Annotated in this window: 60 protein-coding genes, 1 riboswitch and 1 other annotated feature (1 of these 62 cut by a window edge); of the genes, 41 read left to right on the top strand and 19 right to left on the bottom strand. The window is 52.7% G+C overall.

Annotated features, from left to right (window positions below):
- Positions 1–180 precede the first annotated feature (180 nt).
- The 10 genes from FHT67_RS20345 (at position 181) to FHT67_RS20390 (ending at position 8,655) form a co-directional block, all read left to right on the top strand.
- Positions 181–1,203 carry a thiazole biosynthesis adenylyltransferase ThiF gene (locus FHT67_RS20345; protein WP_167201067.1) on the top strand — a complete coding sequence of 341 codons (1,023 nt, stop codon included), beginning with the start codon at positions 181–183 and terminating at the stop codon, positions 1,201–1,203.
- A gap of 22 nt (positions 1,204–1,225) precedes the next feature.
- Positions 1,226–1,870: a thiamine phosphate synthase gene (gene thiE / locus FHT67_RS20350; protein ID WP_167201069.1), complete on the top strand. Its 645-nt coding sequence runs from the start codon at positions 1,226–1,228 to the stop codon at positions 1,868–1,870.
- The gene (gene thiS, locus FHT67_RS20355) at positions 1,854–2,051 is read left to right on the top strand and encodes a sulfur carrier protein ThiS (RefSeq protein WP_132310913.1); all 198 of its coding nucleotides are present in this window, start codon (positions 1,854–1,856) and stop codon (positions 2,049–2,051) included. The genes thiE and thiS overlap by 17 nt, the downstream gene beginning before the upstream one ends.
- Before the next feature lie 7 nt (positions 2,052–2,058).
- Entirely contained in the window at positions 2,059–2,838 is a 780-nt protein-coding gene (locus FHT67_RS20360) for a thiazole synthase (RefSeq protein WP_167201071.1), read from the top strand.
- A 34-nt stretch (positions 2,839–2,872) separates the two neighbouring features.
- A complete protein-coding gene (gene thiO / locus FHT67_RS20365; RefSeq protein ID WP_167201073.1) occupies positions 2,873–3,979 on the top strand; it encodes a glycine oxidase ThiO in 1,107 nt (368 codons plus the stop codon).
- A 23-nt stretch (positions 3,980–4,002) separates the two neighbouring features.
- A complete protein-coding gene (thiD, locus tag FHT67_RS20370) occupies positions 4,003–4,830 on the top strand; it encodes a bifunctional hydroxymethylpyrimidine kinase/phosphomethylpyrimidine kinase (RefSeq protein ID WP_132310908.1) in 828 nt (275 codons plus the stop codon).
- A gap of 42 nt (positions 4,831–4,872) precedes the next feature.
- A complete protein-coding gene (locus FHT67_RS20375) occupies positions 4,873–5,247 on the top strand; it encodes a hypothetical protein (protein WP_132310907.1) in 375 nt (124 codons plus the stop codon).
- Positions 5,248–5,340: 93 nt separating this feature from the next.
- A riboswitch (cyclic di-AMP (ydaO/yuaA leader) is annotated at positions 5,341–5,479 on the top strand.
- Positions 5,480–5,660: 181 nt separating this feature from the next.
- Positions 5,661–6,671 carry a KamA family radical SAM protein gene (locus FHT67_RS20380; protein ID WP_132310905.1) on the top strand — a complete coding sequence of 337 codons (1,011 nt, stop codon included), beginning with the start codon at positions 5,661–5,663 and terminating at the stop codon, positions 6,669–6,671.
- Positions 6,672–6,738: 67 nt separating this feature from the next.
- On the top strand, positions 6,739–7,845 hold the full coding sequence (locus tag FHT67_RS20385) for an alpha/beta hydrolase (protein WP_167201075.1): 1,107 nt from the start codon (positions 6,739–6,741) through the stop codon (positions 7,843–7,845).
- A 300-nt stretch (positions 7,846–8,145) separates the two neighbouring features.
- Entirely contained in the window at positions 8,146–8,655 is a 510-nt protein-coding gene (locus FHT67_RS20390; protein ID WP_167201077.1) for a C40 family peptidase, read from the top strand.
- 141 nt (positions 8,656–8,796) lie between these two features.
- Here FHT67_RS20390 and FHT67_RS20395 read toward each other — a convergent pair whose 3' ends face one another.
- Positions 8,797–9,864 (bottom strand): CapA family protein, encoded by a 1,068-nt coding sequence (locus FHT67_RS20395; protein WP_167201079.1) that lies wholly within the window; start codon positions 9,862–9,864, stop codon positions 8,797–8,799.
- A 13-nt stretch (positions 9,865–9,877) separates the two neighbouring features.
- Complete coding sequence (locus tag FHT67_RS20400; protein WP_132310899.1) at positions 9,878–10,924, bottom strand: YheC/YheD family endospore coat-associated protein; 1,047 nt, start codon at positions 10,922–10,924, stop codon at positions 9,878–9,880.
- A 218-nt stretch (positions 10,925–11,142) separates the two neighbouring features.
- Here FHT67_RS20400 and FHT67_RS20405 point away from each other — a divergent pair, with 218 nt between their 5' ends.
- From FHT67_RS20405 to FHT67_RS20415, 4 genes are all read left to right on the top strand, one after another.
- The gene (locus FHT67_RS20405) at positions 11,143–11,892 is read left to right on the top strand and encodes a YheC/YheD family protein (RefSeq protein ID WP_132310898.1); all 750 of its coding nucleotides are present in this window, start codon (positions 11,143–11,145) and stop codon (positions 11,890–11,892) included.
- 244 nt (positions 11,893–12,136) lie between these two features.
- The gene (locus FHT67_RS30135) at positions 12,137–12,481 is read left to right on the top strand and encodes a hypothetical protein (RefSeq protein ID WP_243867349.1); all 345 of its coding nucleotides are present in this window, start codon (positions 12,137–12,139) and stop codon (positions 12,479–12,481) included.
- Positions 12,384–12,770 carry a hypothetical protein gene (locus tag FHT67_RS30140; protein WP_243867351.1) on the top strand — a complete coding sequence of 129 codons (387 nt, stop codon included), beginning with the start codon at positions 12,384–12,386 and terminating at the stop codon, positions 12,768–12,770. Before FHT67_RS30135 ends, FHT67_RS30140 begins: the two co-directional genes overlap by 98 nt.
- A 203-nt stretch (positions 12,771–12,973) precedes the next feature.
- Complete coding sequence (locus FHT67_RS20415; protein WP_207918180.1) at positions 12,974–13,795, top strand: squalene/phytoene synthase family protein; 822 nt, start codon at positions 12,974–12,976, stop codon at positions 13,793–13,795.
- 159 nt (positions 13,796–13,954) lie between these two features.
- Here FHT67_RS20415 and FHT67_RS20420 read toward each other — a convergent pair whose 3' ends face one another.
- Together FHT67_RS20420 and FHT67_RS20425 are read right to left on the bottom strand one after the other, a co-directional pair.
- Positions 13,955–14,668 (bottom strand): SDR family oxidoreductase, encoded by a 714-nt coding sequence (locus tag FHT67_RS20420; RefSeq protein WP_132310897.1) that lies wholly within the window; start codon positions 14,666–14,668, stop codon positions 13,955–13,957.
- 152 nt (positions 14,669–14,820) lie between these two features.
- On the bottom strand, positions 14,821–15,162 hold the full coding sequence (locus FHT67_RS20425; protein WP_207918178.1) for a winged helix-turn-helix transcriptional regulator: 342 nt from the start codon (positions 15,160–15,162) through the stop codon (positions 14,821–14,823).
- Between the two features lie 201 nt (positions 15,163–15,363).
- Here FHT67_RS20425 and FHT67_RS20430 point away from each other — a divergent pair, with 201 nt between their 5' ends.
- The 5 genes from FHT67_RS20430 (at position 15,364) to FHT67_RS20450 (ending at position 18,353) form a co-directional block, all read left to right on the top strand.
- A complete protein-coding gene (locus FHT67_RS20430; protein WP_167201081.1) occupies positions 15,364–15,831 on the top strand; it encodes a heme-degrading domain-containing protein in 468 nt (155 codons plus the stop codon).
- 94 nt (positions 15,832–15,925) lie between these two features.
- Positions 15,926–16,627 carry an HAD family hydrolase gene (locus FHT67_RS20435; protein ID WP_167201083.1) on the top strand — a complete coding sequence of 234 codons (702 nt, stop codon included), beginning with the start codon at positions 15,926–15,928 and terminating at the stop codon, positions 16,625–16,627.
- Positions 16,628–16,647: 20 nt separating this feature from the next.
- A complete protein-coding gene (locus tag FHT67_RS20440; protein ID WP_347880111.1) occupies positions 16,648–17,118 on the top strand; it encodes an MEKHLA domain-containing protein in 471 nt (156 codons plus the stop codon).
- A 282-nt stretch (positions 17,119–17,400) separates the two neighbouring features.
- Positions 17,401–17,637 (top strand): hypothetical protein, encoded by a 237-nt coding sequence (locus FHT67_RS20445; RefSeq protein ID WP_167201086.1) that lies wholly within the window; start codon positions 17,401–17,403, stop codon positions 17,635–17,637.
- 107 nt (positions 17,638–17,744) lie between these two features.
- Positions 17,745–18,353 carry a polysaccharide deacetylase family protein gene (locus FHT67_RS20450; protein WP_132310886.1) on the top strand — a complete coding sequence of 203 codons (609 nt, stop codon included), beginning with the start codon at positions 17,745–17,747 and terminating at the stop codon, positions 18,351–18,353.
- A 217-nt stretch (positions 18,354–18,570) separates the two neighbouring features.
- Here FHT67_RS20450 and FHT67_RS20455 read toward each other — a convergent pair whose 3' ends face one another.
- On the bottom strand, positions 18,571–19,209 hold the full coding sequence (locus FHT67_RS20455) for a M15 family metallopeptidase (protein WP_132310884.1): 639 nt from the start codon (positions 19,207–19,209) through the stop codon (positions 18,571–18,573).
- A gap of 741 nt (positions 19,210–19,950) precedes the next feature.
- Here FHT67_RS20455 and FHT67_RS20465 point away from each other — a divergent pair.
- The 13 genes from FHT67_RS20465 to thrC all read left to right on the top strand — a co-directional run bounded on the left by FHT67_RS20465 (position 19,951) and on the right by thrC (position 35,104).
- Positions 19,951–21,567, top strand: a complete 1,617-nt coding sequence (locus tag FHT67_RS20465; protein ID WP_243867353.1) for an S-layer homology domain-containing protein — start codon at positions 19,951–19,953, stop codon at positions 21,565–21,567.
- Between the two features lie 554 nt (positions 21,568–22,121).
- On the top strand, positions 22,122–23,585 hold the full coding sequence (locus FHT67_RS20470) for an aminotransferase class I/II-fold pyridoxal phosphate-dependent enzyme (protein ID WP_167201088.1): 1,464 nt from the start codon (positions 22,122–22,124) through the stop codon (positions 23,583–23,585).
- A 181-nt stretch (positions 23,586–23,766) separates the two neighbouring features.
- Positions 23,767–24,675 (top strand): D-alanine--D-alanine ligase, encoded by a 909-nt coding sequence (locus FHT67_RS20475; RefSeq protein WP_167201320.1) that lies wholly within the window; start codon positions 23,767–23,769, stop codon positions 24,673–24,675.
- Positions 24,676–24,697: 22 nt separating this feature from the next.
- Complete coding sequence (locus FHT67_RS20480; RefSeq protein ID WP_167201090.1) at positions 24,698–25,867, top strand: aminotransferase class I/II-fold pyridoxal phosphate-dependent enzyme; 1,170 nt, start codon at positions 24,698–24,700, stop codon at positions 25,865–25,867.
- 802 nt (positions 25,868–26,669) lie between these two features.
- Positions 26,670–27,560 (top strand): DUF72 domain-containing protein, encoded by an 891-nt coding sequence (locus tag FHT67_RS20485; RefSeq protein ID WP_167201092.1) that lies wholly within the window; start codon positions 26,670–26,672, stop codon positions 27,558–27,560.
- A gap of 41 nt (positions 27,561–27,601) precedes the next feature.
- Positions 27,602–28,231 (top strand): DUF2306 domain-containing protein, encoded by a 630-nt coding sequence (locus FHT67_RS20490; RefSeq protein ID WP_167201094.1) that lies wholly within the window; start codon positions 27,602–27,604, stop codon positions 28,229–28,231.
- 89 nt (positions 28,232–28,320) lie between these two features.
- Complete coding sequence (locus FHT67_RS20495; RefSeq protein ID WP_132310874.1) at positions 28,321–28,863, top strand: RNA polymerase sigma factor; 543 nt, start codon at positions 28,321–28,323, stop codon at positions 28,861–28,863.
- Entirely contained in the window at positions 28,856–29,950 is a 1,095-nt protein-coding gene (locus tag FHT67_RS20500) for a hypothetical protein (protein WP_167201096.1), read from the top strand. The genes FHT67_RS20495 and FHT67_RS20500 overlap by 8 nt, the downstream gene beginning before the upstream one ends.
- Positions 29,951–29,974: 24 nt before the next feature.
- Positions 29,975–31,057, top strand: coding sequence for a PQQ-dependent sugar dehydrogenase (locus FHT67_RS20505; protein ID WP_167201098.1), 1,083 nt, complete (start codon positions 29,975–29,977; stop codon positions 31,055–31,057).
- 108 nt (positions 31,058–31,165) lie between these two features.
- Complete coding sequence (locus tag FHT67_RS20510; protein WP_132310868.1) at positions 31,166–31,600, top strand: SRPBCC family protein; 435 nt, start codon at positions 31,166–31,168, stop codon at positions 31,598–31,600.
- On the top strand, positions 31,584–31,976 hold the full coding sequence (locus FHT67_RS20515) for an ArsR/SmtB family transcription factor (RefSeq protein ID WP_132310866.1): 393 nt from the start codon (positions 31,584–31,586) through the stop codon (positions 31,974–31,976). The genes FHT67_RS20510 and FHT67_RS20515 overlap by 17 nt, the downstream gene beginning before the upstream one ends.
- A 563-nt stretch (positions 31,977–32,539) precedes the next feature.
- Positions 32,540–33,592, top strand: a complete 1,053-nt coding sequence (locus FHT67_RS20520; protein WP_132310965.1) for an undecaprenyldiphospho-muramoylpentapeptide beta-N-acetylglucosaminyltransferase — start codon at positions 32,540–32,542, stop codon at positions 33,590–33,592.
- A 111-nt stretch (positions 33,593–33,703) separates the two neighbouring features.
- Positions 33,704–35,104: a threonine synthase gene (gene thrC / locus FHT67_RS20525; RefSeq protein WP_167201100.1), complete on the top strand. Its 1,401-nt coding sequence runs from the start codon at positions 33,704–33,706 to the stop codon at positions 35,102–35,104.
- A 134-nt stretch (positions 35,105–35,238) separates the two neighbouring features.
- On the opposite strand, the gene FHT67_RS20530 is transcribed toward thrC, so the two are convergent.
- Complete coding sequence (locus tag FHT67_RS20530) at positions 35,239–35,748, bottom strand: methylated-DNA--[protein]-cysteine S-methyltransferase (protein ID WP_132310862.1); 510 nt, start codon at positions 35,746–35,748, stop codon at positions 35,239–35,241.
- Entirely contained in the window at positions 35,745–36,314 is a 570-nt protein-coding gene (locus FHT67_RS20535; RefSeq protein WP_167201102.1) for a bifunctional transcriptional activator/DNA repair enzyme AdaA, read from the bottom strand. The genes FHT67_RS20530 and FHT67_RS20535 overlap by 4 nt, the downstream gene beginning before the upstream one ends.
- A gap of 157 nt (positions 36,315–36,471) precedes the next feature.
- Here FHT67_RS20535 and FHT67_RS20540 point away from each other — a divergent pair, with 157 nt between their 5' ends.
- On the top strand, positions 36,472–37,380 hold the full coding sequence (locus tag FHT67_RS20540; protein WP_167201104.1) for a DNA-3-methyladenine glycosylase family protein: 909 nt from the start codon (positions 36,472–36,474) through the stop codon (positions 37,378–37,380).
- Between the two features lie 18 nt (positions 37,381–37,398).
- Positions 37,399–38,145 carry an SDR family NAD(P)-dependent oxidoreductase gene (locus FHT67_RS20545; protein ID WP_132310856.1) on the top strand — a complete coding sequence of 249 codons (747 nt, stop codon included), beginning with the start codon at positions 37,399–37,401 and terminating at the stop codon, positions 38,143–38,145.
- Positions 38,146–38,229: 84 nt separating this feature from the next.
- On the opposite strand, the gene FHT67_RS20550 is transcribed toward FHT67_RS20545, so the two are convergent.
- Positions 38,230–39,237 (bottom strand): LLM class flavin-dependent oxidoreductase, encoded by a 1,008-nt coding sequence (locus tag FHT67_RS20550; protein WP_167201106.1) that lies wholly within the window; start codon positions 39,235–39,237, stop codon positions 38,230–38,232.
- A gap of 183 nt (positions 39,238–39,420) precedes the next feature.
- Here FHT67_RS20550 and FHT67_RS20555 point away from each other — a divergent pair, with 183 nt between their 5' ends.
- Positions 39,421–39,699 carry a hypothetical protein gene (locus FHT67_RS20555; protein ID WP_041613660.1) on the top strand — a complete coding sequence of 93 codons (279 nt, stop codon included), beginning with the start codon at positions 39,421–39,423 and terminating at the stop codon, positions 39,697–39,699.
- Positions 39,700–39,800: 101 nt separating this feature from the next.
- Here the strand turns inward: FHT67_RS20555 and FHT67_RS20560 are convergent, their stop codons facing one another.
- The 4 genes from FHT67_RS20560 to FHT67_RS20575 all read right to left on the bottom strand — a co-directional run bounded on the left by FHT67_RS20560 (position 39,801) and on the right by FHT67_RS20575 (position 44,786).
- A complete protein-coding gene (locus FHT67_RS20560) occupies positions 39,801–41,207 on the bottom strand; it encodes a hypothetical protein (protein ID WP_208403399.1) in 1,407 nt (468 codons plus the stop codon).
- 221 nt (positions 41,208–41,428) lie between these two features.
- On the bottom strand, positions 41,429–43,117 hold the full coding sequence (gene argS, locus FHT67_RS20565; RefSeq protein ID WP_167201110.1) for an arginine--tRNA ligase: 1,689 nt from the start codon (positions 43,115–43,117) through the stop codon (positions 41,429–41,431).
- A gap of 54 nt (positions 43,118–43,171) precedes the next feature.
- Positions 43,172–43,418 (bottom strand) — a binding site (T-box leader).
- A 39-nt stretch (positions 43,419–43,457) separates the two neighbouring features.
- Entirely contained in the window at positions 43,458–43,781 is a 324-nt protein-coding gene (locus FHT67_RS20570; protein WP_167201112.1) for a thioredoxin family protein, read from the bottom strand.
- Between the two features lie 51 nt (positions 43,782–43,832).
- A complete protein-coding gene (locus tag FHT67_RS20575; protein ID WP_132310846.1) occupies positions 43,833–44,786 on the bottom strand; it encodes an L-lactate dehydrogenase in 954 nt (317 codons plus the stop codon).
- Positions 44,787–45,342: 556 nt separating this feature from the next.
- Here FHT67_RS20575 and FHT67_RS20580 point away from each other — a divergent pair.
- The 3 genes from FHT67_RS20580 to FHT67_RS20590 all read left to right on the top strand — a co-directional run bounded on the left by FHT67_RS20580 (position 45,343) and on the right by FHT67_RS20590 (position 49,078).
- Positions 45,343–46,296, top strand: coding sequence for an ABC transporter permease (locus FHT67_RS20580; protein WP_132310844.1), 954 nt, complete (start codon positions 45,343–45,345; stop codon positions 46,294–46,296).
- Between the two features lie 101 nt (positions 46,297–46,397).
- Entirely contained in the window at positions 46,398–47,312 is a 915-nt protein-coding gene (locus FHT67_RS20585; RefSeq protein WP_132310842.1) for a carbohydrate ABC transporter permease, read from the top strand.
- 65 nt (positions 47,313–47,377) lie between these two features.
- Positions 47,378–49,078, top strand: a complete 1,701-nt coding sequence (locus FHT67_RS20590; RefSeq protein ID WP_132310840.1) for an extracellular solute-binding protein — start codon at positions 47,378–47,380, stop codon at positions 49,076–49,078.
- 88 nt (positions 49,079–49,166) lie between these two features.
- Here the strand turns inward: FHT67_RS20590 and FHT67_RS20595 are convergent, their stop codons facing one another.
- From FHT67_RS20595 to FHT67_RS20610, 4 genes are all read right to left on the bottom strand, one after another.
- A complete protein-coding gene (locus FHT67_RS20595; protein ID WP_167201114.1) occupies positions 49,167–49,904 on the bottom strand; it encodes a DUF4247 domain-containing protein in 738 nt (245 codons plus the stop codon).
- A gap of 36 nt (positions 49,905–49,940) precedes the next feature.
- Positions 49,941–50,447, bottom strand: a complete 507-nt coding sequence (locus FHT67_RS20600; protein WP_167201116.1) for a DUF4178 domain-containing protein — start codon at positions 50,445–50,447, stop codon at positions 49,941–49,943.
- Between the two features lie 30 nt (positions 50,448–50,477).
- Positions 50,478–50,879, bottom strand: a complete 402-nt coding sequence (locus tag FHT67_RS20605; protein ID WP_132310834.1) for a DUF350 domain-containing protein — start codon at positions 50,877–50,879, stop codon at positions 50,478–50,480.
- 115 nt (positions 50,880–50,994) lie between these two features.
- Positions 50,995–51,669 carry a PspA/IM30 family protein gene (locus FHT67_RS20610; RefSeq protein ID WP_167201118.1) on the bottom strand — a complete coding sequence of 225 codons (675 nt, stop codon included), beginning with the start codon at positions 51,667–51,669 and terminating at the stop codon, positions 50,995–50,997.
- 191 nt (positions 51,670–51,860) lie between these two features.
- Between FHT67_RS20610 and FHT67_RS20615 the strand changes: the two genes are divergently transcribed.
- Positions 51,861–52,367, top strand: a complete 507-nt coding sequence (locus tag FHT67_RS20615; RefSeq protein WP_132310830.1) for a DinB family protein — start codon at positions 51,861–51,863, stop codon at positions 52,365–52,367.
- 161 nt (positions 52,368–52,528) lie between these two features.
- Entirely contained in the window at positions 52,529–53,953 is a 1,425-nt protein-coding gene (wsfD, locus tag FHT67_RS20620) for a glycan biosynthesis hexose transferase WsfD (RefSeq protein WP_167201120.1), read from the top strand.
- Between the two features lie 38 nt (positions 53,954–53,991).
- Here wsfD and FHT67_RS20625 read toward each other — a convergent pair whose 3' ends face one another.
- The 3 genes from FHT67_RS20625 to FHT67_RS20635 form a co-directional block, all read right to left on the bottom strand.
- Positions 53,992–54,168 carry a hypothetical protein gene (locus tag FHT67_RS20625; RefSeq protein WP_167200763.1) on the bottom strand — a complete coding sequence of 59 codons (177 nt, stop codon included), beginning with the start codon at positions 54,166–54,168 and terminating at the stop codon, positions 53,992–53,994.
- Between the two features lie 44 nt (positions 54,169–54,212).
- Complete coding sequence (locus FHT67_RS20630; protein ID WP_167201122.1) at positions 54,213–54,392, bottom strand: hypothetical protein; 180 nt, start codon at positions 54,390–54,392, stop codon at positions 54,213–54,215.
- A 523-nt stretch (positions 54,393–54,915) separates the two neighbouring features.
- Positions 54,916–56,148: an aminopeptidase gene (locus tag FHT67_RS20635; RefSeq protein ID WP_167201124.1), complete on the bottom strand. Its 1,233-nt coding sequence runs from the start codon at positions 56,146–56,148 to the stop codon at positions 54,916–54,918.
- A 180-nt stretch (positions 56,149–56,328) separates the two neighbouring features.
- Between FHT67_RS20635 and FHT67_RS20640 the strand changes: the two genes are divergently transcribed.
- A protein-coding gene (locus FHT67_RS20640; RefSeq protein WP_167201126.1) for a M24 family metallopeptidase crosses the window boundary here: on the top strand, positions 56,329–56,692 show its 5' end (the start). The gene runs 746 nt beyond the window's last position; the window shows 364 of its 1,110 coding nt (coding positions 1–364); its start codon is at positions 56,329–56,331; the stop codon falls past the right edge of the window.

Below are 56,692 nucleotides of genomic sequence, written 5' to 3' on the forward strand. Positions count from 1 at the left end.
AAAGGGGCCATTAGTGTGACCATTCTTTAAGCGAAGGCTTACGAAGTAAGAATCGTCACAACGGCCTCAAAGGGGCCATTAGTGTGACCATTCTTTAAGCGAAGGCTTACGAAGTAAGAATCGTCACAACGGCCTCAAAGGGGCCATTAGTGTGACCATTCTTTTAAGGAGGTTTGGCAGATGGATGAGGGACTGGAGAGATATTCAAGGCAAATGCTGTTTGCGCCAATCGGCGAGCTAGGTCAGCGGAAGCTGGGCGAAAGCTCGGTATGCGTAATCGGGATGGGCGCGCTTGGCACCGTGCTGGCGAATCATATGGTTCGCGCCGGTGTTGGACGGGTCCGCATTGTGGACCGGGACTATGTGGAAAAAAGCAATCTGCAGCGCCAGATGCTGTATGACGAGGATGATGTGCGAGAGGGTTACCCGAAGGCGATTGCCGCGGAGCGCAAGCTCCGCCGGATCAATTCGGATGTGCGGATCGAGGCGATTGTGGCGGATGTGACCGTCCATAACATCGATGAGCTGCTGGACGGCATGGACCTGGTGCTGGACGGAACGGATAACTTCCAGACCCGGTTCCTGCTCAACGATGCGTGCTTCCGCAAGGGCATTCCGTTTACCTACGGCGGTGCGGTCAGCTCGCGCGGCATGAGCGCGATTCTGGTGCCCGGCAGAACGCCTTGCCTGCGCTGCTTCCTCCCTTCGGCGGACAGCGGCGGCCAAACCTGCGATACGATCGGCGTTATCGCGCCCGTTGTGGATATTGTCGCTTCCTACCAGGCGGTAGAAGCGCTTAAATATTTGGTTGAAGCGGAGCAGGCCAGACGCAATAGTCTGGTCACCTTCGATTTGTGGAGCAACTATTACTACGAAATGAAGCTTGGAGAGGCAAAGAAAGACTGCCCTTGCTGCCAGCTGAAGGAATATCCCGCGCTGCAGGTGACGGAAAAGGATTCGACGGTGTCTTTATGCGGCCGCAGCACGGTCCAGATCAGCGGACATGGACCGCTGGATCTCTTGCAATGGCGCAAACGGCTGGAGCCGGCTGCGGTGAAGGTAGAGCTTAACGCTTATCTGCTCAAAGCCGAGCTGCCGGATGGAGAGCGGCTGGTATTGTTCCCGGATGGCAGGGTGCTGGTTCAGGGTACGGAGGACATTGTCCGTGCGAAGACATTGTACGCGAGATATATCGGATATTGATCATAGGGGAGATGAGAGCAGGATGAAGGATTTTCGTCTGTATGCGATCACGGGAGAGCAGTTCCATCCCGGCCGCGACATGCTGGAAGTGATGGAGGAAGCGATCAAAGGCGGCGTGGATATTATTCAGCTGCGGGATAAGGACGGCAGCCCGGAAGAGGTGCTGCGCAAGGCGAAAGCGCTGCGGGAGCTGACGCGGAAATACGGCGTGACGTTTATCGTCAACGACTATATCGATATCGCGCTGGAAGTAGACGCCGACGGCGTTCATCTGGGGCAAAACGACGTCTCGCTCACGAAGGCTAGAGAGCGTGTCGGAGACAAAATCATTGGCATATCCACGCATGCGATTGAGGAAGCGCTGCTTGCCGAAGCGCAAGGCGCCGACTATATCGGCGTTGGCCCGGTTTTCCCGACAAAGACAAAGGTAGACGTCGTTGATCCGGTAACGGTGGCATACGTTCGACAGGTAGCGGAGCAGGTCCGCATTCCTTTTGTCGCGATTGGCGGGATTAAGCTGAGCAATGTGGATGAAGTGCTTGCGGCGGGAGCATCAAGAATTTGCGCGGTAAGCGAGATTGTCGGAAGCTCCGATGTCGCTGGTACCTGCCAAGCCTTCCTCCGCAAGCTGGAAGGAGCGGGAGAGTCGCATGCTGCTGATCGTTAATGGCGAGACCAAAGAGCTGGAAGCCCGCACGATCGAGGATGTCATTGTCCTTTTTGGACTGAAAGAGCGTCCGGTCGTCGTGGAAGCGGATGGCGAGATTATTGCCAAGGAACAGTGGCCGGATACGGAAGTAAGGCCGCGGATGAAGATAGAGCTGGTTCATTTTGTCGGGGGAGGCTGAGCGTAGGATGAAAAAGGATGTATGGCATATCGGGGGACATGAGCTCACCTCGCGGTTTTTTATCGGGACGGGATTATTCCCGAGCCCTTATGTGCAGAAGGAAGCAATCCGGGAATCCGGGGCGGAGGTGCTGACCTTTGCCATTCGCCGGATTAACCTCGCTTCAACCGAGGATGATTCGATTCTGCAGCATGTGGGGGGAGAAGGCTTCCGCTTCCTGCCGAATACGTCCGGCGCTAGCACGGCCGAGGAGGCGGTCCGCATTGCGCGGCTGGCACGGGCTTCGGGGCTCAGCGATTGGATCAAGGTAGAGATCAGCGCCAATGAGCGTACGCTGCTGCCCGATCCGCTGGAGACGCTAAAGGCAACGGAAATTCTCGTCAAGGAAGGCTTTACGGTTCTTCCTTACACCTCGGATGATCCGATCCTGTGCAAAAGGCTGGAGGAAGCGGGAGCGGCCGCCGTTATGCCGGGTGCGGCGCCTATCGGCACAGGGCTTGGCCTATTGAATCCGTATAATATCGGCTTGATCGTGGAGGAAGCGAAGGTGCCGATTATCGTGGACGCGGGCCTAGGCTCAGTCACTGATGTGGCGCAGGCGATGGAGCTTGGCGTATCGGGCGTCTTGATGAATACGCCGGTTGCCAAAGCGAAGGATCCGGTTGGCATGGCCCGGGCAATGAGGCTGGCGATTGAAGCGGGCCGTCTGTCGTATTTGTCCGGACGGATCGCAAAGAAGCGTTACGCATCGGCAAGCAGCGGCCACGAGCAGTTTATCGTGAAATAACGGGCCGATAACTTGATAGAAAGCTGGTCTAACCATGGGAGAAACAATTGTGATTATGGGCGGGGGCGTAGTGGGTCTCTCCTGCGCCTTCGAGCTTCAGAAGCGCGGACATCAGGCCATCGTACTGGAGATTGGCCGCTGCGGCGGGCAGGCCTCCGGAGCTGCGGCCGGGATGCTTGCTCCCTACTCCGAGAATGTAGAGGGGCCGGATGATTTCTTCCGCTTGTGCCGGGAAAGTCTGCGTCTGTATCCGTCATGGCGGGATGAAGTCCGTAAGGTGTCCGGGCGGACGTTTGAATATACCGATTCGGGCAGCCTCTATATTGCCTATCACGAGGCGGACCGGCTGGCGCTGGAGGGACGGCGCCTCTGGCAAAGCGAGCATGGATCCGGCGGCGTTGTGCTGGAAGGGGATGAGCTGTTCCGGCAGGAGCCGATGCTGTCCCGCGAGGTGAAGGCCGCGCTGTACACGCCGGAGGAAAGCCATGTCTATGCGCCGGACTACGTGCTGGCGCTGGAGCAGGCATGCCGCCTGACCGGCGTTCGGATCTTCGAGCAGCTTGGCAAAGTAACCGTCGAAGAATGGCGTGATAATCTGGTTATCACAGCGCAGGAGGGCCGGAGCTTTACCGGCGACCGGCTGGTCGTCTGCTCCGGCGCTTGGGCACAGGAGCTGGAGGATGTATTCGGCATCCGAATTCCGGTGTACCCGATCCGCGGTCAGATCTGCGCTTACGAAGCGGAAGTAAAGCCGGTTCAGCATATGGTGTTCTGCAATCAGGGTTATCTGGTTGCGAAAGCAAACGGTACGCTTGTATGCGGAGCCTCCGAGGATGTGGCGGGCTTTGATACAACCGTTACGGAGCGGGGAATCGAGCGGCTGCGCAAGTGGAACAAGCAGGCGTTCCCGTTTCTCGCCGAGCGGGAGCCGTTCCATCGCTGGGCGGGCCTCAGGCCTTCCACGCAGGACGGATTCCCGCTGCTTGGTCCGCTGCGGGAATCCGGTGGCCGCGTCATTATGGCCGCGGGTCATTACCGCAACGGCATTCTTCTCAGTCCGGTAACGGCGCAGGTTGTCGCGGATTTTATCGATAACGGCAGCAGGCTGCCGGCGTTTGCGCCGGAACGGTTTTCCTACTAAACGATAAACGGGGTGAAATAGAAATGGCGGAATATAACAATGGCCATGTGGCGAGGGCTTTGACGGTTGCCGGCTCGGACAGCGGCGGCGGAGCAGGCATTCAGGCGGATTTGAAAACGTTCCAGGAGCTGGGCGCCTACGGGATGTCCGCTCTGACGGCGATTACCGCGCAAAATACGCTTGGCGTGCAAGGCGTATTTCCGCTCGCGAAGGAAGCGGTAAAGGCGCAGATTCACTCCGTCGGCAGCGATATCGGCGTTGACGCTTTAAAGACCGGCATGCTGTTTAGTGCCGAGATTATCGAGGAAGTAGCCGGGGCGATTGCTTTCTTTAAATGGACGAAGGTTGTTGTTGATCCGGTTATGATTGCAAAAGGCGGAGCGTCGCTCCTGCAGGTAGAGGCCATCCGGGCTTTAACCCGCAAGCTGCTGCCGCTGACGATGATCGTTACGCCCAATATCCCCGAAGCCGAGCATCTGACCGGAATGGCCATCCGGGGCAAGGCCGACAAGCTGGAGGCAGCGAAAAGGCTGCTGAGCTACGGCGCCCGTTACGTCTTAATCAAAGGCGGGCATGAGTCTGGTGCCGAAGCGGTGGATCTGCTCTTCGACGGCAGCGGCTACAGCGAGCTTTCCGGCAAACGGATCGCTACCGAGCGCACCCATGGCACCGGCTGCACCTATTCGGCTGCGCTCACGGCCGGTCTGGCACAAGGGCTTGATATCGAGGATGCCGTTGGCCAGGCAAAAGCTTATATTCAGGCGGCCATTGAGGACGGCATTAGCATCGGCAGCGGGCATGGCCCAACGAATCATTGGGCATACCGCAAAAGAGGATTAGTAGCCAGATAGTGGACAAGATCCAGTCCTAATTCCGCGCTCCCGATCATACATATGATCAAGAGGAGCGTGAATAAGTTGGAAGATAAGACGGTCAAGCGGTATTATCAGCTCAAGCAGAAGCAGAAGGAAATCGAGCAGGAATTGTCCGAGCTGCGCGGTGAAATTATACAGCATTGCGCCGAGCTAGACCTCTCCGAACTGGAGGTAGGCAGCTACAAGGTGAAGATTGTTTCCCAGGAGCGCAAGGAATTTGATGAGAGCAAGCTGTTTGCTGCTCTTCCCGATCCTGATGTATGGCGGCTGCTCTCGAAGCCCGATACCTCCAAAATCGCCGGTCTCATCAAGCTGAACGTTATTTCGGAAGATACCATCAAGGATACGTTTTCGGTTAAGCACTTATTTCTTCTTCAGGTGGATAAAAAATGAGAAATCCATGATATAGCCCCGCCCATTCTTCCTCGAGAATTTGGGCGGGGATTTTTCTTGATTGATTGTTGACAATATTAAGAATTGTGAGATAATTAAAATAAGCTTAGTTCTCGGCGATGCCGAGAAGCGGGGAAACCAATCTTTTGGGGCGAATCAGCCGGATTTCCGGCTGTAGGGAACCATCTATCCCGAGCCCGTCAGCTAACCTCGTCAGCTTGAGATGGGTCTTTTGCGAACGAATTGCAAACGATAGACCCTTTGAAGGGTCTTTTTCTGTTTTTAAGGCCCGAAACGCGCACAGACCATGACCATTCTCTGTGCTGCTGGGGTCTTTTTTTCATTTTTCGTGGAGGTGGGATGGACTTCCCGGCATAGGTGACGCTTTTAAAAACCTTTTGGAGGGATGCGAAATGGTGCAACCAATGGCCGATAACGATAGATCGGCAGGTCTGTCGGAGGCGGAAAGAGAACGTCTTAAGAAGCATTTTCGCGTCAATGATTATTACTTAAACCTGATCGACTGGGATGATCCGAAGGATCCGATCCGCAAGCATCTGATTGCGGCGGCAGGGGAAGCCCCTCATGCGATTCAGGAATACACGTGGGAAGCCGCAGGCTGTAAGCACATTTATCAGTCGATGGTTCTTCTCCCGGTATCCCAGGCAGCGGAAGGAATTGCTTACATCGCCGAACATAATGAAATTCATAAGGTTGTGCTGACGGGAGACAGCTTGATGTTAGGCATTGCCAAGCTGACCAGAATTATCGAGCAGCTGCGGAATATCGAGCATATCGGCACGATTAGGCTGGATTCAAGGATGCCTGTTCATAATCCGATGCGGATTTACGAGGACCGTGAACTGTTAGAGATGTTAAGCCGGTTCTCAAGTCCGGAGAAGCGGATCTATCTGATGACCACGATTAACCATCCGAGAGAAGTAACGGCCGAGGCAAAAAAAGCCTTTAATGCCCTTCACCAGGCGGGCGTTGTCGTTCTAAATCAAACCCCTATTGTCAAGGGCGTTAATAATGACCCTCTTCTGTTAGGCAAGCTGATCGATCAGCTGTCCCAGGCTGGGGTTTCGCCATATTCCTTTATCATTAACCGTCCTAATTCTTCTTATCCCGACTCTAACTTGCCTCTGCAAACGCAGTTCTCTATCGTTCAGCAGGCCAAAGAGCTAACCGCGGAGCTTGGGAAGCGGATCAGGCTTCTGATGGCCCACGATTACGGCAAGGTTGAGCTGCTCGACGTAGAAGGCGGCAAAGCTTACGTGAAATATCATCACTATCAAGAAGAAGGAAAAGGCCGCTTTATTATGCTGGACTGTCCTCCTGAAGCATCGTGGCTGGAGGATTTGACGGAGCATGATGACCATATGGTCTATCTGCCGTCCGGTCAACCCGCCAAGAATAAATAAAGGATGTTCGCAAGCGAAAGAAGAAGTAAGAAGGGATACCATTTCACATCCCGGGAGGCTTCTGTTAATGAGAGTTTACAGTCAGGAAATCGTGGACGCCCTGCAAGCGCAGCAGGAGGAAGTAAACTTAAACGGCACGCAGGTAATCGTGAAGGTTAATCCGGAGGAGACAAGGGCCGGTTATCTCGATCCTTACGAGCTTCGGCTTATGAGGAAATGGTCCGGGCAACAAAAGGCTGCCCCAGCCGCTCCTCCGACCCCGGAGGAGCAGCTTCAGCTCATTCGCGATTCCATGGGATTTCCGAACCGTAATTTGAATACGGTGGAGATTTACACCGGTTATGAACGCGTGAAGCTTGGCGATAACGAAGTTGGCCTATGGCGGTATTATCCGCGCAAATCGATGCGGAAGCCCGATAAGCCTTGCCTTATCTATATACACGGCGGCGGGTGGATTGGCGGCACCGTGTTTGCGGTGGAGAACCCTTGCCGGCTAATCGCCGAGCTGGCGGATGCCGTTGTTTTTAACATCGACTATTCATTGGCTCCGGAGCTTAAATTCCCTAACGGGTTTAACGACTGCTTTAATGCCGTTCAATACATTTACGAGCATGCCGAGGAATACGGCATCGACCGGAACCGGATTGCCGTAGGCGGCGACAGTGCCGGCGGCAACCTGTCGGCTGCCGTAGCAACCAAAGACCGGGATCTGGGTACGCGTATGGTAGCCCAGCAGGTGCTGATTTATCCTTGCGTTACCTTCCTTAACGGGGTGAACGGTTATGAGTGGGAGCTGTCCCAGTTCGAGATGGCGGACGAGCAAAGAACTATGATTGATCCGATGCTGGGGATTGGACGGCCCACCGAAGCCGATCCGGAAGTTAAAAAAGCGTGGGAGCTTTATCTGCCGCGCGAGGAGGACGTACGCAATCCTTATGTCAGTCCGCTTCTGTCTGACAGTAAAGGTCTGCCGCGCACCTTATGCGTCGGAGCGGAATTCGACGGGCTGCGCATTCAGTCCGAAGTTTACAGCAGGCAGCTTGCGGCTGCCGGCGTTCCGGTGAAGACCATCCGTTACAAGGGCAACACGCATGCTTTTATTGACCGTTTGGGCTTTGTGCCGCAGGCGGAGGATTTATGTATCGAGATTGCAAATGCGTTGAAAGCCCTATAATAGAAGAGATAGTTTTTCCAAGCCCGTTCTTCCTTGATGGAAGAACGGGCTTTTTGCGTTAAACTTACATGAAAATATGAAAAATCAGGATTATAGCATACTTGCTAGCACGCAACAAGTAAGAAAATACTCATCAAAGCTCATGCGATTCTCAGAAAGTGGTTAAGACCCATGAAACGCCTAGATTACAGCATTCGTAACGCTTTCATTTACCGCTCGTTGCCAATTTTTGCGGGTGTTCTTAGGGTTCCCAGCCTATTTATAATAGCCTTATCAACAAGTTAGGGAGTGAGTATTTATATGAAATTCATGACTAAAATTGCTATGCTGCTCGTAGCTATCGCCTTGCCGGTAACGGCCCTGTTGCACACAACCGCGGATGCGGCCATGTCAGCCGATTCCAAGAGAAATAAGGTTGTTCAAACCGCATTGAACCTGAAAGGCAAAGTGAACTATGTAAGCTGGCAGAACCGTCAAGAGAAAAAAGCCCCTTACGCTACGGACTGCTCCGGATTCACAGCGCTTGTATATAAACTTGCTAATGTAGGCGTTACTCTCGTAAACCGTGACGATGATGATCAAGCTAAAGTGGGAACTAAAGTGGGCTACGGCAACTTCAAAAAAGGCGATCTTCTGTTCTTCTGGAACAGCGGCTCGAAAAACCATAAAGACGTAGGCCATGTCGGCATCTATATCGGCAACGGCAAAATGATTCATAACGCAAGCCCTTCGAAGGACGTTATCGTATCGAACGTTAACGATAGCTATTATAAAGAGCGCTTCATCGTGGGACGTCGCGTGATTAAATAGTTCTTATTATCTCAGTTTTGATGCAAGGAACATTCGAATGACTCCGTTGAGGTTAAAATCAAGATAAAAAGACAATATTTAATTGCTTAAAAGAGCAGGGAAAGGCCGTACGGAGTGATCCGTACGGCCTTTTTGCGTTGGTTAGATGATTTCCGCGTTGACGGAGTCGGGATCCTTTACGATATGCTGTCGGACATGCTGAATCATCTTTTTCATCCGGACGGCTTCGGCGCTGGACGGATCGAGCTTTTTTAAATGGGCGGTAAGAGGGAAGACCTTGAAGGCGCTTCGTCCTCCCGTTTTGCTGATCCGCGTCCAGGTTGGGATAAAGTCGACCTTCTTGATGCGAATGGTGCCGTCATCAAGCTTGCGCACCTGCAGCTGAGTGATAAGTCCGGTTAAGGTATGGTCATTGTAATAGAGGCGGGTCGAAATAATATTGCCGAGGGAATAGATGGCGAATCTGCGGATACCCGACCCGCTTTTGTAGAAGACGGCTGGCTGTATGGTATGCGAATGGGCGCCGAGAATAATGTCCGCTCCATTTTTGAATAATAATTGCACCATATCCTTTTGCTTCTGAACCGGATAATTCGAGTATTCTCTGCCCATATGCAGGCATACGATGGTCAGATCGACGTTTTTGGCCTTAAGCCGCTTCAGGTCGGAAACCATCTTGGCCGGATTGATCAGGTCAACCGCCCATTTGTGGTCCGAAGGAACCGGAATCTTATTGGTGGTTTTCGTATAAGCAAGGAAGCCGATCTTGATGCCTTTGACTTCCTTGACGACCAGTTGCTGCGCTTCACTCTGCGTCCGGTAAGTGCCGGTATGGGCAATCCCTTTGGCATCCAAAATTCTGAGCGTACGCTTCAGACCGTTAATGCCATTGTCCATGCAATGATTATTGGCTGTCGAGACAAAGTCGAAGCCGAGATTTTTCAAGGTATCGGCAAAAGCGTCCGGGCAGTTGAACATCGGCCAGTTCGTACGCGGATGCCGTTTCACGACACTATAAGCGTCCTCGGAGGTTTTACCCGCAAATACGGTTTCCAGGTTGCCGATCGTCAGGTCGGCATTGCGCAGATAAGGGGCGATCGGCTCGAACAGATGGTCGAAGGAATACCCTTTTTCCCCCTTGCAGGAGTTAATGATACGCGTCTTCATCAGGAAATCCCCGACTGCGGCTATCGTTATTTCCGTACTCATGATTCATCTCCGTTTATTTGGTTTTTGGCAGCAGGCTGCGGGCATATTGGAAATGCGTATGCAGGGCCTGCTCCCAGGCTTTGAGTCCATACAGCTGCCGCATAATTTTTTTGCCGGGCTTGATGTTGATCTCAAGCAGCCACAGCTTTCCGTGGACGTCCACCGCCAGGTCGATGCCAAGCTCGCAAAGGCGGGCATGGTAGGAGTTTTCCGTAAACGTCGGAATATATTCCGCGAGTTCGCGGACGGATTTGGTGAGCTCTTCGCCTTTTTCGTCGCCAAATTCTTTCTTCAAATAGGAGCTGGCTTCAAAGGCATGGCCGCCGCTCTTCAGGTTGGACGTAATCCGGCCGCGTTTTGCTTCCCGCACGGCAATTCCCGTCGTCTGCCAGTTCCCTTCGCTTTTCTTCAGCATTAACGCGCGAATATCATAGATGATCCCTTGCTTGTTCCGGATATCGATCCACTGCTGCATGATCTGACGTTCCTTGCTGAGTGACCGTCTAATTAACGAACGGATGCCCGCGGCGCTCATCCTTTGCGTCTGCTCGCCGTTGGTCTGCACTTTGTATTGTCCGTGCTCCAGCGTGACGCGTACGATATCTCTGCCGCCCCAGCCGTTAATCGGCTTCAGCATGACGCTATTATACTTTTTCACAAAGGCCAGAAAGCTGCCGGGGTCCTTCACCGGTTCGGTAGGAAGAAGATACGGCTTCAGCACGGGGGACGTGAGTAGATGCTTCTGGATCCTCATTTTGTTGCCGATGCCGTAGCCGGTAAACGGGAAAGAGGGCGCTTTTTTGACCAGAGTGGCTCTGCTGACTTGCGATCCTTTGTAAAATCCGATATCCATGTTCATCTTGGGAAAAGGCAGGGTCTGCCTGCTCCAGGTTCCGCCTTTATATACGTAGCCTGTTATTCTTCGGGTTGTCAGGTTCACATCTTTAGGGGTGTAAACGAGAATGCCGCTGAACTTCTCGGCGAGGGCGGATTTGGCATGTCTTGCAAAGCTTCCCGCATGGCCGATCCGATGGGTCATGATTCCTAAGATGTCGCTCATCTTTGTTTCTCCTGTCCTATGGCCTTAAGCTGTAGTCGGAACTGTGTAGTATCATATGAAGCATGATATTTGTCCGGCATGGGATAAACGCCCATTCCTCAAGGGGGAGGCGTCCGTTGAAGGTACTTTTTGCGGGTGGAAGGAATAGTATGGAGCAAGCGATTAGCCTCATGCAGAAGGACGCGTAACTGCTGTACATCAATGGAGGAGATTCCACCATGAAAGGCTATATGATTAAATATCCGGGGCGAAAATGGTTAAAGCATGTAGCGCTGTCTGGTGAAGAAGAGCTCCGCGATTACTTGCCGGATACGGAGCAATTTACGCCAAAGGGTTTTATCAGCATGATTGACCGTTACCCCGTCCTGTTCGTGAAGCCGGATCTTGGCATGAAGGGACAGGGTGTCATGAAGGTTTATTATAAGGATGGCCGAATCGTCATTCGGACGGAGAACAGCCGCTATTCGTTCCAATCCGCGAAGTTCGCGGCCATCAAGTTGAAGCAGCTGATCGGTACCAAGCGGTATCTGATGCAGCAGGGAATCAATCTGATTCAGCTTAACGGGAACCCCATAGATTTTCGTATCCTTCTGCATTTGCGGCGGGACGAAACCTGGAAGTTTTTCGGCGTTATGGGCAAGATGGCGGCGCCTAACCGGTTCGTGACGAACCATAGCAGCGGGGGAAAAGCGATCCGGCTGCATCAGGCGCTTGGCTTAACGAAGCAGGAATGCGAGACATGGGAAGTGAAGCTTCGGGAGATGGCGTTTAAGGTTGCGTCCGGGATGAAAAAGCATTTTCCGCTTATAACGGAGCTTGGCCTGGACATCGCAATCGATACCGAGCACCGCGTCTGGCTGCTTGAGGCCAATACGAAACCGCAGTTCCAGCTGTTCCGCTATCATTCCAATCCTAAGCTGTACGCCCAGATTGCTTCTTCGGTGAAGGCCATTAGAGGAGATGGGTAGGGGCGGGTGGTGAGGGAGCAGTGCGTTTAATAGGAGTACCTATAAACGGCCTTTCTGTCGGTTCCCGTGTTTACGTTGTCTCAGAATTACCCCCTGTTTGTCGCTTGTAAAAATGTTCAATGAGACTATTAAGAATGCAAAATTTGGTATATTAATGGGGTAATAAATAGCGTGTGAAGCACACCGCTCTTTTCCGTTGCTTACGGAAGGGGGCGGTCATTTTATTTTCACGAGGAGGATTTGTATGTTCGAGTTCGAGGCCTATTACAAGGAGTGGCTGGCAGAGCAGTTGAAGGCAGGAAGCAGTGAGAGACAAAGGAAGCTCAAAGAACATGGACACGCGGAGAAGTCATTCTTGGAGCATGTGTGGCTGCCGGCAATCGGAGGGACGGAGTATTTGCATGGCGAGTATGAGGTGAGCGATTTTAAGGACGGAGTTAGATTTCTGGACTTTGCCTACCTTCGTCATCCGCACAAGATAGCCATCGAGATTGACGGTTACGGACCGCATTCCCGGGATATCGATCGCCGGGGCTTTGCTGATCGCTTGCAACGGCGACGGCTGGACCGTGCTTCGTTTCTCGTTTGACGACGTGAAGGAGCGTCCGCGGCAATGCCAGCAGCAGCTGCAGCAGCTGCTAGGGAAGTTATACGGCCAAGGAGCAGACCGGGAGATTACGCTGCATCAAAGGGAGATTATTCGGATTGTATCTTATCGACTAGACCCCGTATCGCCGGTGGAGATTAGCAAGGCATTGGGAATTAGCCCGCAGTTTGCGCGCAAGCTGATGCTGGACCTGGTAGATAAGCCGTATTTGATGTCGGCTTCCCAAGGAGAACGCGTTCGTTACTATCGCCTCGGGAAGCGGAAGGCTTGAGCGAGGGTTGTGGCAGGCTTAACGATGTGCGACATCGTTAAGGCTTCCCGTGAAGGGGAATCACCCCTGAAAAGCCTCCGGCAGACCATGCTCAGCCTGTTTTATGCCGCATATCGGTCGAATTGGGTCGAAAATTTTACTTTTGGGGAAATGTTAAAGTATGATGGATACATAAGAAATTTTTCGTGAGATTTTACCGTGGCATGGAGGGAATTCCCATTACGAACATGATGTTGAACGACGCAATGACGATGCTGAAGCTGACAAGCCGGACCTTTTATATTCCCATCAGCAAGCTGATACCGGAGTTAAGAGAAGCCGTGGCGTCCGCCTACCTGTGCATGAGAGCAATTGACGAGGTAGAAGACGATGAGAAGCTGCCTGCTCCGATCAAAAAAGAACTGCTCCTTGGAGCGGCGCAAGCGATGAAATCGCAAAATTTCGAGGAATCGCTAGAGCAAGTGTGGCAGCCTCACATGGATAAGCTCCCGGAAGTTACGGTGCGGATGGCCGAATGGGCGCGGCTTTGCCCGGCCGGCATTGCCCCAACCGTATACAACTACATTGCGATGATGGCTGAACAGATGGCGGATTGGGTGGGACACTCGTGGAATATCCGGACGGAAGAGGATCTGGATAAGTACACCTACAGCGTTGCCGGCATGGTAGGCGAAATGCTCTCCGATATTTGGCGCTGGCATGACGGGACGGAGACCGACCGTGACAAGGCTGTTGCTTTCGGTCGGGGGTTACAAGCGGTTAACATTATGCGCAACCGTGCGGAGGACATGGAGCGCGGCGTAGATTTCTTCCCGGACGGCTGGGATCTGAAGGACATGCTGCGTTACACCCGGCGCAACCTGAAGCTAGCGGATGAGTATCTCGCGGATTTGAAAAAAGGCCCTGCCCGCAGCTTCTGCCAGATTCCGCTGTCGCTTGCCCATGCGACCGTTAACCTGATTGCCGCCGGCGGCAATAAACTGACGCGGGACGCCGTGCTGAAGATCGTCGGCAAGATCATGTAACTCCATACAAAGAAAGTGCCCCACAGCACGATGCTGTGGGGCTAAGTATTTATATTATTAAAAGGGGGGTTGAGTTCTATTATAGGCAATGTTCATTAAAGAAAGATGAACATTACATTTCGAGTATGTTACAAATATTAACCAAACGATTCCAATCGCTTAGGTGAGCCTATGCCCCCCGTCCACATGCTGGACGGTACCGGTAACAAACGAGTTTTGGATCAGATAAAGCACGCATGACGCTACATCTAAAGCGGAACCGATCCGCTTAGCAGGGAGCTTTCCGGCCACCGTACGATACAGCTGATTCCGCGCCTCCTCCGGCATTTTGCTTCGGGATGGGGTATCGATAATGCCGGGAGACACCACGTTAACCCGAAGCGGGGCCAGCTCAAGAGCAAGCGTCTGACCCAGGTTCGAGACGGCTGCGTTAACCGCTCCTAGAGCGGCTGAACCGGCCATCGCTTTATAGGCCGCAACACCCGAAAACAACGTAATGGATCCGTTATCCGCAAGCTTAGGCGCGCCGTATTTGGCCGCATAGTATTGTCCCCAGAATTTATTCTCGAACAGCTCGCGGGAACGGGCCGATTCGGTCTGGAGAAAAGCACCGCCCGAGGTTTCGGCCGCGCTGACGACCAGGTGATCCAGATCTCCCACCCTCTCGAAAAAGAGCTTCACCTGCTCCTCGTCCGTTGTATCCAGCACATAAGCGGATGCGGCGGGACCCAATTCATGAACAGCCGCCTGCAGCTTAGCCTCCGAACGGCTTGCGATAACCACTTCCGCACCCTGCTCGATAGCCTGCCGTGCCGTCTCCAGTCCAATTCCCGAGCTTCCTCCGATAACGGCAATTCTTTGATTTTTCAGCATGCCTGATTCCTCCCAATTTGAACGTATGAGCGATTTGCTCTTGCAATGAGCACAGCATACCGCCAATAATTCCGTTTGGGAAGTAGTGTTATTTTATTCATATAGTTACCGAAAAGTAAGGATTGTGCCGTGTCGAGGATGGCGGGTTTATTTTATTTTTCACCCAAAGCAAGGCCAAACCGTTTCAGCTCGATAAAAATCCCCTCCAGCTGCCTGCCCCTCTCCGTTAAGGTGTATTCCACTCTAGGCGGTACCTCCGGATATACTTTTCGCCCGATAATCCCCTTGGCTTCGAGCTCCTTCAGCCTAAGCGACAGCGTCTTGGGGCTGATGCCGTCCATCCCCTTCAGCAGATCGCTGAAACGAAGCGTCCCCTCGATCAACAGATCGCGGATAATGAGGAAGGTCCATTTGGTTCCTATGACGTCCAGCGCAGCTTCAATCGGACAAGGCTCGCCGGGCGTTCCTTTATTTAATGCAATAGGTTCAATCACGCTGTCTCCATCCTTCCCTTGGCGCACTGCGTCTGTTTGCTCTCATAGTAGCACAATCGATAGCTCCGGGGGAGTAGATGTCCGAGCCGAATCGCGGGATGAGCATGCGAACCTCTTGGAGCCCAGGCATTGCGGTTTCCAAGGGGTTATTTTTATAGTAAGATGGGGTTGGTAGATTCGGATGCAGGGAGAGATAGGACGATGAACGATTTGATGAAGACATTGCTTGCGCAGGAAGAGGAGCTTCAGTTCGATTCTTTCACCAACGAGGACGCGCTGCAACTGGGCAACATCGTGGTACAGCACGCGAAGGATGCGATTGGCAAAGGAATTGCGGTACATATCGAGAACGACGAGCATCCGCTCTATACCCACTACATGGCGGGGACTTCGAAGGACAATATTTATTGGGTGAACACGAAGAAAAATGTTGTGAACCATTTTGGCCACAGCTCTTTATATGTTGGCGAGATGTTCCGAGACCGAGGGACAACGTTCCCGGAAAGCTCGGGCCTGCCGCTTTCTGACTATCAAGGCGAAGGCGGATCGTTCCCGATTATCGTCCGCGGCCAAGGCAAAGTCGGCACGATTACCGTCTCCGGCCTGACTGGCGAAGAGGACCATCAAGCGGCGGTAGACGGCATCCGCAAGTTTTTGATGAAGGGATAGGACAATCGATTTGAATAGACACCTCCGTTTTAATCGTCGAGATTAGGCATGGAGGTGTTTTTATGTTTGCTTGAGGGGAAAGGGGAGTGCCGGGATGAGGGCAAAAGCTGTTTTTCTTGATTTTTACGGGACGCTGGTGCATGAGGATGACGATATTTTACCTCCGATATATGAGCAAATCCGGGCAAGCGCGGCGACTCCTTGCGCGCCGGGTGATATCGGTCAATATTGGTGGAGGACGTTGTCCGGCTTCTTTGAAGCGAGCTTTGGGGAGAAGTTTAAGCCGCAGCGGGAGCTGGGGCTTCTGTCTCTCGTCGAGACGCTTGCGCATTTCGAGTCGGACTGTTCGGCGGAGCAGCTTATCCGAAGGCAGTTTGAGCATTGGATGAAGCCGGAATTGTATGAGGACACCTTGCCTTTTCTCTCGACTTTCAGGGATCTCCCGATTTATATTTTATCCAATATCGATACGGCGGATATTGAGGCAGCGGCTGCTTTTCACGGGATCAAAGTGACGGGCATCGTGACCAGCGAGGACGTGCGGGCTTACAAACCGCGGCCGGAATTGTTTCTTGAGGGCATGAAGCGCTGCGGTCTCAAGCCTTCGGAGATTGTGCATATTGGCGACTCCTATAGCAGCGACGTTGTGGGAGCAAGCAAGCTTGGGATTCAGACGATCTGGCTGAACCGGCTCCATAAACGGCAGCCGCAAGGGCCCGAACCGGATTATGTTTGCGACGATTTAAAAGCAGCTGAACGATGGCTGCTTCGGAGTAAGGGGAACGAAGCGGAATAACAGAAGGGATGGTGAACATAGTGGACAAGCCGCTAACAGGCGTAGGCGCAACTTATGAGCATAGCAGGCTGCTCGCGGACAGCTACCGGAGATGGACGGGGCAGGAATTGGTGTCCGCCGAGCATGATAGGGAGAAGGGGCTGGAGGAGCTGCTGTTTACGGCTCCGAGAGTGATTTTGTCGCATGGGACGGAGAGCGATCCGGTGTTGAATTACGGTAACCGCATGGCTCTGGAGTTGTGGGAGATGACATGGGAGCAGCTGACCAGCACGCCTTCGCGGCTTACGGCAGAGCCGATGGAGCGGGCGGAACGGGACCGGTTTTTTACGCAGGTGACTGCAAACGGTTATGTCGATAACTATACCGGCATCCGGATCTCCAGGACGGGACGGAGATTCTACATCGTTAACGCTACGGTATGGAATCTGGTGGATGAGCAGGGGATTTACAGAGGGCAGGCGGCGACCTTCCTGGATTATAAATTTTTGTAGGGTTCTACAAAAGATAGAACTGCGCGGACGGCAAGCCGCTTGATACGATAAAGTCGTTCCATACTTGAGCGAAAAGGAATGGTCTTTATGTCGTACGCGGTACCTTGGCGCGTTTTTGTCCGATATCTCGCCTCCAGGCTGTTTGGGGTGGGAGTAGGGCTATTGGTTTTTATTCTTCTATTCAACGGGTTTAAACTTCATCAGATGTCAGGTAGGGATTTGAGTATACCCTTTAGTTTCTTTTACGGCTATGGCTTGCTTTTCGCGTGTCTGGCGGATTTTTTGGCACGGTTCGTGAAGTACGGGCGGAGCTTGTTCTGCCTCGTGTTGTACATCATCGGCGGCTATCTTCCGTTTCTGTGGACGGATACGGCTGTTGCGATGATTGGAGGGACGCTTGGCGCATTCTTTTCGCTGATCGTGCTTGTAGCGTCCTTTATAATTGAAAATCATTGGCCGTATTCCGCGCTTGGCGCAGCAGGGCTGTTGATATACTATATGGTTATGTTTATGCTATGAACCTTTAATTGTTTAGGGTTGTTCCGTCATTTATCTAGTTACAAGCTTTTGAGAAGAGGTTTAAACTAGGGAAGAAATTAACCGACAGGAGATGAGTCTAAATCGTTATGGTCATTCAATCCGTTAATACGTCCAGTAAGGCTGTTGCTTTTACGTTTGACGATGGACCCCATCCGGTGTACACGCCGGAGCTGCTGAAGATCTTCGCAGAAGCAGGGGGAAAAGCAACCTTCTATATGATCGGCGAACAAATCGCTGCTCATCCGGAGGTAGCGAGGCTTGTCCATGAGCAAGGACATGAAATCGGCAACCATTCGTATACGCATCCCAATATGACCGAGCTGTCGGACGAAGAATTCGAAAGCGAGCTTTCGCGTACGGAGGAGCTTATCAAGCAGGTAACGGGAACGCGGGCCGCAACGATGCGTCTGCCTTATCTGGCGCGGGACGAGAGAGTGGATGCCATGCTTGAACGCGATGGCTATCCGTCAATCGGCGCCGTGAACATGGAAGCCAAGGATTGGGACATGCCGGGCGTTGACCATATCCTCGAAACGACGCGCAAGGAAGTGCGGAATGGCAGCATCTTGATCTTCCACGACGGATTTGGCGACCGTTCGCAGTCGGTAGAAGCGGTGCGCGTGCTGACGAAGGAGCTGACGGCGAGCGGGTACCGGCTGGTAACCGTGAGCGAACTGCTTCGCCTGGCGGAGTAGGAGGGCACAAGAAGCTTAACGATGCAGGACATCGTTAAGGCGGTTAAAGCGCAAAACCAAGGGGGCTTAACGATGCGCGGCATCGTTAAGCACATAAAAAACCTGCGAAAAGGCGAGTAAAGCGCCCGTATCGCGTAACTTAACGATACACAGTAACGTTAAGCACAATAACAAGACATGGCCCTGCGCTGACTGTTCCGCGCAGGGCCATGTCTTGTTATTCGGTTGCAGGCGGGCGTTTGCCGTTCTGCAAATCTTTTATCGAGTAGCCAAAGTCCATTTGAAGGTGGGGATAGTCCTTGAAGCTTGTCCAGTCTCCGCCCCAGGCAAAGCCTAGCTTTTTGGCGGCCGAGACGACCTCCATCCAGTCGGACTTGCCGTTGCGATTGCCGTCATATTCCATATCCCAGATAACGTCGCCATCCGGCTTGACCAGCGCGAAATCGACCGCAAGCCCGTAGTTATGGTAAGAAGCACCGCCTCTAACATTGGTGACCACTTGGCCCGGCTCGGAACGGCCCTTCTTGTAAAGGGCGTTCTGCTCCTCGCTTGAGCGGAAATCGTCGGTGATCATGATTTTGATACCCAGCTTGCCGGTCTGGGCCACAAGCTCATCCGCCTTCTCTGCAACAATCGGGTGAAGGCCGACGATTGCCGTGCTTTTCGCAGGAGCCTGCTCCCGGGCAGGAGCGGGATGATCCTGTACCGATTCGACCCATCGCCAGCCCATGACAATAATCGCAATTAAAACAAGCGAGGTCATAACCCGGCTTCTCTTCTGCTTCTGTTCGGGCCTGACATACGGCTGGCCTAATCGGCCAACGGTCGTATTTTGCCGTGCCAAAGGTTCGGGCATTCTTAACGTCTCCTCTCCGGTTGTCCGTTTCTCTCTCTTAATCTATGAATCTCTCTATTAGCATGCGCAATTATGTAAGCTCCTAAACACTCGGATTGTCCCATTGTAGCACAATTCGACATTCGCTTGCCCCCGTCCGGGGTAGGGGAATGGAGCAGGGGCATGTCCCGCCAAATTCGCAGCAGGCTAAGGCATCGCAAGGGAAGACGGCATGTTCCATTCGGAAGCCGCGATCTCCGTAAAACGCACAAAAGGCCCATCGAAATGGGCCTTTTGCTTGCGGACTAAGCTTCGTATGCTGCCGCGAAGATTAGTGCAGATAAGCTAGGGATTAATAAAATTTACCGAAGCCACAACCGCAAATAATGATCACCAACAGTATAAAAAGCACCAGGATGAAACCTGTAGAGTTAACACCACCAACGTAACCGGACATTCTACATGCACCTCCTTACGTCTTGAGTACTCTATAACTTATGACCGTTTTCTCCAAGGTGCTTGGGTGTTTGTTCCTGAGGCATTTGACCAATTATAAATGGCGCTCATTGACGCTTGTACCTGAAGTACGGCTGACCGATGCCGATTCCCATTTTCTTGCCGATGAACCGTTGCCTGAACTTTGTTACCATTAGAGAAGCATGATCTGATGTATTATTGAAGCTTTTGCTTAAGACGCAAGAATCATCACGGACACCTAGTCTGGCTGTTTGTATGATCATTCTATTTAGGGGGAACATTCTCTTGATTAGCAGCAAGTTTAAGAGATGGGTCGCGGGAGCAGCAGCATTGTCCTGTCTAATGGGGATCGTTCCTACCGTTGATGCAGCCAGCACGAACAAGCTGCCTTTCGACGATATTGCGGGCAGCTTTGCCAAGGACTCTATCATTCGTTTATATGAGAAACAGATATTATCGGGGACTTCCGCTAGAACCTTTTCGCCCAAACAGCCCGTTACCCGGGCGGAGTTCATTACGATTCTGGACCGCGTACTCGGGATCAAAACCGTTCACGGCGCTATCAATCCATTTAAGGATATGAAGCCCACAGACTGGTATTACGACGCGGTTACGGCTGCCGTCCAGGTCGGCCTTGCGGATGGGACAAGCCCGCATAGCTTTGAACCGTCAAAGCCCGTAACAAGGCAGGAAGCGGCGATTATGCTCATACGGGCATTCAAGCAGTCCGGTGTATCCGGCGATACCTCGTTTTTTGCGGACGCTGACGAGATCGCGGATTGGGCCGATAAGGCGGTTGGCGCGGCGCTCGAGCTTAACCTGATGGCCGGAGATGCGAACGGTCATTTTAATCCGGCAGACGGGATGACCAGACAGGAAACGGCCGCTGTCATTGATCGCGCTCTGCAAAATGCAAAGTGGGCTACCGCGCTTGCGAAATCGCAGTCTGCAGCCCGCATCCAGCTTGGCTGGCAATACGGCCAGACGACGGCCCAATATGAGCAGTCGGTTCTCCAAGCGAACGTAACGACTTTATCCCCGCGTTGGTACTTCTTCGACCCGGCAGGAGTTGTGGCAGACTACACGGATCAGTCGCTCGTAAGCTGGGCAAGCAAAAACAAAAGACAAATTTGGGGAATGGTCGGCAACCGCTCCAGCCAGGAAGTGACGCATCAGAACTTGTCCAATGCGACGTACCGCGGTAAAGTGGTCGATCAACTTACGGGCTATGTGCAGAAGTACGGACTCAAGGGACTGAACATCGATTTCGAAAATGTCGCTCCCGAAGACCGTGCCTATATGACCGCTTTTATTAGCGAGCTTAGCGCGAAGCTGCACAAGATTGGCGCCATCGTCTCGGTATGCGTATCGCCTGACCTTGGCAGTGACTGGACCGAAGGCTTCGATTACAAAGCGCTTGGCGCTTCGGCCGATTACATGGTGTTGATGGCTTACGACGAGCATTGGAGCACCAGTCCAATCGCAGGCTCAGTCGCCTCGCTGCCCTATGTGGACTATGCGATCGCCAACATCCTCGAGGAAGTGCCGGCAAGCAAGGTTATCTTGGCGCTGCCTTATTACAATCAGGACTGGGCCACCGATAAATCCGGAAAGGTAACGGCTTCGGAACTGACGCTCATCGAGCAAAACAACATCGTCCGCAACCGTTCGCTTCTCCCCGCATGGGACGCATCGGTTGCGCAATATACCGTATCGTATCAGCTTAACGGCCTTAAGCATCAGCTCTGGATCGAGGATGGAAGATCGCTTGCCGCCAAATATAAAAAAGCAATGGATTATAATCTGGCGGGTCTTGCCTATTGGTACATCGGCGGAGCCAGCACCGATATTTACAGCAGTCTTAGCAATGCTGAACGGTTCTACGGGTTAAATTTTAATTAGTTTATGGATTCATGCTCTTATTTATTTATCCGATTAAGATAAAAGAACGCTTCCCGTACCGTGCGGGCAAGCGTTCTTTTTTGCGTTGGAGCCGATGCATTATTTGTTCTTTACGTAATCGATGAACATCCTTTTGAGAATAAGCGGCTGCGGTCTGGACTCGAGATCCGATTCGAACAGCAGAATGTTATTCTGCAGCGATAGCTGACGGGAAAAATGGCGTAATCGTCGTCAGCGTTTCTATGATCTGCAGATCGGGGCGAATCGAGAGGTCCTCGATGCCGGACTGCACAATGGCCGCGAAATGCAGCGGGTTTTATCGAACTGTTCCTCACGCCGGATGACGCATCGTATCTGACGGGCATCGAGTTGCCTGGTTGCCGAGGCGTGACGGCGAAGTGACAAAATCGAGCGAGGCTTGACTAAGAACCACGCGAAAGGCGAAAGACGCCTAGCGTGGTTCTTTTGCTTGGAGCAATTTTGTGCCATGATAAGCTTATGCTTACGAAGCAAGAATAGCCGCCAAGCGGCAGCAATTCTTTGGAGGTGATGGGGTGTATTCTGATATTCAATTCGCAAGCGACCGGCCGGTTTCGATGCAGGTCAAGGATTACATGAAACGGCTGATGATAACGGGCGCGCTGCAAGCGAATCAGAAGCTCCCGTCCACGCGAGAGTTAAGTCTCTTGATGAATGTAGGGCGCAATACCATCGTGACCGCTTACGCGGACCTGGTGGATGAAGGATTTATATATGCCGTAAAAGGAAAAGGCAACTTCGTCGCGCAATCGGCGGGCGGCGTTGCGTCGGAAGAGGGCGCCGGCAAGAAGCTTGACTGGAGCGAACGGATGAACGATCTGGCCCGCGCCGCGGAAGAGCATGATCTGATGAAGCATGGCATCCGCGCGAAGCGGGGGGCGATTTCTTTTACGAGCATTGCTCCTGACGAGAAGCTGTTTGATCTGCAAAATGTGAAGCGCGCTTTCCTCGACCGGATGTCGCTGGAAGGCAACATTATTCTCAATTACGGCTACGCCAAGGGCTATAAGCCCCTGATCGAATTCCTGATGCGTTACATGGAAAACAAAGGCGTCGATCTGACCGGCAAGGATATGCTCATTACAAACGGTTTTACGGAAGGGTTCGATCTTGTCCTGTCGGCGCTTGGAAAGCGCAGCGGACACGCGTTATGCGAGAACCCGACTCATCATACCGCCATAAAAAATTTAAAGATGCACCAATTTGCCGTTACCGGCGTAGATATGGAGCCTGACGGCATTAGCCTAGAACAGTTGGAAGAGAAGCTTGGCGGGCAGGACTATGACCTCGCTTACCTTGTTCCTTCGTACCATAACCCGACGGGAATCGTAATGTCCCACGAGAAACGGGCTCAGACGGTGCGGATGCTGAACGACCGCCGGATTCCGATTATCGAGGACGGCTTTAATGAAGAGCTTCGTTATTCAGGCGCTCACGTGGCCCCTCTGCTCGCTTACGGCGGCAACCGCAATAACGGAACGATTTATTTAGGCAGCTTCTCCAAAATTCTGTTCCCCGGCCTACGCGTCGGATGGATTCTGGCGGATAAGGAGCTGATCGACTATCTGGAAAGCGTCAAACGCGCGCGGACCATTCATACTTCAACTCTTGATCAATCGCTGCTCTATCAATATCTTCATAACGGCAACTTCGAGAAATATCTGAAGCGCGCGAAGGCGGAGTATAAGCGCAAATACGAGCTGGCCGTGGAGAGCTGCAGGACGTATCTGCCGCTGAAAAGGCTGTCGGGCGACGGCGGGCTTCACCTGTTCGTCGAGTTCGAGGAGAGCTTCTCCACAAGGGAGCTGCTGCAGGCCTGCACCGAGCAAGGCGTACTGTTCACTCCCGGCGATATTTTCTACACCGACGGCGGCGGCCGCCATACGATGCGGCTTGGCTTCTCCCGCGTCTCCGACGAGAATATCGTCATAGGGATCCAAAGGATCGGAGACGCTGCGAAAGCTATGCTCGGGAAGTAATTCGCAGCGAGCAAAGCAAAGCCTATGCTTACGACAGCAATTTGCTTATGAATTTAAACTGTTTTATCATTCCATACTCGCAAAATTTAAGCATATGCTTACGAAGCAATTTTGCTCATGAATTTAAACTGTTTTATCATTCCATACTCGCAAAATTTTTAGGAGGCTTCTACACAACATGATGAAAATCGGCGTTATTATGGGCGGCATTTCGTCCGAAAGAGAAATTTCTTTATTAACGGGGCAAGAAATGATCGCGAATCTGGATCGCGGCAAATACGAAGTGGTGCCGATCGAGATTAACACGAAACGCGATTTGATCGATAAAACGGCGGGTATCGACTTTGCGCTGCTCGCTCTTCACGGCAAATACGGCGAAGACGGCACGGTACAAGGCACGCTCGAATCGCTTGGCATTCCTTATTCCGGCTGCGGCGTGTTATCGAGCAGCGTAAGCATGGATAAAGAGCTGGCGAAAAAGCTGATCCGCTTTGACGGCATCCTTACGGCCGATTGGATTAACGTCTCCAGCATGGAAGAGCTTGCCGCGGCAAACGTGGAGCGCCTTGGCCTGCCGGTTGTCGTAAAGCCGAATTCGGGCGGCTCGAGCATTGCTACGCGTCTGGTCAAAACGCGGGAGGACATTGCGGAAGCGGTAGAGGAAGCGTTGAAATGGGATGACTCCGTAATGATCGAGCAATTCGTTGGCGGGGAAGAAATCACATGCGCCGTGCTGAACGGCAAGCTGCTTCCCATCGTTTCGATTAAAGCCAATTCGGAGTTCTTCGATTTCGACTCCAAGTACCAGGATGGCGGAGCGACGGAAGAAGTGATCGAATTGCCGGCCGACGTGCAGGCCCGCGTCGAAGCGTCCGCGCTTGGTTGTTATAAGGCTCTGAAATGCAGCGTGTATTCGCGTATCGATATGATCATTAAAGACGGTGTTCCGTACGTCCTGGAAGCCAACACGCTGCCGGGTCTGACGAAGAACAGCCTGCTGCCGAAGGCGGCTAAAGCGGCTGGCATCAAGTTCAGCGAGCTGCTTGACTACATCATCGATTATTCTCTAGAGCAACGCAAAGAGAAGTAATCGGCCGGGGAGAGGATTAACCATGTTGACGACGAGCACATGGGTGACGCCGCTAGTCCGCGATTTGCCGCCATCGGGCATTCGCAAGTTTTTTAACGCGGCTGAGGGAAACAAGGAAATCATATCGCTAGGGGTCGGGGAACCCGACTTCGCAACGCCTAAGGCGGCCAGAGAGGCCTGCATCCGGGCGCTCGAGCGGGGCAGGACGATGTATACGCCTAACGAAGGTCTTATGGAGCTTCGCGAGGAAATTGCGGCGTATCTGGACAAAAGCTTTGGAGTCGGCTACGAGCCTGCCACGGAAGTGCTGGTTACGGTAGGCGGCAGCGAAGCGATTGACCTCGCGATGCGGGCGCTACTTGAGGCCGGCGATGAAATGATTATTCCGGTTCCCGGTTACATTGCTTACGCGCCGATCTGCAAGCTGAACGGAGGGGTGCCGGTTGAGCTGGAAATGACGGCGGCCCAGTCGTTCAAGCTGACGGCAGATGCGCTCAGGCAGGCGATAACCCCCCGTTCCAAGGTGCTCTTCGTCAACTTTCCAAGCAATCCGACCGGGGCGGTCATGACCTACGAGGACTGGCTGCCGATTACCAAGCTTGTGGAAGAGCATAACCTTATCGTATTGTCCGACGAGATCTATGCGGAGCTGACTTACGAAGGCAAGCATATCAGCTTCGCCTCCCTGCCGGGAATGAAGGAGCGGACGGTGGTCATCAGCGGTTTTTCCAAGGCTTTTGCGATGACGGGCATGCGGGTTGGCTACGCATGCGGCGGTCAGGAGCTGATTGCGGCGATGACCAAGATCCATCAGTATACCGCCCTCTGCGCGCCGATTGTTGGCCAAGTGGCTGCGATCGAATGCCTGCGCAGCTGCATGGAGGATAAAGACGAGATGGTCGAGGCGTTTAATCAGCGGCGGCGGATGTTCGTCAAAGGCTTAAGCGAGCTAGGCCTCGCTTGCCGGGATCCGCAAGGAGCGTTTTACGCTTTCCCATCCATCGCTGCGACCGGTCTCAGCTCGGAGCAGTTCGCTACGCGGCTGCTGCAGGAAGCTAAGGTGGCGGCTGTGCCCGGCTCCGTATTCGGCCGGGGCGGCGAGGGCTTTATCCGCTGCTCGTATGCGTCTTCGACTTCGAATCTATCGGAGGCTCTGGAGCGTATCGGCCGCTGGATGCGGACAGCAATGTAGAGTGTGAGCTTTAGACTGTCTCTCGAGCGGCAGGCTGGCAATATGCCAGCCTGCCGCTTTTCGTGGCTGCTAGGGTGATAAGGATATTGCGCATTTGTCAGATACGGTGCTCTGGAGGACTACGTGCTGCATGGCATGGAATGCAGACCAGTGTAAGCTCTGAGTGCCGTATACTGCCCCGAATGCAGCATATGCGCCTGATATGGCGCTACAGTACGAATTATGTTGCATGGAATGCAGTATATTCGTCTCTAGTGACTTCATTTAGCCGTTGCGACCCGGGATATCCTGCACTTCGTGCAGGATATCCCGGGTCGTTGGGCGAAAACGAGGCAATAAACTGCAAAACGTGCAATGGGGAATTGGCGGCCGGTGTACAGGAAGCCTCCCGGCACCCTAGCATACAGGTATTCCAACAATCAATGCAGCTGCATGGAATGCAGCATATGCGCCCGATATAGCGCTCCGGTGCACCGTATGATGCCCAGAATGCAGTATATTCATCTCTTGTGGGTTCATTTACGCCTTTGCGGGCGGCATATCCTGCACATCGTGCAGGATATGCCAGGCCGTCGGGCCAACATGCAGCAATATACGGCAAATCGTACAATAGAGGCTTGACCGCCGATGAGCAGGCACTATCTATACACACTAGTAAACAGGTTATTCCGGTTAATCAGTCCTCTCCGACTAGTTCGCCGGAATAGCCTCTTTTTGCGTCTACAGCAGCCGTTATTTGCAGAATACGGAGCAGGTATGATAGGTTGGAGAAACATAGTTTAGTTGGAGAGTTGGTGATTGTATGCCTATCCATATCGGGCTAGCCGGCTGGGGAGACCAGGACGCGTTGTACGGCACAAGCGTCAAAGCAAAGGACCGGCTGAAGGAATACGCGAAGCATTTCCCGCTGGTCGAGGTGGACAGCAGCTTTTACGCGATTCAGCCTCCGGAGAGGTTCGCCAAGTGGACGGAGGAGACGCCGGAGTCTCTTCATTTTATCGTGAAAGCTTATCAGGGGATGACCGGACATCAGCGTGGTCCGGCGGCAGCGGCTGCCGCGAATGATCCCGACAGCACGTTCGCGGCCTTTCGCGAATCGATTAGGCCGGTGATGGAAGCGGGGCGCCTCAGAGCGGCTCTGTTTCAATACCCCCCGTGGTTCGATTGTACCCGGGACAACGTGGGTATCCTGCGGGAAACGAAGCGCCGGATGGAAGGAATCCCCGTCGCCCTCGAGTTCCGTCATCAAAGCTGGTTCACCGAGGAATACCGGGAGCGTACGCTGGATTTCATGCGCCGGGAGGGCTGGATGCATAGCGTATGCGACGAGCCGCAGGCGGGTCTAGGATCGATACCGACCGTGCTTGAAGCAACGGATGCCGCGATGACGGTTGTCCGGTTCCACGGCCGTAACGCCAGCGGCTGGAACCAGGGCGGGGCGCCGAACTGGCGGGATGTCCGCTATTTGTACCGTTACAATTCGGACGAGCTGCGGCAATGGGCGGAATACCTTCGGCAGCTGCAAGAGCAAAGCGAGCATATTTGCGTGATTTTTAACAATAACTCCGGCGGAGATGCGGCGGATAACGCGAAGCAGATGATGGCGCTGCTCGGACAATTAAGGCCGGACGGCCGGGACCCGCTGGAGCCGCGCGAGGAACCGCCGCAATACGAGCAGCTGGATCTTTTTTAACCACTCTGGCTAGGAAGAGAAAGCATGAAAGAGGAAGTCCCTTGAAAAATCGAAAAATGCTGTATATCCTTACGATTGCCGTGTCTATGGGGTTTATCGGATATACGACCTACGCGAATTTCATTTACGACCCCGAAGCGAGCCGCTTCCTGCGTCATAAGACCGGCTTGAAGCATGTGTCGCTGTGGCTGACCATTATGGATGTGCATATTGTGGCGGCTTGCGCGGCCATGATTGCCGGACTTATTAACTTTTCCGGACGGATCAGAAAGCGCAGCGCCAAGCTGCATCGAGTGCTCGGCTATATTTACGTGCTGGCGGTGGCAGTCGTTGATCTGACCTCCGGTTACATGGCTCCATCCTCTACGGGCGGAAGAGTGAACAGCATTGCGTTTAATTTTATCAATATGATCTGGCTTGTTATCACGGTGATTGCCGTTGTGCAAATCCGAAAAGGAAAGGTCGCGGAGCACCGCAAATGGATGATTCGAAGCTATGTTTTCGTATTCACCAATTTGTTCACCCACCTGATTACGGCGGCTTTGCACAATGGGGCCGGAATGGATTATACGTTAAGTTATACGATCGCCATTTACAGCACGATTGTGCTGCTGCTTTTGCTCGCGGAGCTTGTGATCAGGCAGACAAAAATAGACCCGGAAAGGCCTTGAAGCTGGCTGGACCGGGTCTGTTTGTTTTTTTGGCGCGGAATGAAACTAATCCTCTGCTTGCATTGTCTAATGGGTGAGAGGTGAAAAATGTGGAAAATAGCTATTGGCGTTATGTAGAGCGCATGGATGCCTCCGGACTAAGAGAGCTGATGGACGCGTACGGCCAGGATGTATGGAATCTGGCTTTTGTCATCACGCGAAGGCATGATCTGGCGGACGACGTCGCCCAGGACGTGTTTCTGAAGGTCTATCAGACAATCGGCTCGTTCCGCGGAGCCTCCTCCATCCGGACTTGGCTGCTCGCGATGACAAGGAATACGGCTATTAATTATAAAAGAACGGCGTTTATGCGCCGGGTGCTGCTTGTCGGGAGAAGCGCTGCCCATGACGGGGAAAGTCCGTCCGCGGAGCAGGAGGCTATGAAGCTGGCGCTCACGTCCGAGCTGTGGAATGCCGTCCTGAAGCTGCCCGTTAAGCTGCGGGAGGTGCTTGTCCTCCATGCGAAATACGAGCTTACGACAAAGGAAATCGCCGATGCGCTTGGGCTGCCGGAGGGGACGGTCAAAACCAGGCTGTCGCGGGCGCGCAAGCGAATGAACGGCAGCTGGAAGGGGAGTGCGGCGTATGAATGAGAAGCAGCCGGAATGGTATCGTGAATTGCAGAGGGGACCGCATGTCCAGCCGAATTTTACGAGAGAGAAGAAGGAAGCAATCGTGCACCAGACGGAAACGCTTGGTCATGGGGAGAAGAGGAGAAGCCGCTGGATGATTCGATTCTCTTGGGCGGCCTTGTTTTTTATCGTTGTAGCCGTGATTGTTGCAGTTGCGTTCCGGGAGAACGTTGGAGCGCCCGGAGGCGGCGGGGGGAAGGGGGCGGTGGCATCGCCTGAGGCTTCGCCAAGTGCTACTCCAATTCCAAAGGGGCAATTTTTCGTTATCCCGTCCAGGCAGGACGGTTATTTGAAGGATGCTCTCCCGTTCTCGACCGAAGAGGTTAAAAAAATTTGGGTGAAGGAAACGCAGGTTCCGCAAGACCGTATGTATGTTATCCTGCAAAATCTGAACATGCTTGAGATGACGAAGGCAGGTACGGATGATAAGCCGTTAAGCACGGAGAGCTTGATCCGTTTCGAAACGGCGGATTCCGTGTACAGAATCCCGTATGACGTGGACACAAACGAGTATCATTTAGGAGGCCGCGGTTATTATGCGGACGATCAAGTGATGCTGCTGATGCATGGCATTCTTCAGCCGGATTCGAAGCTGGCGCAGCTTGACCGGATGTTCGAGCAGGCCCGGCTCGAGATGGAGACCCGCGAAGGCGGGATCGACGAAAGCTTCTCTTATGACGGGAAAAGGCTGACGGTAGCCGGCAAATCCTATAACGAATGGGAGCAGCTGCTGTTGCTTAGAAGCAGCGTTCAGCCAATTCTTCTCGGACATTATTACGATGATGCCCTTCAGGCCGTTGGCAATGTAACCGAATATAGCGACGGTGTTATGCAGCTGAATCGGAGCATCGTGTTTACGGACGGCAATTATGCCACACCGGACGGTCTGGCCGTTGGCATGTCGAAGGAAGAGGTTGTGCAGAAGCTTGGCAAGCCGAATTTGCAGCTGGATTCCAAGTGGAGCTACAAAATTGGCGACTATTTGAAATTCCATCTTTATTTTGACCACAATAAGATTAGATGCATCGTGCTCAGTCAGCCTCTGTAGCTTATGGGATGAGGAGAGATGGGGATGAAGAAAAGGATTTTAACAGCCGTTGTTATTACGGTGGCAGCGCTTTTGGCGGCCTCCTGCGAAGGCGGCAAATCATCGGTAAAAACAGGCGGCACGCAGGTGTCGGGGGAGCAGGCTCCCTATAAGGTTATGGCCGAGAAGCTGCAAGCACCTTGGGTGATCGCATTTGACGGCAATGTGATCTATATCAGCGAGAGGGATGGCAATGTCGTGCGGGTTGCCGAGGGCAAGTCGACTAGAATGCCGGTTCAATTCAATAAAAACGTGCATGCTCAAGGAGAAGGCGGATTTCTCGGCTTTGTGCTTGCTCCGGATTTTCGGACGTCGAAGGAGGCTTTTGCCTATCATACGTATGAGGAGAACGGACAGATTCTAAATCGTGTCATTGTGCTGAAGCTGGAGGAGAATGCCTGGGTAGAGTCCAAGGCTTTGCTCGAAGGCATTCCGGGATCGTTTAATCATGACGGCGGCCGGATGGCGATTGGGCCGGACGGATTGCTGTACGTGACGACCGGAGACGCCGGTCGGGAGGAGCTGGCGCAGGATAAGAACAGTCTGGCCGGCAAAATCCTCCGGATGAAGCTGGACGGCACGATCCCGCCGGGGAATCCTTTTCCCGATTCCTATGTGTATTCTTACGGGCACCGGAATCCGCAAGGGCTTGCCTGGAGCAGCTCGGGCATGCTGTTTGTCGCGGAGCACGGGCCTTCGGGCAATCCCGGCGGGCATGACGAGATTAACAGTATCGTACCCGGCGGCAATTACGGTTGGCCGGTTGTCATTGGGGGGCAGCACCGGGAGGGCATGATTGATCCCATCTACCATACGGGCGAGGATACGATTGCTCCTTCTGGCATAGCGATGGAAGCAGGCAATAATCTGCTGGTGGCCACCCTTCGGGGGGAGAAGCTTCTAAGGTACAACACGCTGACGAAAAAGATGTCCACCGTGCTTGAGAACGAAGGCAGGCTGCGGGACGTGCGCGTTCATAACGGCGATATCTACGTCATAACGAATAATACGGATGGAAGAGGGACACCATCTGATAAGGATGACCGGTTGCTGCTATTGGCGAAATAAGGATGTTGACAGGAAACCATTTGGTTTCCTATAATAAAAAGCGAAACCAAATGGTTTCCTAATTGGTGATAAAAATATGCTTGTTAGAAAATAACGGAGGTATGGATCATGAGTAACGGAGTGAACACATTGCCCGACGTACGTCAGTCGGTTCAAGTCAATGCGCCTATTGAAAAGGTTTGGAATGCGGTATCCACAAGAGAAGGAGTCTCCGCCTGGTTTATGGCTCCAAGCGAAAGCTTTAAGCCGGAGGTTGGCTGCGAGTTCCATTTGGAAGCCGGCCAGTTCGGCCAATCCCCTTGCAAAGTAACGGAGGTCGACCCTCCGAACCGTTTGACCTTCAACTGGGGCAAGGACTGGACGCTGACCTTTGAACTGAAGGAGCTGGAAGCCGGGAAGACGGAATTTACGCTGATCCACGGCGGCTGGGACGCGGACAAGGTTACCGAGTTCAACCAACCTCATACGCAAGTACGCGAGCATATGGCCGGCGGTTGGGTTGGCATCGTGAAGAAGTTTGCAAGCTATGTCGAAGGACAATAATCTTGCTTCCGAGCCCAAACATGACGTCTTCCAGGCGATCGCCGATCCGACTCGCCGAAGTCTGCTGCAGTTGTTAGTCGATCAGGAAATGCCGGTCAACGTCATCAGCGCTCATTATTCCATGAGCCGGACAGCCGTATCGAAGCACCTGCGCGTGCTGGCGGAAGCAGGGCTTGTGAAGGAGCGCAAAGTCGGGCGCGAGACGCGTTACCGGCTGGAGCCGGAGCCTCTGCTCGAGCTGAAACGCTGGCTCAGCTACTACGAGCGGTTTTGGGAGAACAAGCTGCAAGCGCTCAAGCGCTTCGTCGAAGAAGATATGCCGGCCGGTCAGCCGTCAGGTCCGCTTAAGGCGATTGAAGGCAAACCCGAGAATTAGATGGTTGAAGCCGCGCCCAGTCCGAGCTTATGCTCGGACTGGGCGCGGCTTTTGTTCGTTGCGGCTTCGTTGGCCGGCCTCACCGCTAAGCTACCCTCTTATTATTTATCCGCCTATATCATCCTTCGGCGCTCGGAGCCAAACCGTTACTGTCTCTGTAAACTCCAAATGCTGAGGAAGGCTGACAGCCGGGATCCTGCGCGCTCCTCAAGTCTGCCGTCCTGTGGAAAGTTTTCGCTTGATACTGGAAATCAACAAGCCTGCTGGCTTACAATAGACGGGATAAGTGAGCGGCTTAAGGTGGTTAGGCCGGTCGGGTGATAATTCTTAGGATTATGCTTGCGAAGAAGAATCATCACAATCGACCATAGGAGGTCGATTGGGTGATAATTCTTTTTAGGGTTATGCTTTCGAAGCAAGAATCATCACGACTGGCCTTTATATGAACCAGTCCGGGTGATAATTCTTAAGATTATGCTTTCGAGGCAAGAATCATCACAATCGACCATAGGAGGTCGTTTGGGTGATAATTCTTTTTAGGAGTGAGCGTTTTGCGTAAAATCATGTTTACAGGCGGTGGATCGGCAGGGCACGTGACGGTAAACCTGGCGTTGATCCCCCATTTTATACAAGAAGGCTGGTCGGTGGACTACATAGGCTCGGAGGCGGGTATTGAGAGACAGCTGATCGAGCCTCTTCAGCATGTCCGCTATCACGGCATCGCAACGGGCAAGCTGCGCCGTTATCTGGACTGGCAGAACGTCAAGGACCCGTTCAAGGTCATCAAAGGCGCCTTCCAGGCTTACCGCATTATCAAGAAGCAGAAGCCTGACGTGCTGTTCTCGAAGGGCGGCTTCGTATCCGTTCCGGTCGTGATTGGCGCGCGGCTGAACAAGGTGCCGGTGCTCATTCACGAATCGGACTTGACGCCGGGGCTGGCGAACAAGATCGCGATTCCTTTCGCGGCCGGGGTCTGCACGACCTTCCCGGAGACGCAGCAGCATTTGCCGGCCGGCAAATCGCATTACGTGGGAGCGGTCATCCGCGACCAGCTCAAAGCTGGCGACGCCGCGCGCGGCCGCAAGTTCGCGGGCTTTATCTCGAGCAAGCCGGTGCTGCTTATCATGGGCGGCAGCCTTGGCGCCCGCAAGATTAACCAGGCTGTACGCGCATCGCTTGGCAAGCTGACGGAAAAGTTCCAGATCATTCACCTGTGCGGCAAAGGTCAGGTAGAGGCCTCCCTGCAGTCTCCTCAGTACAAACAGTTCGAGTACGTAAACGAGGAGCTGCCGGATCTTCTGGCGATGTCGGATGCCATCATTTCGCGCGCCGGCTCGAACTCGATTTTCGAGTTCCTGTACCTGCGCAAGCCGATGCTGCTTATTCCCCTGACGAAGGAAGCGAGCCGCGGCGACCAGATTCTTAACGCGCGTTCGTTCCAGTCGGCAGGCTTCTGCGAGGTGCTTTACGAGGAGGACATGACGCCGGAGACGCTCCTGAGCCACGTTACCGACCTCTATGCAAACCGGGATAAATACATCGACAACATGGAGAAAAACGATCGCAAGGACGCTTTGTCCCAGCTGATCGGCCTGATCAAGAAGACGGCGAAATAAACGCTCTTATCCCTCGAATGACCGCTATTAACCAGCAAGATTGTCTTGTGGTAACGGCGGTCTTTTTCTATAATAGGGGGAAGGTTAGGCAATAGTAGGAGGGAATTACAGATGGAATATATCAGTACTCGCGGAAATGTAGGCAAAATCGGTTTTGTCGACGCTTTCCTCATGGGTCTTGCGGACGACGGCGGCCTTCTTGTGCCTTACGAAATTCCGGTTGTTTCCGCGGCTAAACTGAAAGAATGGCAGGAGCTCAGCTATCAGGAGCTGGTGCTTGAAATTTTCTCGCTTTATACGAATGATGAAATTCCTTATGAAGATCTGAAGAAAATGGTATACGACGGCTATGCGACGTTCCGCCATCCGGAAGTGACGCCGGTTCATAAGCTGAAGGATGACCTTTATTTGCTGGAATTGTTCCATGGTCCTACTTTTGCATTCAAGGACATTGCGCTCCAGTTCATGGGCCAATTATATACGTATGTATCCCGCAAGCAGAACAAGAAGATTCACATTCTCGGCGCTACCTCCGGCGACACCGGCGCTTCGGCGATCGAAGGCGTCAAGGGCAAGGAAGGCATCAAGATCTGCATCCTGCATCCGAACGGCAAAGTAAGCAAAGTGCAGGAGCTGCAGATGACGACGGTTCAAGAGGACAACGTTCTGAACCTGTCCGTGGAAGGCAACTTCGACGACTGCCAGCGCATTATTAAGGACCTGTTCGCGGATCTCGAGTTCAAAGCGGCTAACCATCTGTGCGCGATTAACTCGATCAACTTCGTGCGCATTATGGCGCAAACGGTCTATTACTTCTATTCGTACTTCCAAGTGGCGAAGCAAACAGGCAAATCCGATGCAAAAGTAAACTTCAGCGTGCCGACAGGCAACTTCGGCGATATTTTTGCGGGTTACCTGGCGAAGCGTATGGGTCTGCCGGTTGACAAGCTTATTCTGGCGACGAACGAAAACAACATTCTGGAGCGCTTCATCAAAGAAGGCGTGTACAAGCCGGGCGATTTCCGCACGACTTACAGCCCTTCGATGGACATTCAAGTGGCAAGCAACTTCGAGCGTTACCTTTACTATGTCCTGGACGAAAATCCGGAGCAAATCCGTGCCATTATGGACGGCTTTAAGTCCGAAGGGCAAATCGTCGTATCCGGCGACGCGCTCCGCAAGGTGCAGGATGAGTTCGCCGCGCATGGCGTGCAGGGCAAGGAATGCCTGGATACGATCGCAGCGTACAACAAAGAAACCGGCTATCTGCTGGATCCTCATTCCGCATGCGGCGTAGCGGCATCGGATCAGCATGCGGCAGCTGGCGCGGTAACGATCTCGCTGGCGACGGCGCATCCCGCGAAATTCAACGAAGCGATTGAGCTTGTTGGCATTGAGCAGGAGTTCCCTTCGCCAATTCAGGCGCTCTTTAACAAGCCGCAGCGTCAAACGCTGGTGGACGGCACGCAGGAAGCGGTCGTTGAAGAAATCGTGAAATTCTACAACGCGTAATCGACGCGAAAAAAAGAGGCTGCTTCGAACAATCCGAATTAAACATTCGGTTTGCTCGGAGCAGCCTTTTTTGCCATATAAGAAAGTAGAAGTTTTACTCATTGCGTCGGAGTATTTATGTTTTGCGCTCTCGATTAGACCCGTTGCTGCTCCAATTCCAATAGCGCGGTCTTCATCGGAAGGCCTCCTCGGTAACCGGTCATGGAGCCCGTCTTGCCAACTATCCGGTGGCAGGGCAGGACGATCAGGAGCGGATTGGCGCCAACGGCGGCTCCTACCGCCCGGGCGGCCTGCGGACGTCCGATGGTCTCGGCGAGATCGGAATAAGCAGCCGTGCTGCCATATTGCACCGCGCTCATGGCCTGCCACACTCTTTGCTGGAAATCAGTGCCTACCAGATCAAGCGGCAGCGTAAAAACGTCGAGACTCCCTTGAAAATATTTCGTAAACTCATGCGTATAACGCTCCATCTCCGCGTCATGCCGGACCAGCTCGTAGCCGGGCAGGCGAGCTTCGGCCCATTCGGCCAGCTCCTCGAAGGGAGCGCCTTGCGAGCCGACATAACAAAGGCCGTTATCGGTCGCGGCCAAATGCAGGTTCCAGTCGTCATGCTGAAGCAGGGTCCAATATATATTTTTGCTCATGGCTTGTGATTCGCTCCTCGGTATTGGGTTGGGGTAAGTCCGGTAACGTTCTGAAATCTCGTTGTGAAATGGGCGGCATTCGCATACCCGACCTGACCCGCAATATCGGTTACGGGCAGCGGGGTTGCGGCTAGCAGCTTCATCGCTTCCCGGATACGGAATTGCTGAATATAAGCTGCGGGCGTTAAGCCCGTAAGTCTTTTGAATGTCCGCTGCAAATGATAAGGGCTTAGATGCAGCGCGTCCGCGAGATGCGACAAGGTAAGCGGCTCCCGGTAATGCGCCTCGATATAAGCGCGGGCCTGCGCTTCCCATTCCTCGTCCGGCAGCTGAGGCTGGATCGGCTTGCATCGTTTGCAGGGGCGGAATCGTTCGGATAAGGCGTCCCTCGGCGTCTGGAATATTCTGACGTGCGAGCGGTTCGGTGGCTTCGACTTGCAGGACGGCCGGCAAAAAATTCCCGTCGTTGTCACTCCATAATACCATTGCCCATCGCAAGAGCCGTCATTCGACACAACCGCTAGCCATTTGTCCTCCGGGATGCCGGTCGCTTCCGTATTTCCCATTTTCGCTCACCTCCAGGTTTAGTATACCTTGATTGGACATCAAATCGTAAGCGGCGGCGAATGAAAGCGCAAGATTACGAAAGCGGCGGAGCGATTTGGTGTGGTTCAATGAATGGAGTAGAATGTAAGTAGTATAGAGGAAAAGGGAAGGATGCTCATGACGGAGTCAGCGAGGCTGCATATCGAAGTGCCGGAGCCTTTCAGCTATAAGGAGACGGTCAATTATTTGCGGAGATCGGCTAACGAGCCGCTTTATCAGGTGGAGGGCGATGCCGTTTACCGGCTTATTCCGTTTGGGAGCGGGGAAGAGCCCGCGGCCGTCGAAATCCGGCAGTCCGGCAACGGCGGGCTGCTCGTGCGGGTCATTGGCGAGGAACGGGTTAACGGGGAACGGCAGCGGGGGATCGAAGCCTTTATCCGGGAGTGGTTTGATTTCGATACGGATCTGCTGCCTTTTTACGAAATGGCGGAGAAGGATCCGCTGCTGGTTCATGCGATTGGACGTTTTCGCGGCTTACGAAGCGTGGGGATCTCGGATTTGTTCGAGGCGTTATGCTGGGGGATTATCGGGCAGCAGATCAATCTGGCTTTTGCCTATACGCTCAAGCGGCGCTTCGTGGAGGCTTACGGGCAAAGCGCGGAGCGAGAGGGCAGAACGTTCTGGCAGTTCCCGGTTCCCGGGACAATCGCGGCGTTAAAGCCGGAGGATTTGACGTCCATACAGATGACGAGCAAAAAATCCGAGTATCTCATCGGCGTAGCGAAGCTTATGGCAGAGGGCTCTTTGAGCAAGCAAAGCTTGCTTGCTCTCGGAGATTTTGCGGCAATCGAGAAGCAGCTGACGGGGATCCGCGGCATCGGACCGTGGACGGCTAATTATGTGCTCATGCGCTGTCTGCGCTTGCCGGATGCTTTTCCGATTGCGGATGTGGGATTGCATAATTCGATAAAAGCGTTGACCGGCAGCGACGCGAAGCCTACGATCGGCGAGATCAGGCGGATGGCGGAGGGCTGGAAGGGCTGGGAATCCTACGCGACCTTTTATTTATGGCGGATACTGTATTAAGAAAGGAGTCGAATTGGGATGAAGTTTGAAGGAAAAGTCGTTGTTATAACGGGAGCGGGCAAAGGGATCGGCGCAGCGCTGGCCGTTGCTTACGCAGTGGAAGGAGCCCGGATTGCGGCCGTTGACCGTGACGGAGAGCTCGTGAAGCATACGGTGGACCGTATTGTCGAAGCAGGCGGCCATGCGATTGGATTAACGGTGGATATTAGCCGTCCGGAGGAGATCGAAGCCGCATTCGCTGCGATTGACGAGCAGTATGGACGAATCGACGTGATGATCAACAATGCGGGCTTAGGGAAGTGGAAATCGCTTTACGACCTGAGCCTGGACGAGTGGGATTACGTGCTGAACACGAACCTGCGGGGAACTTTTCTCTGCGCAAAGGAAGCGGGCAGACGGATGCGAGAGAGCGGCGGAGGCTCGATTGTAAATCTGTCTTCCACGCGGGCATTGATGTCCGAGCCGAATTCGGAGGCGTATGCGGCTTCCAAAGGCGGCATCGTCGCGTTGACGCATGCGCTGGCCGTTTCGCTGGGACCCGATCATGTGCGGGTAAACGCGATCAGCCCCGGTTGGATCGAGAACGGCGATTACGAGGCGCTGCGACGGAAGGATCATTCGCAGCATCCGGCAGGACGAGTGGGCAGGCCCGATGATATCGTCCGTGCTTGCTTCTATTTGACCAATCCCGAGAATGATTTCGTAACCGGAATCAACCTCGTCGTCGACGGCGGCATGACGCGGAAAATGATCTACGAGGAGTAGATCAGCTGATTTTGAAGCAAAGAGGCGAATTGAGCGCATTACGCTGGATGGAATCCAACGAAGCCTCAATTCGCCTTACGCGATTTATCCCTGCAGCCCAAAAGCCTCGGCAATCAAACGGTACGACTTCACGCGGGCTTCGAAGTTGTGGACCGAGCTCATGACAAGCACTTCGTCGGCTTGGTATTGCTCGGCCATCTTCAGGATGCCGGCTCGTACCTGTTCCGGCGTGCCTATAATCCGGCGCTCGCGAGCCCGGTTAATCCGGTACAGGTCGGACTCCGTGTATGGATAATCATAAGCCGTCTTTACGGAAGGGAAGCTAAGCTGGTCTACGCCGTTCTCCAGCAGCAGGAAGAAAAGATCCGTGCTGAGAGCAAGCTCGTTAGCTTCTTCCTCCGTATCCGCGCAAATGGCAAGCACGGCGATCATGGAATGCGGCTTGTCGTACAGAACGGACGGTTCGAAGTTTTCATGGTAATGCTGCATCGCGGTCTCGCCGCCCGGCGTACCGAAAAACTGCGCAAAAGCGTAGTTCGTTCCAAGCTGCGCGGCAATCCGCGCGCTCTCGTAGCTGGAGCCAAGCAGCCAGACCTCGGGTACCTGCTCGATTGGGGGAGCGGCATGCAGTCCGGCAAAAGGATGGCCTTCCGGCATTTTTCCGCGGAGGTAACCGATTAAATCGATAATTTGCTGTGGATACTTGTTAATATCCACAAATTTGTTTTCCTGCAGCGCGCGGGTCGCCGTAGGCATGCCGCCAGGGGCACGGCCGAGACCAACATCGATTCGGCCAGGATGAAGAGCTTCGAGCAGCTTGAAGTTCTCCGCAACCTTGTAGGAGCTGTAATGCGGCAGCATGATGCCGCCGGAGCCTACGCGGATGCGTGAGGTAGCCGCGGCCAGATGGGCGATCAGAATTTCCGGGCTGGAGAAGGACAGCATTTTACCGGCATGATGCTCGGAGATCCAATAGCGGCCGTATCCTTGTCTTTCCGCTTCCTGTGCCAGACGTGTCGTGTCCGCCAGTGTGGCGGCGGCATTTTGCCCCTCGTTAATATGCGACTGGTCGAGAATACCCAGCTTGATCATCAGTGCGGTGCACCTCCTGTGCATGTAAGTATGTGCAACCTTGATTATACCCTAATTCACGAACTGTTACAAAAAATTGTACAGTAGGCGTGGAGCCGCATCCCATGGCGCAAATATTGACTTCAGGCGCTATAAAGGGTATTATTACACAAGCTTGAATACGAATAGGTAAGGGTGAAGATCTTGAATTCGAAACTTCAAATTAAGAGCGTAACCTTAGCGGACAAAGACTTGAAATCCGGTTTATTCCAGTACATTATGACGCTTGCCGACGGCTCCAGAGCAAGACTTTTCTACAGCAACAAACCAGAGTGGCATCTGACAGGCGTAACGCGTCTGCTTAACGTTCCATGCCCGCTGTGCATGAAAGACTACTACTGCGGCTGCTTTGAGAAAAATGCAGAGCTGTTCGACCGTCAAGTGAATGAGCATGATTTTATTCCTGCTTCCATGAGAGCTTAAGCTTTTTAAACATGATGAAACGGCTTCTGCCAGGCGTGAACCAATGTCCGCGAGGACAACGATTCATGCCGGCAGAAGCCGTTTGTCGTTTTCAATCTCTACTATTCCCGCATTCCGCCTTCCACGATGTTGAAGTAATAGTTTACATCGTCCTCGCACGCGGACATTTTATCCAAGGACTGCGGCGCGCATACGATCAGGCGGGTTGCCGTGATCGGTAGCTGCTCATCTCCAATGGGGTAGACGCCTTTTTCATCCACGCCGAAGTTGGACTCATTCTTCATCGCGTAACTCCCGTGTAACGGATCCAGCTCAAGCATTACGTAACGGTGTTCGCCGCCTGCAGGCTTTAGCTTCAACAATTCAAGCTGCTGAACTCTATTGACGAAGTCATCTGCCGGGAAGGCTCCCGAATATTGCAGCTTTTCATTCGTTAAGCTGCGTTTGAGCGTGACGGATTGCTCCGAGGCGTGGTAGACAGCGTTAATGCGGTTGTAGCGGCCATTGGCATCGGGATCAAAGAGTTGAAATTCGAGTTCGATCACCTCTCCATTCTGGGCAAGCACGGTTTCAAAGCCCTCAACTCTGGCCTGATTGCTCACCGGTGCCCGGGCCATCACCATCTTCCATACGCCATCGAATCCAAGCTGTTCGATCGATACATTACCCCATGCGCTTTGTTTGGGAATGGAATCCAAATGGCTCAGAACAGGAGGAACAACCAGTTGCAAAACATACATGGCTAGACCAAGCAGGGCCGCCTTATCTTTGATCGAGAGATTGGGCCTTGGCTTCCGGAAAAATAACAGGTATATGACAAAGCCCAGCGGCAGGCGCAACCCGTTTAAGGAAAACGTGAACCCGCCGAGCAGCATATGGCCGATAAGCTTCCAGCCCAGGTTTTTCTCCGGTTCCGAGCGTTTGCGGTAAAGCATAATCAGACAGGCAATAACGAGGAGAGGGAAAAGGGCAGACAGCCAAATAGTAACATTCGATTGGTTTAGCTTTGCATACCCGTATAAATAAAAACCCGAGAAGCGGACATGAGCTCCTTGAGCGAATTTTGAGAGCTCCGTTTCAGGAATATCAACGGATATAGCATTTCCCGGACCTTCGCCGCCTCCGTAAGTTCCTCCGAGCAGGTCTTTCCCGGTTGTATCGGTAATTTGCCACTCTGGTCCGTTTGAATTGATAAAGCTGTCATTTGTAATATGCGAGATATTCAACAGCTGCCCGGAACTCCGGTTCGGATGGGGAACGACATTAAGCTGGATGTAAAAATGCTTTTGGCTTTTTCCAACCTTCTCCAAAATAATGTCCGAATCAAATTTTCTCTCAACGACAAGATTAAGCTTGGTTTCGCCAACCTCCTTCGGAATCCATTCCGGCTTCAGGAAAAACTCCACCGCTACGCCTTCCTTCACAAGGGATAGGCTGTATCCTTCCTGATTAATAATTCGCTGATAAACCGCAGAGCTGCGGTTATGGTAAAGCTGAATTAGCCGCACCGCGGTAAAAAGAATAATTACGACAAGAACACCTGCTGCTATTTTCCAAGCTATCCTCCAATTCAGTTTGCGTACACCCCGCTTTCGATCTGTCCCATGACCCAATGCATAAACTTATAACTATATACTTTGGAAAAACAAGGAAGGTTGCGCTGGTACAGCAAGTTATAATCCAAACGGAAGGGGCAGGTCCGCAATAGGCGGCTGCCCCTTTTTCGCTCTTACATTTCCTTCAGCGCTTTGACTCCCAGCAGCTTCAGACCGTCCTCGAGAGTTTCGGCCGTCTGGCGAACAAGCGCCAGCTTTGCCGCCTGCTCGGCAGTATTGCCGGTAATGATCTTCTCATGGTGATAGAACCGGTTAAACGTCTGGGCCAGCTCGATCAGATAACGGGCGGCAACGGAAGGCTCATATCGCTGCGCGGCTTGCGCGAGCGCTTCGGGATAGCGCATCAAAGCCTTGACCAGCTGCCAGGATTGGTCGCTTTCGGTATAGCGGTAATCGGCAGCACCGGCGTTGTCGCCAGATTCTGCTGGAGCTCCGCTGCCCGCTTTGCGCAGGAGGCTTTGCGTTCTTGCGTAAGTGTACTGCACGTAAGGCCCCGTCTCGCCTTCGAAGTTCACGACGTCCTCTAGCGAGAAGTTTACTTCATGAAGCCGCGAGTGGAGCAGATCGCCAAAAATGACGGCGCCAACGCCAACGGCTTCCGCAACCTCGGCTTTGCCCGCAAGCGAAGGGTTCTTTTCCTCGATAATGCGCAGAGCATGAGCGGCCGCTTCATCCAGAACATTCTCCAGGAAGACGACCTTGCCTCTGCGGGTAGACATTTTTTGTCCGTCCATCAGCATGAGGCCAAACGGGATATGCTTGCATTCCGTCGCCCAATCGAAGCCCATGCGCTCAAGCACCAGGAATAGTTGGCGGAAATGCAAGGATTGCTCCGCGCCAACCACGTACAGCAGCTCATCGCCTTGCATCTGATCGTGCCGGTAGATCGCTGTGGCGAGATCGCGGGTGGCATAGATGGAGGAGCCGTCGGATTTTTTGATGATGCAAGGCGGTAGTCCTTCTTCATCCAGCCGTACGACTAACGCGCCGTCGCTCTCTTCGAGCAAGCCTTGACGGGTCAGTTGATCGACTACCGCATCCATTTTATCGTTATAGAAGCTTTCGCCAAGGTAATGGTCAAAGGAAACGCCAAGGCGGTCGTACAGCTTGTTGAAGGCGGCCAGACTGTCCTCGATAAACATATTCCAATAGCGGTGGGCTTCGGAATCGCCAGCCTCCAGCTTAACGAACCATTCCCGCGCTTCCGGCTCCAGCTCCGGCTGGAGCTTCGCTTCCTCGTGGAAACGGACATAGAGCTCAAGGTAGGCTTTAATCGGATCCGACGCTCTGTCGGTGTGGTCTCCCCATTTCAGATAAGCCGTAATCATTTTGCCGAATTGAGTGCCCCAGTCGCCCAGATGATTAACGTTAACCGTATCGTAGCCAACCTTGCGGAGCAGGTTGTAAAGCGCGTTGCCGATCATCGTCGAGCGCAAATGCCCGATGCCGAACGGCTTGGCGATATTGGGGGAGGACATGTCGATAATGACGCGCTTGCCTCCGCCAATCTCCGGTATTTGCGCTCCGCCATCCTGCACGAATTGCCCGGTCACAGCCGCGCGGTTGAATTTGAAGTTAAGGTAGGGGCCTGCAGCGGATATTGTCCACCGGCTGCTCTCGGGCAGGGAGGCCGCCAATTGTCCGGCGATATGCGCCGGGCTTTGTTTTTTAGACAAGGCAAAGCAGGGGAAAGCGACGTCTCCAAGCTGCTCGTTAGGCGGGAACTCCAGAAGCTCGGCAACTTGCCGGCTGGATAAGGAACAGTGCTCCGCCAGACTGGCGGCGATCATTTCTTTTAGCATTAGGGTGAACCTCCTGAATAATTGGCCTAAATAAAAACATAAAACCCCCGTCTCGTAAGAGACGGGGGTTAATCCCGCGGTGCCACTCTTGTTGCTTTATGGCAGGGCGAAAAGATTCATATACGCGCTGCCGTAAGCATCTCGACGTTGTAACGGTTCTGAACCGGGCAGGCCTACTGAAAGCGGTTCGGCCAGCCATCTCCCGGGTCCTCTTCGCAAAATGCGCCATCGCCGGCTTTCACCAACCCGGCTCGCTGCTCATGGTCATCCTCTTTGCTACTGTCCCGTTCCTCGATGTTATATAACGACCATCATACTTGATGTTATCTGAATAATCAATCTATTGTTTCGTTCTTTGGCTAAGAATTTGAATAAACGACTGGCAGGCTACAAAAGTCCGCATCACCGTAATCGGCTCGCCATCCTTATACAAGGCCATGGCAGGAACGGCGCGCAGCTCCAGAGGAGCTGCTGTCTGCGGGAACAGATCGATGTTAACCGAGGCAACGGTCATCTCGCCGCGAAGAGAAGGAATAGCGGCCTCGAGCTGTCCGGCAATCGTATGGCAAGGCGTGCAGAAGGTGCTGCGGTATAGAACAAGCACAGTAGCTCCGCTTGCGATGGCTTCCTGCAGCTGTTGATCAGTGAGCTGGTTCAAAGACATATGGCGGTTATCTCCCGGTTTTTAAGAATAAGAACGATGCCCTCCATTGTATCATCCCAGCTTCAACTGCTCAATTGCTCCGCGAATAATGCGGCATGAAAAATTCATCTGCCGATTTTCCTCCGGCGTCAAATTAAGCTCAACGATTTCTTTGACGCCGCTGCGGGTGATGATGGCCGGAACGCCAGCCGCAATGCCCGTCTGGTTGTATTCCTGCTCGAGGATGGAGGAGACGGCGATGATGCGGTGTTCATCATTCAGGACGGAGCGGGTAATGTAGGCCAGCGCGTTGCCGATGCCGTAGTGGGTGGAGCCCATGCGGGTGTAAATTTCCCAGCCTGCATTCTTGGTCTGCTCGGCAATTTCGTTCAGTTTGAGGTGGCCGAACCGGACCGGATGCTGGGTCAGAATATCCCCAATCGGTTTGCCGCCAATCGTCACATGCGACCATGCCGGGAATTGGGACTCTCCGTGCTCACCCAGCACGTAGCCGTTCACGCTGCGCGGATCGACGGAGAAATGCTCGCAGAGCAGCGTTTTGAGCCGGGCCGAGTCAATGGACGTGCCGGAGCCGATAACCTGGCCGCGGGGCAGTCCCGATAGTTTCCATACGACGTAAGTTACCACGTCAACCGGATTAGCCGCCGCGAGAAAAATACCGTTAAACCCGCTGCCCATGATCCGCGGAACGATATGGCCATAGATGTCGGAGACCGCGCTTAGCATGCCCATCCGGTCCTGGCCCTTTGGCGGATAACCGCCGGCGGACAGAATGACGACGTCCATATCCGAGCAATCCTCGTACGTACCGGTATAGATTTTCGTGCGGGAATGGATAAAATCCATGCCATGCGACATGTCGAGCGCTTGTGCCGCTGCGCGGTCAGGCGTCCGTCCGATCAGCATGATTTCATCGCATATCGACTGATTGATAAGGGAATACGCGCAGCTTGAACCCACGTTGCCAACCCCGACGATTGCTACCTTGCGCGCTTTGCTTCTCATGCCCATCCAGCCCCTTATCCCAAGTGTTGTTACTTCTAGTATATGGGCTTGCATACCAATCATGTGACGGCGAAGTTACGGTCATGTTCGTCTTTCTTCCATAGCGGATAAGCGGACGAACATAGGTTGTGAGCAGGGCTGCTTCCGGACGCAACCATGTCAAAAGTCTTGCCGGGAAAAGCGAAGATTAGCGTTTATGCGACCAAAAACTCCATTTTACTACATAATACGACAAACATATTTAATATATTATATAGATTAAAATAAAATATGAGGAGTAGAAAACGAAAGAGAAATCCCTATTTTGTTCGAAAAACAATCGTTTTTGCTCAATTAACCCCTAATATCGTTCGCAGGTCGCATTGATTGTATATATTAAATATATTATATTATCTTTAGGTGTAACCGCTTTCACCACATGGGCAAGAAGTGGTCGATTCCGAATTGAATCAGCAGGTTGCTTTTAAGCCTAAGCAAATGCTTGCGAAGTATGAATGGTATCACTGGCAGTGCCCGACCGTGGATGTGTTATTCATTATAGGAGGTGGAAGAGACAATGATTGCAAACGAGGCAAAAGTCGAAGTTATGCCGATCCCGAAAAAAAAGAGCCAGACTTGGTCTAGAGTTTGGTATTTCAGGCATGCGTACTTGTTTATGCTTCCAGCCGTTATTTGGTATTTGGTGTTCAGTTATTATCCGATGTACGGCGTTCTGATCGCATTTAAAGATTTCAAGTACAACCTCGGGATAATGGGAAGCCCATGGGAAGGACTGCGGTACTTCAAGCAGTTCTTGAATGATTCCAGCTTTTATTCGGTTCTTAAAAATACGCTCTCGATCAGCGGCCTTAAGCTGCTGTTCGGTTTTCCGGCGCCGCTTGTTCTCGCCTTAATGCTGAATGCCGTAATGCGAAGCAAAATAAAGCGGATCTTCCAAACGATTTCATACCTGCCGCACTTTGTATCCTGGGTCGTTGTCGTAACCCTGATGCAAAAGATACTTTCTCCCAACGTTGGTCTTGTGAACGACATCCGTGAAAAAATGGGACTCGATTCGATCTTTTTTATGGGAATGCCGTCCTTATTCTATCCTCTGGTCATCACTTCCGATATCTGGAAGGGCATTGGCTGGGGATCGATCATTTATTTGGCCGCGCTGACCAACATTGATCCGCACCTGTACGAAGCCGCGGAAATGGACGGGGCGGGCCGATGGAGCAAGCTGTTCAAGATCACGCTGCCAACCTTGGTGCCGACGATCGGCATTCTGCTCATCTTCTCCTTAAGCGGCATTCTGAATGCCGGGTTTGATCAAATATGGCTAATGCAGACGCCTGCTACGTTAAGCGTCTCTGAGATATTGGACACCTACGTGCTCAAGACGGGTATCCAGCAAGGACAATTCGCTTATTCCACGGCGATCGGCCTGTTCAAATCGGCGATCTCGCTTGTCCTCATCATAACGGTTAACAAGATAGCCAAGAAGGTAAGCGACGTGTCTTTATGGTAAGCCATAGGGTGATCATTCATTAGGATTATGCTTTCGAAGTATGAATCATCACGATGGCCTGTATGGCCATTGGGTGATCATTCATTTGAGGAGGTGCGCGAATGGGCACGAGAAGGATGTCCGCAGCCGATAAAATCTATTCGAGCTTGAATTATACCGTATTGACCGTATTTTGCCTGACGGCACTTTACCCCTTTATTTATTTTTTGGCGCTATCGTTCAATGACGGCTATGACGCCATGAAAGGCGGCATTTATTTCTACCCTCGCGTTTTTACGCTCGAGAACTACGCCAAGGCGTTTAATAATCCGCAGGTCTTGAATGCCTTTACGATTTCGGTTTCGCGGACTTTTATCGTTACCCTATGTTCCGTCATGCTGACTTCATTGCTCGCTTACGGGCTTTCGCGGAAAGGTCTGCCCGGAAGGAAATATATCGTCTTTTTCTTCTTCTTTACGACCTTGTTCAGCGGCGGATTGATTCCGACTTTCATTTTGTACCGGCAAATTCACATTATCGATACGTATTGGGTGCTGGTGCTGCCCGTGCTGTATGACTTTTTTAACGCGATTGTGATGAAGACGTTTTTTGACGGGATCCCTCCCAGCTTGTCGGAGTCGGCCCGCATCGACGGGGCAAGCGAACTGCAGGTGTTTGCAAGAATCATTCTCCCGCTATCCATGCCTGTACTCGCAACCATAGCTTTGTTTGTGGGGGTTGGCGTGTGGAACGACTGGTTTACCGGGCAGTTCTTCATCTCGAAAGAAAATCTTCAGCCTGCGGCAACGTTCCTGAACAAAATGATCAGCGAGGCGTCCTTCCAATCCATGACGGGTTCAAGCAGCGGTTCGAATATCCAGAACATGAGTCAGACTCAAATGGAGCTGCGAGGCGTAACGCCGGAAGCGCTCCGGATGACGTTTGTCATCATCATTACCACTCCGATCCTCTGCGTGTATCCGTTCCTTCAAAGATTTTTCGTAAAGGGTGTACTGGTAGGTTCGCTCAAGGAGTAGTCGCGAGGGGTATAAGAGGCATTGCCTTTTATATATACAATTAAAAAATGAGAGGGGCTTGTCAAATGCGTAAAACCAGATTAAAAGGTTCTCTTGGCCTGGCGGCTGCGATCCCGCTTCTGGCATTATCGATGACGGCGTGCAGCGACAATGGAGGGAACAACGAACCAAATGCAACTGCTGGTAACGCAACGAATACGGGACAAAAAGAAGCGGATGCACCCAAGCAGGTCACGTTAACCTTCCTAAGCGCCTGGAATGGCGGCGGAGCAAGCTTTCCGCAGGATCAGGTAAACAATCCGGTAGCCAAAGCGATAAGAGAGAAGACTGGCGTCACGCTCAAGATGGAATCGATCACGACAAGCGAAGTCGAGAAGCTGAATACGATGTTCGCTTCCGGCACGGTTCCGGATATCGTAAACGCTCCGTACTGGTCGACGACCGGCGGCGAAGGGCAGGTTATCAAAAAAGCCGCGCTGGAAGGTCAGCTTCTTGACTTAACGCCTTATCTCGATAAATATCCGAATGTGAAGAGACTGGTCACAACCGGCATTGCCAAGGACTTCGCTGAGTTTGACATGAACAGCCCCGATCTGGAAGGCAAGCAGTACATTATTCCAACGGAAACGCCTGACGGTTCGATCGAAAGCATTCATAACTGGAATTACGGTCTTTATGCCCGCGGCGATATTCTGAAGGCGCTGAATGTAAATCCGGCGGATATTGATACGCAGGAAGAGCTGTACGACTTGCTGGAGAAGATCAAAAACGGCAATTTTAAAGATATTAGCGGCAAGCCGGTTATCCCTGCCGGCACGATGCACAACGGCTGGGATTCCAGCCAATTCACGAAAGGGTGGACGGGTTACAATATTTCGGACTTCCGCGAGGAAGACGGCAAGCTGACCTTCTGGGCTTTATCCAAAGACGAAGAAGACAAAATGCTGTATATGCGCAAATTGATCAAGGACGGATTATTTGATCTTGAAGCGTTCAGCAATACCGACACGACAGCCAAAGAAAAGCTGACTACCGGCAAGCTGGCTGTATTTGGAGCCCAACCTCTGCTCCTCGATCTGCAAAAAACGCTGTATAAGACCAATCCGGAAATGCAATACGAGCTGCTTGGTCCTATGAAGAATAAGAACGGCGAAATCGCGACGCAGGTTGAGAAACCGGGACGTTCCGGATTCCCTGCCATCTTCTTGAGCGCGAAAATCAAAGATCCGGATGCGGCGCTGCGTTATCTTGATTTCGTAAACAGCGACGAAGGCCGCCTGCTCGCTTACTGGGGTATTGAGGGCAAGGATTATACGATGGTGGACGGCAAGCCGCAATGGATTCCGGACGTGAAGAAGCAATTTGACGAGAACCCGGACTTGAAGCGCGACGAAGGACTTAACTTCCTTCCGGGAAGATTCATTGGCGCATTCTCCGATACGGTGACATGGCCGAAAACGGATGATCAAAAAACGCAATGGGATAAGCTGGAGGAAAGCTTCTCGGCGAAAATGCCGATTAAAATCATTGATAAAGTAAGCGCGACCTATCTTGAAAGAGAATGGCCGAAATATCAGCAATATCGCGACAAGGTAGGCGGCTTTGATTTTAACGCGGAATTGCAGAAGGCCTACTTCGCGAAATCGGATGAGGAAGCTTTGAAAATCCTTCATAACGCGCAAGACAAGTTCAAGGATGCCGGCGTCCTGGAAATGACCGAGTTTGTAGGCCAAAAAGCCGCAGAACGGGATGACATTGGTTTCTAAGATAAAAGAGGACTAAAGCAAATCAACCGCCCGAGCAATCGGGCGGTTGATTTGTTTTAGTCTTCAATTAAGCCAAGCATGCGCGTCGTCACCGTCGCCGCGATATACGGCCGGAGCCCATACGGATCTTCGGAGCCGATTTCTTCGGCTTGGTGAAGACCGAGCTCTTCTTCGACGAGCTGGATGACGAGCCGCCGGTAATGACCTTGCCGGTCTTGCCGGTGGAACTGCTGCTGCCGGAGCCGACCGCCGTGGAATCGGCGTTCTTCGAGCGTTTTAAGATGGATCCGGTTCGGTTTACCGTCATTGGCGGTGCTTTTTTCAGATCCTGATCGGTTGGCTTGTGGTAAGTGGTCTGCGGTTTATAGACATCCTTCTGGGTGTAACCGCGGTAATTGCCGTGTCCGTACTTGCCGTTATCGAACAGATCGCTAAGCACGCTGGCAAGCAGGTAACCCTCCAGGAAGCTGCTGCTGTAATTGTTCCGCACATACTCCTTGGAGTCGATCTCGATCAGGGAGTCCGACGGATCGTCGGGAGCCTGCTGGATCTGGATCACCTCGTCGCTGTAGACGAGGAACATCCTCTCGGTACTTTCCGCGGACTGCTGCTCCGGCTTCTTCTTGTCGACAAGCTGCTTGGCGACCTCCGGAACGGTCTGGTCCGCAGCCCGGTAGACGTAAGACGTCTGGCTGCCCGAACCGTTCACCGATTCCAGCGGATACTGCTCCTTTACGGTGTCGGAGATGGCGCAGGCAGCAAGCATGGGAACGATGAGGCTGAGTAATAGAATAATTTTGATGCTATGAAGCCACCACTTCTTCATCCGTGCTCCTCCTAAAAAGAATAGCTTAGCTTCGCCTTATGCGCCCCGGATCACGCGGACATCTGCGGGCAGCACCGATTCGCCTACGTACAGCATGAAGCGTCCGTCAAGCCATTCCACGCGGAGCAGCTTCATATCATCGGACTGATATTGCCACACGTATTGCTCGCCGCCCTGCATAAACGGCGTTTTGCCGCTTGCCGCAATCATTCCCGAGTAGTTTTCTTCCATGTGATAAGCCCGGTCATCCAGCTCCAGGGTAGTCGGCACTTCGTCAAAGGTATCCAGTCGTCCGTCAATTTGCTCATACAGCGCGAAAACCGTTCTTTCGCGTTCCTCAATCGACAGATAGCGGATATCGCTTCCGTCCTGCAGCGTCAGCACGACAGCGTTGCGGCTGCGGTTCCGGCTGCTGCCGGTTACTTGATACGTGACCAGGGAGACTTCGCATACATCGCCGGGTGCGAGAGACAGGATGCTTTTCTCCGCTTTCACCGGCTCAGGCTTTGCCATCATATTTTTAATCCGTTTAAAAATGCTCATCAAGGTTTACTCCTTCGTACGATCGTTCTGTTAGACCGAAGCAATAATCAGCGCACCAGCAATGTGAAGGGAGCCGGCGATCAGCGCGTAGCCGACCTTGCCCTCGTGGATGCCTTTGTCCAGCTGAATGCCGGCAACGGCCCCGAAGATAATCCGGAAGATCGCTTCAACAATCAATAGCGTAATAAACGATACAAGCGAGATCACAAGAGCTTCCCACATGTAAGTTGCCTGTCCGATCGACGAGGCAAGGATGTACGCCTGTGCGCCCAGCTTCATGACAAAGCGGACCGCTACAGCAATATTACCATCTTTCATTTCCTTAAAATCATGGTATTTCGTGGACAATGAATCTAAATACATGAGGATAAAAAGCAGAAGCGCCCCAGCGCCCGTCCACACCGGAATTTGCAGCAAATCCGTCCAAGTCATGACCATCTTTCCCCCAATAAAGTAATAGAACTGCAAAATCCGCCGGCGCTGCCGTTAAGCTATGGCGCCGGCGGACCTGTTTGCGTCAGTCCATTTTATTCCATGCGTGCAGGTGCTATTCCTTCTTTTCGTACTGCTTCATCAGAGCGGCAAGCTCGTCTTCAACCGCTTTGTCCTTGCCAAGAGCCGCGAACTCGTCGTCAAGCGATTTGCCTTTGGATTGCGCAAGTTCGTTCGATGCTTCGGCGCGCGCTTCGGCTTGAAGCATCTTTTCTTCCATGCGCTTCAGGCCGGCGGTAGCGGAATCGGAGCTGAAGCCCGCGAGCGATTTGTTGATGTGCTCTTGCGCTTTGGCCGCTTGGTAGCGGGCAACCAGCGTCTCGCGCTTGTTCTTCATTTCCGTCAACTGCTTGCGCATTTCATCGAGCTTCGCACGAAGGTTATCCGCCATTGCTTTGTTGTTATCGAAGCTTGTTTTGTATTCGGCTGCTTTCGCTTCGGCCGCTTTTTTCTCTTCCAGTGCCCGGCGGGCAAGGTCGACATTCTGAGCTTGAGCGGCAATATGAGCTTGCTCGCCGCGTTTTTCAACCAGCTGAGCTTGTTCTTCATACAGCTGCTTGAATTTTTTCTCGAGGGCGATTTGGGCCGCTACGGCTTTTTCGGCATCCTCAAGATCTTCTTGCATGTCCCGGATATATTGGTCAGTCAGCTTGATCGGATCTTCCGCTTTCTCAATCAGAGCGTACACATTCGATAAAGTAAGGTCACGAAGTCGTTTGAAAATAGACATTTTAAACATCCTCCCGGAATTTTCGATTTTCAATATTGGAGCTTATAACACCTACATACGATTATACGCTCGATAAGGTTTCATTTCGATAGCTCGGGAAAAAGTGGTGCCCCGGTTTGTTGAAGGGAAATAGAAAACTTTGGTAAAATAGATGAGGAATCTATTCATTGTACCTAGGGAGATGAGCAGGAATGAGTCATGAAATCATCCGCCAATTCGAATATCATGCATGGGCCAACAATCGGTTGTTCGAGCATTTGAAACAGCTTCCCGAAGAAGCGTACGCGGCAGAGGTGCAAAGCGTGTTCCCGTCCGTAGCCGCGGTGCTGGAGCATCTGTATGTCCGCGACGAGCTGTGGCTTGCCGTCCTGCTGGGGGAAGAGACGGATCTGATTGGTTTGGTTAACCGCAAGACGGAGGAAGTAAAGGGGATGACTGCGGCATCGCTGGAAGAATGCTACAGCCGGATAGCAGACCGGTTCCGTGCCTATATCGCTGGTGTGGAAGACCTGGACAAGCTGACGACGATTACGCATCCGAGATTTGGATCCATGACGGCGCCGTTATCGGGCATTATTCAGCATGTCGTTAACCACGGTACGTATCATCGGGGGAACGTGACGGCTATACTAAGACAGCAGGGCCATCCGGGCGTTGCTACGGATTATATCTTTTTCCTGTACGGACAATTTAATTAATCCACAGGCTTATCCACATTATCAACATGAGTAATCCCCAATAATAACGAGACTTTACATAAAGTTAATAACATATCCACAACAGAGGCTGTCCACATAAAGTCCTAGTCCGGAAGTCAGGTCATACATGCAAAAATGTAGAGATTTGTCGGAGGTTTTCGTTGAAAATAAGGATTCGTTTGGAATGGTTGACCGTTATCGTTGCAGCCGCAGTCTTATTGCCGCTATTGTTCTTCAGTCCCGTGGGAGTTGCGAATAATGGCGACTTTTACCGCATCATGCTGGCGGGCGGCATCGATTTCGCCGATCCCGGCGAATCGTACCGGGATAAGTACTTCGGGTATTTTCACGCGTTGTATCATTACGGGCCATTCTCGGCTGAGAGCTATCTCTCTTCCCAGATTATCCTAGTCTTTATTGCGGGGATGATCGGCCGGGCCGCAAACTCGCAGGTGTTTGACATCCGGATTTTATCGCTCCTCTATTCCGTCCTGTACGCTGCGGCTTTGTACGTGATCGTTAAATACAATAAACAGCGTTCGGTGCTCTTTAATGCCGTACTTATCGCAAGCTTGGCGCTGGTATTTCTGGATATCGGGTACGTCGCTTATTTCAACTCGTTTTTCGGGGAAGCGGTCACCGTCATCTTTATGCTGCTTACCTTCGGATTGGCGCTTGCCTTGCCTCGCTCGGACAAGCCTTCGGTCTGGCTGCTGACGGCTTTTTATTTGTCCGCTGTTTGTCTTGTCGGCACCAAGCTGCAAAACGCTCCGATCGGGCTTTTGCTCCTGCTGCTGGGCTTGCGTTACTGGAGGCTGCGTTCCGACCGTGGATGGAGATGGACGGTCGGGATTTGGTCAGCCGTGCTGCTGCTTGCCACCGTCACGATGTATGCCGCAGCGCCAAACGAACTGAAGCACATCAATCTGTATCAAACGGTGTTTTTTGGGGTGTTGAAGGATTCGCCGGACCCGGCATCGGATCTTAGGGAGCTAGGTTTGCCGGAGGAATTCAAGGTGAATGCGGGTACGAATTATTTTCAGAAGGACACGGCGATCAAGCAGGATGACCCCCGCATTCTTGCGGCGCTGAAGGGGATCAGCCATAAAGATGTGCTGCTGTATTATGCGAAACATCCGGACAGGCTCCTGCAGAAGCTTAAGCGTGCAGCGCAGAACGGAATGAGCATCCGGCCTTTGTACCTGGGCAGCTATGAGAAGGAGGCGGGCAAGCCTTACGGGGCAGTTAGTTACGCCTATAGCGCCTGGAGTACGTTTAAGCTGAAGGTTATGCCGAACAACTTTGGTTTTGTTGCGGCGTTTGCGGCGGCGTATCTCGTCATTCTTGCCGTGGAGTATGGGAGGCGGCGGAAATCGATCCGGCAGCGGCTGTATCTGGAGGTTTTGTTTGTACTTGCGCTTACCGGGATGTGTGGCTTTACGGTACCTCTCGTCGGTGACGGGGAGGCGGATCTCGGCAAGCATTTATTCCTGTTTAACGTCTGCTTCGATATGATGACGGTAGTCAGCGTGCTGTATGTCGTGCGGTTCATCGCAATAAAAGCAGGGCTGCTGCGGGGAGCTTGACCTCCGCGCGAACAGCCCTGCTTTTCTTTTGGATTTGCTTAGCCCTGTGCGCCGGGGCGGATGCGGACGACGCCAATCTCCGTTGCGTTAATGGCAAACGCGTTGCCGCCTTGGTTAATCGTTGCGTTCGCCGATTGGCCGACGCGGACGTTGGTTGTGCCTTTGCTCCATTTGACAATGTTCTTGTCGGCGGATTTCGTTCTTTTGCGACCCATTCGAATCACCTCCTCGCCATTGTTTGGACGGATGAAGAGGTTCATTAACGTTTGCGCTTCTTGTTTTGCTTCGCCAGCCGCTTCATGATTTGCACGTTAACGGCGTTGCTCGCGAGCACATTGCCGGCCTCGGCCGATGCCTTGGCGGTCTGATAAATGTTAATAACGATATAGTTGTTGCGGCCGACGCGGTAGCGGTAGGACTTCACATTCTGATGAATCAAGGGGGGAGCCTCCTCCTGATAGATGAGATCTTCTATAGTCTATGTTTAATAGTAGAGTCGGTCGCGGCGCATGCTAGAGATGAAGGGATTAATAGATCGATATGTTACGCAGGAAAGTATCGAGAGGGGAGATTGATGATGTTACGCAGGAAAGTATCTCCTTCCGGTTGCTGTTGTTATCTTGATATTTCTGATTGAAGTTTTATCGGTTATATCAAGAGTAACAAAGGCAAGCGCTAACGCTCCTCCACGAGATACTTTCCTTCTCCACCTATCAATCGGTGTGGGGGGACAAAAAAGAGTGGAACCGGCATAAAGCCTAGTTCCACTACTTTTGTCTCAAAAATAATCGATAGGATCCGAAGAGAAAACATCTCCTGGAAGAGTGTAACGCTTGCCTTTGAAATCGTGAGATTACAATTAACAACTTGATTCAAATCCTCACGATTTCAACAGCGACTGGAAGGAGATGTTTTCTCGGCAGGATCACCGTCGATAAAAAACTCTATAGGATCCTGTCGATTTAAAATGCCCAGTTGCCGTTAACCAGGATCGGCTCGCGGGTGCCGTCTTCGGTAATGCCGTAGAGGTTGAGCTCGGCGGAGCCAACCATGAAGTCGGTATGCGCCATGCTTTGGTTCAGCCCTCTTGCGAGCAGCTCCTCGCGCGACAGGCCGGCGCCGCCCTTGATGCAGGACGCGTATGCGCTGCCCAATGCGAGATGGCAGGAAGCATTTTCGTCGAAGATCGTTTTGTAGAACAAAATATTCGAATCCGAAATTGGCGAGGTGTGCGGAACCAAGGCAACTTCGCCGAGGAATTTTGCTGCGTCATCGGTATCGAGCAGGCCTTTAATGGTTTCCTCGCCTTGCTCCGCCTTGAAATCGACAACGCGGCCATTCTCGAAAGTAAACGAGAAGTTATCGACGATATTGCCGTTATAGCTAAGCGGCTTCGTGCTGGAGATTGTTCCGTTCACGCCGGTACGAAGCGGTGCCGAGTAGACTTCTTCGGTTGGCAGGTTTGGAACAAACCAGGTGCCTTGCTCATTTTGCTTGCTGCCGCCAAGCCAGATTTGATCCTTCGGCATTTCGAGCGTCAGATCGGTGCCAGGGGCTTCGTAATGCAGATATTTATAGGCTTTATCGTTCAAATATTGCGCTTTGGATTTGAGCTGCTTGATGTGCGCTTCCCAAGCGGCGATAGGATCCGGCTGGTCGGCGCGTACCATTTGGAAGATGGTATCCCACAGCTTTGCGACCTGCTCCTCCTGCGGAAGCTCCGGGAAGACCTTGGCTGCCCATGCAGCGGAAGGGGCTGTTGCCAGCGACCAGGTAAATTTGAAGGCCTGGGACATTTGACGGTATTTTTCGTTGGCTTTGCGCGCCGTACGGTCCGCGTTGCGGATTTTTTCCTGCGGCACGCCGCGGAGCAGATCGGGATCGGCGGATCCGATCGTAATGGAAGCTGCGCCTTTTTCCGCCATCTCGAGCTTTTCGCCGGCGGACCATTTTGGCTCCTCCAGGAAGGATTCAAGCGGAGCAAGATCATAATGAATGCGGGATACCGCGTCGTCATGCCAGAATACCTTCACTTGGTAGGCACCGGCTTCATACGCTTTTTTCACGACGAGTCGAACGAGCTCTGGCGCGTCGATTGTCGCATTAACCATGACCGATTGTCCTTGCTGTATGTTCGCTCCGATTTTTACGATGATGTCCGCATAGTTGTTTAATTTTTGCTCAAAAGTCAGCACGGGGCTTCATTCCTCTCTCGTTAACGATATGTATAGTTTCCACTGGATCCTATAGCTATAGTATGAACTTATTTGTTCGGAATTTCAAAATGGTAGAGGAGAGGCCGGATTGTTGGTTACGGCGCGGGACGGGGTTATAATAGCAGGGTAGGTTTTTAATGAGAAACGGAGTGAAGAAGCATGGAATCGATATGGCAACAGAGAAAAGGGCAGCTGGCTGCGTACTTGAAAGAGAACGGCATTGATATCGCCTTTATTACGTCACCGACGAATGTATATTATTTTACGGGATTTTCCTGCAATCCGCATGAGCGGTTCCTGGCGTTAGCGCTGGATGCGCGGACGGGGGAGGAGACGCTGTATATGCCGCTTCTCGACCTGTCGGCGGCAGAGCCTTTTGGGGGGAACGGCAAGCTTGTTCCGATCTCGGATACGCAGAATGCTTACGAGGTGCTGAAGCAGCACACGGCATCGGGAGTGGCGGCAGCGGGCATTGAGAAGGAAGCGGTGTCGATCGCCAAGGCCGAGCGTATTCAGGCGGCTT

Source organism: Paenibacillus sp. BK720 (assembly GCF_011761545.1).
In the GTDB taxonomy this organism is placed as follows: Bacteria; Bacillota; Bacilli; order Paenibacillales; family Paenibacillaceae; genus Pristimantibacillus.

Bases quoted from the DNA above. Each gene is read 5' to 3' on its own strand.
- FHT67_RS20345 (WP_167201067.1), top strand. From the start codon at position 181: ATGGATGAGGGACTGGAGAGATATTCAAGGCAAATGCTGTTTGCGCCA.
- thiE (WP_167201069.1), top strand. From the start codon at position 1,226: ATGAAGGATTTTCGTCTGTATGCGATCACGGGAGAGCAGTTCCATCCC.
- thiS (WP_132310913.1), top strand. From the start codon at position 1,854: ATGCTGCTGATCGTTAATGGCGAGACCAAAGAGCTGGAAGCCCGCACG.
- FHT67_RS20360 (WP_167201071.1), top strand. From the start codon at position 2,059: ATGAAAAAGGATGTATGGCATATCGGGGGACATGAGCTCACCTCGCGG.
- thiO (WP_167201073.1), top strand. From the start codon at position 2,873: ATGGGAGAAACAATTGTGATTATGGGCGGGGGCGTAGTGGGTCTCTCC.
- thiD (WP_132310908.1), top strand. From the start codon at position 4,003: ATGGCGGAATATAACAATGGCCATGTGGCGAGGGCTTTGACGGTTGCC.
- FHT67_RS20375 (WP_132310907.1), top strand. From the start codon at position 4,873: ATGATCAAGAGGAGCGTGAATAAGTTGGAAGATAAGACGGTCAAGCGG.
- FHT67_RS20380 (WP_132310905.1), top strand. From the start codon at position 5,661: ATGGTGCAACCAATGGCCGATAACGATAGATCGGCAGGTCTGTCGGAG.
- FHT67_RS20385 (WP_167201075.1), top strand. From the start codon at position 6,739: ATGAGAGTTTACAGTCAGGAAATCGTGGACGCCCTGCAAGCGCAGCAG.
- FHT67_RS20390 (WP_167201077.1), top strand. From the start codon at position 8,146: ATGAAATTCATGACTAAAATTGCTATGCTGCTCGTAGCTATCGCCTTG.
- FHT67_RS20395 (WP_167201079.1), bottom strand. From the start codon at position 9,864: ATGAGTACGGAAATAACGATAGCCGCAGTCGGGGATTTCCTGATGAAG.
- FHT67_RS20400 (WP_132310899.1), bottom strand. From the start codon at position 10,924: ATGAGCGACATCTTAGGAATCATGACCCATCGGATCGGCCATGCGGGA.
- FHT67_RS20405 (WP_132310898.1), top strand. From the start codon at position 11,143: ATGAAAGGCTATATGATTAAATATCCGGGGCGAAAATGGTTAAAGCAT.
- FHT67_RS30135 (WP_243867349.1), top strand. From the start codon at position 12,137: ATGTTCGAGTTCGAGGCCTATTACAAGGAGTGGCTGGCAGAGCAGTTG.
- FHT67_RS20415 (WP_207918180.1), top strand. From the start codon at position 12,974: ATGGAGGGAATTCCCATTACGAACATGATGTTGAACGACGCAATGACG.
- FHT67_RS20420 (WP_132310897.1), bottom strand. From the start codon at position 14,668: ATGCTGAAAAATCAAAGAATTGCCGTTATCGGAGGAAGCTCGGGAATT.
- FHT67_RS20430 (WP_167201081.1), top strand. From the start codon at position 15,364: ATGAACGATTTGATGAAGACATTGCTTGCGCAGGAAGAGGAGCTTCAG.
- FHT67_RS20435 (WP_167201083.1), top strand. From the start codon at position 15,926: ATGAGGGCAAAAGCTGTTTTTCTTGATTTTTACGGGACGCTGGTGCAT.
- FHT67_RS20450 (WP_132310886.1), top strand. From the start codon at position 17,745: ATGGTCATTCAATCCGTTAATACGTCCAGTAAGGCTGTTGCTTTTACG.
- FHT67_RS20455 (WP_132310884.1), bottom strand. From the start codon at position 19,209: ATGCCCGAACCTTTGGCACGGCAAAATACGACCGTTGGCCGATTAGGC.
- FHT67_RS20475 (WP_167201320.1), top strand. From the start codon at position 23,767: ATGAAAATCGGCGTTATTATGGGCGGCATTTCGTCCGAAAGAGAAATT.
- FHT67_RS20480 (WP_167201090.1), top strand. From the start codon at position 24,698: ATGTTGACGACGAGCACATGGGTGACGCCGCTAGTCCGCGATTTGCCG.
- FHT67_RS20485 (WP_167201092.1), top strand. From the start codon at position 26,670: ATGCCTATCCATATCGGGCTAGCCGGCTGGGGAGACCAGGACGCGTTG.
- FHT67_RS20500 (WP_167201096.1), top strand. From the start codon at position 28,856: ATGAATGAGAAGCAGCCGGAATGGTATCGTGAATTGCAGAGGGGACCG.
- FHT67_RS20505 (WP_167201098.1), top strand. From the start codon at position 29,975: ATGAAGAAAAGGATTTTAACAGCCGTTGTTATTACGGTGGCAGCGCTT.
- FHT67_RS20510 (WP_132310868.1), top strand. From the start codon at position 31,166: ATGAGTAACGGAGTGAACACATTGCCCGACGTACGTCAGTCGGTTCAA.
- FHT67_RS20515 (WP_132310866.1), top strand. From the start codon at position 31,584: ATGTCGAAGGACAATAATCTTGCTTCCGAGCCCAAACATGACGTCTTC.
- FHT67_RS20520 (WP_132310965.1), top strand. From the start codon at position 32,540: ATGTTTACAGGCGGTGGATCGGCAGGGCACGTGACGGTAAACCTGGCG.
- thrC (WP_167201100.1), top strand. From the start codon at position 33,704: ATGGAATATATCAGTACTCGCGGAAATGTAGGCAAAATCGGTTTTGTC.
- FHT67_RS20530 (WP_132310862.1), bottom strand. From the start codon at position 35,748: ATGAGCAAAAATATATATTGGACCCTGCTTCAGCATGACGACTGGAAC.
- FHT67_RS20535 (WP_167201102.1), bottom strand. From the start codon at position 36,314: ATGGGAAATACGGAAGCGACCGGCATCCCGGAGGACAAATGGCTAGCG.
- FHT67_RS20540 (WP_167201104.1), top strand. From the start codon at position 36,472: ATGACGGAGTCAGCGAGGCTGCATATCGAAGTGCCGGAGCCTTTCAGC.
- FHT67_RS20545 (WP_132310856.1), top strand. From the start codon at position 37,399: ATGAAGTTTGAAGGAAAAGTCGTTGTTATAACGGGAGCGGGCAAAGGG.
- FHT67_RS20550 (WP_167201106.1), bottom strand. From the start codon at position 39,237: ATGATCAAGCTGGGTATTCTCGACCAGTCGCATATTAACGAGGGGCAA.
- argS (WP_167201110.1), bottom strand. From the start codon at position 43,117: ATGCTAAAAGAAATGATCGCCGCCAGTCTGGCGGAGCACTGTTCCTTA.
- FHT67_RS20570 (WP_167201112.1), bottom strand. From the start codon at position 43,781: ATGTCTTTGAACCAGCTCACTGATCAACAGCTGCAGGAAGCCATCGCA.
- FHT67_RS20575 (WP_132310846.1), bottom strand. From the start codon at position 44,786: ATGAGAAGCAAAGCGCGCAAGGTAGCAATCGTCGGGGTTGGCAACGTG.
- FHT67_RS20580 (WP_132310844.1), top strand. From the start codon at position 45,343: ATGATTGCAAACGAGGCAAAAGTCGAAGTTATGCCGATCCCGAAAAAA.
- FHT67_RS20585 (WP_132310842.1), top strand. From the start codon at position 46,398: ATGGGCACGAGAAGGATGTCCGCAGCCGATAAAATCTATTCGAGCTTG.
- FHT67_RS20590 (WP_132310840.1), top strand. From the start codon at position 47,378: ATGCGTAAAACCAGATTAAAAGGTTCTCTTGGCCTGGCGGCTGCGATC.
- FHT67_RS20595 (WP_167201114.1), bottom strand. From the start codon at position 49,904: ATGAAGAAGTGGTGGCTTCATAGCATCAAAATTATTCTATTACTCAGC.
- FHT67_RS20600 (WP_167201116.1), bottom strand. From the start codon at position 50,447: ATGAGCATTTTTAAACGGATTAAAAATATGATGGCAAAGCCTGAGCCG.
- FHT67_RS20605 (WP_132310834.1), bottom strand. From the start codon at position 50,879: ATGACTTGGACGGATTTGCTGCAAATTCCGGTGTGGACGGGCGCTGGG.
- FHT67_RS20610 (WP_167201118.1), bottom strand. From the start codon at position 51,669: ATGTCTATTTTCAAACGACTTCGTGACCTTACTTTATCGAATGTGTAC.
- FHT67_RS20615 (WP_132310830.1), top strand. From the start codon at position 51,861: ATGAGTCATGAAATCATCCGCCAATTCGAATATCATGCATGGGCCAAC.
- FHT67_RS20625 (WP_167200763.1), bottom strand. From the start codon at position 54,168: ATGGGTCGCAAAAGAACGAAATCCGCCGACAAGAACATTGTCAAATGG.